Origin of the sequence: Ectothiorhodospira haloalkaliphila ATCC 51935 (assembly GCF_000633935.1) — a bacterium.
Lineage (GTDB): Bacteria > Pseudomonadota > Gammaproteobacteria > Ectothiorhodospirales > Ectothiorhodospiraceae > Ectothiorhodospira > Ectothiorhodospira haloalkaliphila.
On the sequence record NZ_KK214995.1, the window covers coordinates 239,402 to 294,973 of the forward strand.

Consider the following 55,572-nt stretch of genomic DNA (forward strand, 5'->3'; position numbering starts at 1 on the left):
GCACACCGGCCACCGGCCCGCACGGCGGCTACCGTGGCGGGTCCACGTTTTATGGGTTGGCCTCAGATCACTGCCCCTCGTCCGCCCCGACTCCGCCCAGCCCGTGAATCAATCCGGCACTTCGCCTCACACCGACTCACACTCTGCCACCACGCTGGCTCTATCAACGAGGAAATAATCCGCTTCAGATCAGGCGGTGATCAGCGATTTGGGGTGGGAAACAACACGAACCCTGCTGAACGAACTGGCCACCATCGTCCGTAACACCTGCCGCCGCGTTGATCATGAGGCCGAAGAACCGACGTTCGAACTCGACACCAAACCCAACGCCAAGCAACGGGCTGCACTGGATCGGGTCAACGATATCCGGTTGTAGCCAGACGCCTGAACCCCGAATCGGTGATTAAATAAGACCATTCAATGGTTTAGCGTTACTGGTAGGCTGGAACTTCAGATTAAACGATTGAGACTTTACGTGAACCCGAAAGACATTCCTTATGGCCCCGTCAAGATTGCCGAAGGCCCACTCGCCGGTCGGATCGGCTACTATGATGATGAAGACACAGAGTTTGATGAGGACATCATGGTCCGACGAGTGGGATATCCACGTTGGCGAATCGATACCTGCCAAGATTTCTTCCGGCCTTCGGGACGCCGACTTCGTGGTCGTTGTTCTATCCGAGCATGCGGTTAGCTCCCAATGGGTCGAGAGGGAGTGGCATGCAAAGTACTGGAACGAGTTGGTTCAAGGTCGCATCCACGTCCTGCCCGCCTTATACAAGGACTGCGAGATTCCTGAGCTGCCCAAGACGAAGCGGTACGCTGACTTCAGGGACAACTACAACGATGGGCTGGAGGACTTGCTCGTGGCGATTGACCGGCTGCATGACATCAAGGGCCGATCCCAGTGATGGGCGGTGTCGCGTTGGTTATGTCAGGTTGGTAGTTGCCCGTTGCCCCCCCCCCAGAAACGAAAAAGGCCACCCAAAAAAGGTGGCCTGAATCGTTTTTTATTTGGCTCCCCGGGACGGGCTCGAACCGCCGACCTAGTGATTAACAGTCACCCGCTCTACCGACTGAGCTACCGGGGAATTGCTTTGAAGCCCGGCATGTTACGGATATTGCCGGGCTTCGTCAAGGGCCTTTATGCGCCTACTGCGCGACCAATGCGCTCCACGGCCTGCTTGAGGTTGTCCAGGCTGGTGGCGAAGGAAATGCGCACGTGGCCTTCGGCGCCGAAGGCGGAGCCGGGGACCAGGGCGACGCCTACCTGATCGAGCAGGTGCTCGGCGAATTTTACGTCGCTTTCCATGCCCAGCTTCTCCATGGCGCCCTTCACGCTGGGGAAGGAGTAGAAGGTGCCGTCGGAGGGCAGGCATTCCACGCCGGGGATGGCGTTGAGGGCTTCCACCAGGTAGTCGTGGCGGTCCTGGAAGGCCTTGCACATCTCGGCCACGCAGGACTGGTCGCTGTTGAGCGCCACCTGGGCGGCTTCCTGGGCCACGGAGGTGGGGTTGGACGTGCTCTGGGACTGGATCTTCTTCATGGCCGCAATCAGCGGCTTGGGGCCACCGGCATAGCCGATGCGCCAGCCGGTCATGGCGTAGGCCTTGGACACACCGTTGAGCACGATGGTCTGGTCGTACAGGTCGGGGCAGGCCATGAGGATGTTGCAGAAGGGGGCATCGCGGAACATCATGTGCTCGTACATGTCGTCCGTGGCCACCACTACATTGGGATGTCGCAGCATCACCTCGCCCAGGGCGGCCAGTTCCTCGCGGCTGTAGGCCACGCCGGTGGGGTTGGAGGGGCTGTTGATCACCACCAGGCGGGTGCGCGGGGTGATGGCGGCCTCCAGTTGCTGGGCCGTCATCTTGAAGCCCTGGGACTGGTCCGCGCTGACGATCACCGGCTTGCCGTCGGCCAGCAGCACCATGTCCGGGTAGGACACCCAGTAGGGGGCAGGGATGATGACCTCGTCGCCCTCATCGAGCAGGGCCTGGCAGAGGTTGAAGAAACTCTGCTTGCCGCCGCAGGAAACGAGGATCTGATCCGGCTGGTAGCTGTGACCGTTATCGCGCTGGAACTTGTCAATGATGGCCTGCTTCAAGCCCGGCGTGCCGTCCACGGCGGTATACTTGGTCTTTCCCTCGCGGATGGCGGTGATGCCCGCCTCCTTGATGTGATCCGGTGTGTTGAAGTCGGGTTCGCCGGCGCCCAGGCCGATCACGTCGCGTCCTTCGGCCCTCAACTGGGCGGCGAGGGCGCTGACGGCCAGTGTGGGGGAGGGCTTGATGCGCTGAACGCGGGATGAGAGCTTGATGTCCAAGGCGGTATCCGGGAATGCTGGTGGATGGAAAAATCAACCTAAAATGATACTCAAACTGTGCTGATAAGATAAGCCCATGGAGCAACCTTTCCACCTTTCCACCCGTTATGAGCCCGCCGGGGACCAGCCCGCCGCCATCGAAAGCCTGCTGGACGGCCTGGACTCGGGCCTGGCCCACCAGACTCTGCTGGGGGTGACCGGCTCGGGCAAGACCTTCACGATTGCCAACGTGATCCAGAAGTCGCAGCGGCCCACCATCATCATGGCGCCCAACAAGACCCTGGCCGCCCAGCTTTATGGCGAGATGAAGGAGTTCTTCCCGGAGAACGCCGTGGAATACTTCGTCTCCTATTACGACTATTACCAGCCCGAGGCCTATGTGCCGTCGTCGGATACCTTCATCGAGAAGGATTCCTCCATCAACGATCACATCGAACAGATGCGCCTGTCCGCCACCCGGGCCCTGCTGGAGCGCCGCGATGCCATCATCGTGGCCAGTGTGTCGGCCATCTACGGTCTGGGAGACCCCCGGGCCTACCTGCAGATGGTGATGCACCTGAAGCGGGGGGATGTGATCGATCAGCGGGAGATGCTGCGCCGGCTGGCGGAATTGCAGTACACCCGCAATGACCTGGAGCTCAAGCGCGGCACCTACCGGGTGCGCGGCGAGGTGATCGACATCCATCCGGCAGAGTCCGAGCGCGAGGCCGTGCGGGTTGAGTTGTTTGACGAGGAGATAGAGCAACTCTCGTATTTCGACCCGCTCACTGGCGAGGTGCTGCGCCGGGTGCCGCGCTTGACCATCTATCCCAAGACCCACTACGCGACCCCCCGGGAGACCCTGCTGGCAGCCGTGGACCAGATCAAGGTGGAGCTCAGGGAGCGCCTGGAGGCCTTGCGCCAGTCGGATCAATTGGTGGAGGCCCAGCGCCTGGAACAACGCACCCGCTTTGATCTGGAGATGATGCTGGAGCTGGGCTATTGCTCCGGGGTCGAGAACTATTCCCGCTACCTTTCGGGCCGCAAGGCCGGTGAACCACCCCCCTGTTTTCTGGATTACCTGCCCAAAGATGCCTTGCTGGTGATCGATGAGAGCCATGTCACGGTGCCGCAGGTGGGCGCCATGTATAAAGGTGATCGCTCGCGCAAGGAAACCCTGGTGCAGTACGGCTTTCGCCTGCCATCGGCCATGGACAATCGCCCCCTGAAGTTCGAGGAATTCGAGGCACTGGCCCCTCAGGCCATCTACGTTTCCGCCACGCCCGGGCCTTATGAGCAGAAGATGTCGGGGCAGGTGGTGGAGCAGGTGGTGCGCCCCACCGGATTGGTGGACCCGGAGGTGGAAGTGCGGCCGGCCACCACCCAGGTGGACGACGTGCTCTCGGAGATCCGCTTGCGTGTCGAGGCCAACGAGCGGGTGCTGATCACCACGCTCACCAAGCGCATGGCCGAGGATCTCACCGAATACCTGGGCGAACACGGTATCCGGGTGCGGTATCTTCATTCCGATATCGACACCGTGGAGCGCGTGGAGATCATCCGCGATCTGCGCCTGGGGGAATTCGATGTGCTGGTGGGGATCAACCTGCTGCGCGAGGGCCTGGACATGCCCGAGGTGTCCCTGGTGGCGGTGCTGGATGCGGACAAGGAGGGCTTCCTGCGCTCCGATCGCTCGCTGATCCAGACCATTGGCCGGGCCGCCCGTAACCTCAATGGCAAGGCGATCCTCTATGCCGATCAGGTGACCGGTTCCATGCAGCGGGCCATGGATGAGACGGAGCGCCGCCGCGAGAAACAGATCGCCCACAACCAGGCCCACGGCATCACCCCCAAGGGGGTGGAAAAGCGCATCGCCGATATCATGGAAGGGGCCTATGCCGGTGGCTCCATGGCCGCCCCGAAGCGTTATGCCAAGGTGGCGGAGCAGGAGGCCGAGTACGGGCGCATGTCACCCAAGGATACTGCCAAGGAGATCAACCGTTTGGAGACCCAGATGTTCGAACACGCCCGCAACCTGGAATTCGAGGAGGCGGCCCGGTTGCGGGATCGTATCGAGAAGCTCAGGGAAGGCATGCTGGGCGTGGTGGAGGGATAAGGCATGCGCTATCGATCGTTCTGCCTGACCCTGGGGCTTTGCCTGCTCACCCTGCCACTGCACGCCTTCGAGCGGTCCTGGCCGCTTGAGGAAGGGGTGGATGTGGTGGGTGAGCTCAGTCATGCGGAGGCGGCCTACGAGGATACCTTGATCGATGTGGCCCGCCGCCACCAGGTGGGCTTCGAGGCCATCCAGCGGGCCAACCCGGAACTCAATACCTGGATCCCGGGAGAGGGGGCCCGGATCCTGTTACCTCACAAGTCCGTGTTGCCCGATGCCCGGCGCCAGGGCATCGTGGTCAACCTGCCGGAAATGCGGTTGTACTATTTCCCTCAGGGGGAGTCCCGGGTGGTGAGCTATCCGGTGAGCATTGGCCGCATGGACTGGGGCACGCCGGTGGGCACCCTGGACGTGATCGAGAAACGGGAAAACCCCACCTGGACGCCGCCGGACTCGGTGCGCAAGGCCTATGCCGAGCGGGGTGAGGAACTGCCGCGCGTGGTGCCGCCGGGACCGGACAACCCCATGGGGGCGTACGCCATTCGCCTGAGCCGCCCCAGCTATCTGATCCATGGCACCAACTGGTCCACCGGCATCGGCATGCGCTCCACCCACGGCTGCATCCGCATGGATAACGACGATATCGGCGAGCTGTATTCCCGGGTGTCCCTGGGCACTTCAGTGAACATCGTCAACCAGCCCATCAAGGTGGGCTGGCGGGAAGGGCTTCTGTATCTGGAGGCCCACCCACCGATGGAGGAACTGGAAGACCAGGCTCAGGGCATGGATGAGGCCGTGAAGCGGGTCATGGAAGCGGTGGGTGAGCGTGATGCCCGGGTGGACTGGCAGCGTGTTCGCGCAGCCCTGAACGAAGTCACCGGCGTGCCCCAGGTGGTGGGTTGGGAGGCGGATCAGCCCCTCAAGACCAGCACCAGTGCAACCAACACGGCCAGGGCCGACCCGCCAGCGGCCGACCCGTAGCAGATCAGTTTGAGTCGCTCGGAGGCATGCACACCCAGGTCATGCAGGGTATGCAGGATGCGATGTGCCGCATGGAAGAAGAACAGGGCGATCAGGATGGCCAGCCCGAAGCCCATCATCGGATGACCCAGCAGACCACGCATCTGCTCGTAGTTCATGGCCTCGGGCCCGAAGCCCAGGCCGATGGGCACCAGCAGGCCGATGATCAGCACCAGTATGGGACCCACCAGGGCGGCCAGCATGCCGCCACCGCCGAACAGGGACCAGAAGATGGGTTCATGTGAGCGGGGTTTCATTGCAGACCTCTCATGGCAGCGACCAGGATCACCAGGGACACCACGCCCCAGGCCCACAGGGCGACACGGTTCAGGGTGGCATCCGTAAATCCCCGGGGAAAGCGCCGGGTCTTTACCGGGGGCACGGTCAGGGGCAGCACCTTGAACCAGGTCCAGGCATGGAAGGTGAAGGCGGCCAGCACCACCAGGTGCAGCAGCCAGGACAACGGCGAGAACAGCAGGCCACGCCAGGTCTCAAAGGCCCCTGGCCCCACGGCCAGGGCGGCCATGCCCGCCAGCAGGAACAGCCCGTAGAGGGCGATCACCACGCTGGTTCCCTCGCGCAACAGATAAAAGCGGTAGCTGGGGCGGCGCAGCCACCAGCGCTGCATGCCCCGGGTGTAGGTTCTGGGTTGGTTCATCGGCGCCCCCTCGGCTTGAGAAACCGCAGGAAATAGTCCTGGGTGCTGGCGATCTTGTTCTGGTTGATGGCCCGGGCCGGATCCACATGCTTCGGGCAGACCTCGGAGCATTCCCCCACCAGGGTGCAGCCCCAGACGCCTTCCTCGGCATTGATCACCTCCATGCGCTGGTCCTTGCCGGCATCCCGTGAGTCGGCATTGTAACGGTGCAGCAGGGCCAGGGCTGCCGGGCCGGTGAATGCATCATTCAGGCCGTACTGGGGGCAGGCGGCATAGCACAGCAGGCAGTTGATGCATTGTGCATACCCCAGATAGTCCTGGACCTGATCCGGTGTCTGGTGACGGGGCTGATCCCCGGGATCGTCGCCGGTGGATGGGATCAGGTAGGGATGCACCGACTCCAGTTTGGCCAGGAAATCCGTCTGGTCGATGGCCAGATCCCGCAGGATGGGGAAATGGGCCAGGGGCTCCACCCGGATACGGGCCGGGTGATAGTCCCGCAGGAAGGTCTGGCAGCTGAGCACGGGCTCGTCGTTGACCATGCAGCCGCAACTGCCGCAGATGGCCATGCGGCATGACCAGCGGAAGGTGAGGGTGCCATCCAGGTGGTCCTTGATGTACTGTAAGCCCTCGAGCACGGACATTTCTTCCGTGAAGGGGACCTCGTAGCTCTGATAGTACGGGGCTTCATCCGTCTCCGGATGAAAGCGCAGGCATTCAATCACGATGGTGCGGGTCTGGCTCATGTCTCACTCCTCCCGCGCCGGCTGTTCGGGCTGGCTGTCGCGACCGTAGATACGCTCCCGCGGGCTGGAGCGGGTAATGGTGACCGGTGCATGGTCAATACGCGGCGGCCCGTCACCCTGGTGCCAGGCCATGGAGTGACAGAGGAAGTTCTCATCATCGCGCTTGTCGAACCCATCCTGGCGCAGGTGCGCCCCCCTTGACTCCTTGCGGGCCAGGGCTGAATGCGCCATGGCCTCGGCCACCTGCAGGGTGTGGCCCAGTTCGATGGCGGTGAGCCATTCGGTATTGAAGCAGCGCCCCCGGTCGTCCAGCTTCACGCCCCGGCGATAGCGTTCGCGCAGGGCCGACAGGCGCTCGCAGGCCTGGCCCATGCGCTCGGCATCGCGGACGATGCCCACGCCGGATTCCATGATGTCGTGCATTTCCGCCCGTATCGCCGCCACTCGCTCGCCCTCGGTGGTGTCGAGCATCTTCAAGTGCCGGGCTTCGGCCTCGTTTGCCTGAGCCTCCAGGTTGGCGGGCGCGGTGGTGCTCTCCCGGGCCAGTCGTGCCGCCGACTCCCCGGCGGCACGGCCGAACACCAGCAATTCGGCCAGCGAGTTGGAGCCCAGCCGGTTGGCGCCGTGAATGCCCACGCTGGCGCATTCGCCGGCGGCGAACAGGCCTTGCAGCGGGGTGGCACCATTCGCGTCGCATGGCACGCCGCCCATGGTGTAGTGCACGGCAGGTCGCACGGGGATGGGGCTGTCCACCGGATCCGTGGCGGCGAAGGTAAGTGCCAGTTCCCGGATCATGGGCAGCCGTTCCATGATCTTTTTCTCGCCCAGGTGCCGCAGGTCCAGGTGCACGGCGCTGCCATTGGGCGTGTTGACCGTGCGACCGGCCTGATCCTCGTGCCAGAAGGCCTGGGAAACCCGGTCGCGGGGGCCCAGTTCCATGGCCCGTGGGCGGGGCCAGGGATCCAGCGGGCCCATGCCATAGTCCTGCAGATAGCGGTAGCCATCCTTGTTCAGCAGGATGCCGCCTTCACCGCGGGCCCCCTCGGTGATGAGGATGCCGGAACCGGGCAGGGCGGTGGGATGCCATTGAACGAACTCCATGTCCCGCAGGGGGACGCCCTGGGCATAGGCCATCCCCATGCCCTCACCGGTGACGATGCCGGCATTGGTGTTCTGTCCGAAGACACGACTGGCACCACCGGTGGCCAGGATCACCGCCTTGCAGCGCAGCAGTACACTCTCGCCGGTAGCGATGTTGAAGGCCAGGACCCCCTGGACCCGTCCATCTTCCACCAGCAGATCCGTGCAAAAGAATTCATCAAAGCGCCGGATGGATGGATACTTGAGCGAGGCCTGAAACAGGGTGTGGAGGATATGGAAGCCGGTCTTGTCGGCGGCAAACCAGGTGCGTGGCGACTTCATGCCGCCGAAATAGCGCACGTTGATGTTGCCATCGTCCTGACGGCTCCAGGGGCAGCCCCAGTGCTCCAGTTGGGTGAGCTCCCGGGTGCACTGGCCGATGAAATACTCCACCACATCCTGTTCGCACAGCCAGTCGCCGCCGGAGACGGTGTCCTCGAAGTGCTTGTCCAGGGTGTCGTCGGGGTGGATGACCCCGGCGGCGCCCCCCTCGGCGGCCACGGTGTGGCTGCGCATGGGGACTACCTTGGAGACCAGGGCTATGGATAGCCCCGGGTCCGACTCGGCGGCGGCGATGGCCGCCCGAAGACCGGCGCCGCCACCGCCGATGATGACCAGATCAGATTCAATCGCATCCATCCTGCTCAACCTTGTCTCCCGATGAGGGTTTGCGTTCGCGCAACGTAACTTATCATGTCATTAGAGGATATGTACCCTCCAGGTTCAAATCCCGGGCCCGGATGCCCAGGGGGTTCGTCCCGGAGGCTCAAGTTGGCTATGATCTGCGCTGCGCCAGGCCAGCACCCTCCAATTCGAGTAACAGGACAGCATGAAGCGGCTAAGAACCCACTATGAAAACCTGCAGGTGACCGAGAACGCCAGTCAGGAGGTCATAAGGGGGGCGTACAAGTTTCTTTCCCAGAAATGGCATCCGGACAAGAACCAGCAGCAGCGGGAGAAGGCAGAGCGGGTCACCAAGATCCTCAATGATGCCTACAACGTGCTCTCCGACCCGGACCAGCGCCGCGCCCACGACGAATGGATTGCCGAGCAGCGCACGGTACGCAAGCTCGCGGATCAGTCCGCCCAGCCAGGCAGCGCCAGTTCCAGGAACTACACATACCACTACTCTTATGCCCTGAACCCGGAGCCGGCGGGGCACCGGGAGAGGTACGTCAGCCTCAATGACGGCACGGTGATGGATGTGCGCACCGGCCTGCAGTGGTTTTGTCATTCCGTGGGGGAGCGCTGGCACCCCGGGGGCATCTTCACGGGTACGCCCCAGTTGCATGATGCGGAACTGGCTGCAGCCCTGCCGGCGCGGGTGAATACCGGCCAGGGCCAGGGTCGGTTCAAGGACTGGCGCCTGCCCAGCGAGAGAGAACTCAAGTCGCTGTATACCCGCAAGGGGATCAGTCTGCGGCGCACCCTGGATGACTCGATCTTTTCCATCGACGACAAGGGGCCGTACTGGACGCTGACCGACAACCCCTGGCTGTACGACAATGTGCCCCGGGTGGTCACCCTGCAGGGGGAGGCGCAGCGCGGGGATGGCGACCTGGTGCTGGCCCGCGCGCGGCTGGTGCGTGGCCCCGACCACGCCATGCTGGCCGAGCTGATGCACCAGATTGCCACCGATCATCTGGCCCGAGGGGAGCGCCAGGAGGCCATCAATCACTTCCAGCGCTCGCTCGAGCTGGCCGAACAGGCAAGCGGCATCGAGGAGGGCAATATCATGATTCTGATGCGCGACCTGGCCCTGGCCTATTTCGAATCCCAACAGCCTTCCGAGGCAGAAGCCTGGCTACGCCGGGTGCTGGAACGCAAACGTCAACACCATGGCCCGGACCATCTGGAGGTATTCAAGGCCATGGTGGATCTGGCCTGCCTGCACAAGTCCCTGGGCAACTTCCGGGCCGCCCTGGATGACCTTTCCCAGGCCTACGGTGTTCTGATGCGCCTGGAGAACGTCAGCCAGTGCATGACGCTGGGCGTGCTGTATGACCTGGTGGCCTTGCAGATCATGCATGGGGAGAACCGCAAGGCGGAAACCATGATCAGCCGATATCTTGAGCACTCGGAGGGCTCGGACCTGGGGGCCTTTCCCGAGCGCACGAACGTGCTGTTCATCGTTCTGGGGTTATTGCGTGCCGGTTCCGGAAAGGAGATAGGAGACGCTCAGCATCTTTACCGGACGTTTCTGGAATTTTCCTCACCGCCGGTGGAGGAGGCAGAGGACTTTACCCGGGTGAGGGTGTGAGGGTGCCTTATTTCTGGAACAGGGCGACATGCTCTGTCGGGATCTCAAGTCGCCAGCCATGACGCCGGGCGATCCAGGCCAGGGTGTCCGGCGAGTAAAAGCAGATGTGGGTGGGGTCACGCCGGTAATGCCAGCGCGGAAAATGCGCGTCTGCCGGGCGAAAGCCTGTCATCACCCCCAGCCACCCTCCCGGGCGCAGCAGGGTGTCCAGGCGCTCGAACTCGACCCCCGGCGCCCGAAAATGCTCGGCGGTTTCGCTGCAGGTGATGAAATCATAGCGCTGCGCCACGGCCGCCTGGTCCGGGAAGAAGACCGGGTCGTAGTCTTGGGTCGGGAAACCCTTTTCTTCCATCATCCGCGACAGGGCAGGCCCTGGGCCGCAACCGTAATCCAGCCCTCTGGCCCCCACGCTCAGCCGGGGCCAGAGGGCGTCTCTCAGACGCGACAGAAAAGTGCGGTAATGACGGTCCCCGGGATCATTGCGGTGGGTGGCGTAGTACTCCCTCTCCCCCGCCAATGAGAGCCAGCGTACCGGGTCGAGCCACACCAGACGGCATTCACGGCACAGGAAATAGTCACTCGTGTTCACATGAGCATAGAGCCAGGGGCGTGACTTCCCGCACAGGGGGCAGGACATGCCCTCAGCGACGCCCCATGCCGCTCAGGCGGGCAGGCTCGATGACTTCGATCCAGTAACCGTCCGGGTCCGTGACAAAGGCCACATCCTTCAGACCACCTTCATCCGGGCGCTTGACGAAGGGCACCTGGTTGTCGTCTAGCCAGCGCACGGCCACGTCAAGATCCGGCACCGAGAAGCAGATGTGCCCAAACCCCTGGGGTTCCGAGTTGCCATCGTGGTAGCTGAAATCCGCCTGTTTTTCCGTGCCCCAGTTATGGGTCAGCTCCAGGATGCCTTCCTGGTTGAAGGTCCACTCGGTCCGTTGGGACTCATCCTCCGGGGGTGTCTTGCCATCCTCGAGTCGGGCAAGGAAATACAGCGAGAACTCCAGTTCGGGGAAATCCAGACGACGCAGCAGACGCATGCCGAATACCTGGCTGTAAAAGGCCAGGGCACGTTCCGGATCCTTGATGCGCAACATGCAGTGGTTGAGGCGAAAGCCCCGGGTCTCGGGGGCGACGGATTCAGTCATGCCGGGTTCCTGTTCGGTATCGAATGCCATGAGAACTCCCATCATTTGCCGGATTCACCCTCAGGGACAGCACGACGAAGGGGTGAGTTTCTTGCGATGCGACATCTTACCCCGGAGGGGTTGGATTGAGTATGCTGAGCCTTTACCCCAATTTCAGGAGCAAAGACCCATGGCAGAAGAAACCCCGGCGCCCGTGACCACCAACCCGCATTCGGATGACCTTCTCATGCCCAAGGTCGTGTACATCCTGTATATCCTGGGGCCCTTTGTCACCTTCACGGGCATTATCGGGGTGATCATTGCCTACATCTACCAGGGCTCGGCGCCGGACTGGCTGAAGACACACTATCGATTCCAGATCCGCACGTTCTGGATGGGGCTGGCCTTTCTCATTCCAGGCATTCTGCTGGCCGCGGTGTTCATCGGCTGGCTCGTGCTGCTGTTCTGGGCCGTGTGGCTCATCGTGCGTTCGGTCAAGGGCATGAAAACACTGGGGGAACGCAAACCCGTTGAACATGTGGAGCGCTGGTCCTTCTAAGATCGAACAATCCGAAGAAAGGAGGTGCGAGAGCATGAAGCATCGTTATCGACACCCGTCCATGGCGCTGGCACTCGCCGTGAGTCTTGTGGGTACGGTCTCCGCCCAGGAAGTGGTGCGAGAAGGTGTCAGTACCGAATACCAGAGGTTCGACCTGGTGAGGGTCGCCTCGGGTCTTTCGCACCCCTGGGCCGTGGCCTTCCTGCCGGATGGACGTCAACTGGTCACCGAACGATCGGAAGGGATGGTGGCCATTGAGGATGGCACCCAGACCCGTGTCACGGGCCTGCCGGACTTTCATGCCACCAATCAGGGAGGCATGCTGGATGTGGTGCTGCATCCCGACTACGAGAACAACGGCTGGATCTACATCACCTACTCCAGGGGGGATCGGCGGGGCACGGTGCCCGCTCTGATACGGGCCAGGCTGGATGGCCACGAGCTGGTGGACGTGGAGCCCCTGTTCGAATCCAACGAGTACACGCGGCCGGGTCGCCATTACGGCTCCCGGGTGGTGTTTCTGGAAGATGGCACGCTGCTGATGACCATCGGCGATCGGGGCGCCGAGCCTCCCCGGGCACAGGATACCCTGGATCATTCAGGGAGCGTGGTGAGGCTGAACGACGATGGCTCCGTGCCGGATGACAACCCGTTTGTGGGGGATGATGCCTACGCACCGGAGATTCATGCCTATGGCCTGCGCAATATCCAGGGGATTGCCCTGCACCCGGGAACGGGTGAGGTGTGGGCGACGGATCACGGCCCCCGCGGCGGGGACGAACTCAATCTGATCGAGGCAGGCAACAACTACGGCTGGCCCACGGTCACGCTGGGTCGGGATTATCGGACGGAGGAGGCGTTCCCGGATGCCGAGGCCCGGCACAAGGAAGGCATGGTGGAGCCGGTGTTCGAGTTTCTGCCCACGTTGGCGCCGTCCGGACTGGCCGTGGTCGACAGCGATCGGTTTTCAGCCTGGGAAGGTAATCTGCTGGCCGGCGGCTTGCGCGCCCAGCGCATCTTGCGTTTGGTGGTGGAGGATCAGACGGTGATTCACGCGGAGGAACTATTGCACGGCGATGTCGGCCGTGTACGGGATGTGCGTCAGGGACCGGATGGCTACATCTATGTGCTCAGTGATGAATCGGATGGCGGGTTGTATCGACTGGAACCCCGTTAGGATTGCCGGCCAGGTTCGCGATTGGTCGGCTTGACCCCTCTCCCGTGACGGGAGAGGGGTTCAGGGTCGGTCACGATGTTACTGGAGCCAGGCGTCCACGATGTCGCGGTTCTGCTCAACCCATTCCTTGGCATTTTCGTAGGGGTCGCCGCCTTCCTCGTTCATCACCATCAGATCAGCCACCTGATCCGCGGTCCAGTTGAAGTTGTTCAGGATGGCGTAAGCCTCGGGCATGTCTTCCTTGAGGCCGGTGCGCACCACGGTATGGATGGCTTCCTCACCACCATAGACGCCCTTGGGGTCTTCCAGATATTTCAGGTCCCAGCGACCTTCCTTCCAGTGCGGGGTCCAGCCGGTGACCACCACCCAGTCGTTGGTGCGGATGGCGTTGGAGAGCACGCCGGTCATGGTGGCATCGGAGCCTTCCACCAGACGCAGGTTCAGGTCGTACTCTTCCACGGCTTTCTCCGTGGTGCTCATGATGCCGGCACCCGGGTCGATACCAATGATCTGGCGGCCAAACTGGCCGGCATGGTCGTTGAGCTCATCAATGGAATCAATTTCGACGTAGGTGGGTACCATCAGACCGATTCGGGTCCCTTCCAGGTTCGGGCCCAGATCATCCACGCGATCACCCAGTTCTTCCACATAGCTGGCGTGAGTGGTGGGCAGCCAGGCGGCCACGAAGGCGTCCTGGTCACCGCTGGCCACGGACTGCCACATGGCAGCGGCGCTGACGGAGGTGGTGCGAACGTCATAGCCGGCTTCTTCCAGAACCACGCGCATCACGTTGGTGCTGGCCACGGCGTCGGCCCATTCCACGTAAGGAATGTTGATCCGGCCCTTGTCGGCAGCGGCGCTCAGCGGCGTGGCCGCCAAACCAAATGCCAGGCAGGTACCGACCAGGATCTTGGGGAGATTACGCTTGAACTCGTTACTCATCGATATCCTCCATACAGAGTTTGAGGCGCCATTGAAGCCGCGCCCGGCTGCTTGAGCCTGACTTTCATGATACACATTATCGGCGGCAGGGAAAAAAGACCCCCTGATAAACCTGGTTTTAAGCGATGTCCAAACTCACCCCAAAATCCCTGAGTCAGTTTGATAAAGCGCCCAGCCTATTGGTGGGGATCGGCTGTCAAAGGGGCATATCCCGAGAGGCCCTGGAGGCCGCGCTGCATGAGGCGCTGGGGCAGGTGGATGCGTGCCTGCAGGACGTTGTTGCCCTGGCCACGCTGGATGCCCGGGCAGGGGAGTCTGCCATCACGACTCTGGCATCGGAGCGAGACTGGACAGTGCATGCCTATCCGGGCGAGGCCTTGGCTGGGGTCGTTGTACCCCGTCCATCCGAGCGGCTGCGTCAACTCATGGGGACCGCCTCGGTGGCGGAGGCCGCTGCCATTCTGGCTTCGGGAGCAGGGCAGGGGCGCATGATTCTGGAGAAGTATCCGTATCGGGGGGCGGACGGAGGTCATGTGACCGTGGCGGTCGTCGACCTGAAACCATCATGTGTGATTCAGTGAAAGCCCTTGATCCCGAGCATCCCTACAAGATACCTGCCCTGGATTCTGGGTCTGCTGGGCCTGTTCCTGGGTTCGGCCACCTGGGCGGCATTCCAGTTTGGTGGCGACATCGTTCGTTGGGTGGCCGGCTTTCAGGAACAATTGGTCTCTGGAGTGGATGCCCGTCCAGCGCTGGCCGGAGTGATTTATGTGTTGGTGGTGACCTTTGGCAAGGTCACGCCGTTTCCCGGCGGATTTCTGCTCATGCTTTCCGGCGGGTTCCTGTTCGGGGCCCCGGTCGGAGCGGTGTTGAGCGCCCTGGGATCGGCCTCCAGCGCTGTGATGGTGGGGGGTATCGGGCGATGGCTGTTTTTCGATGCCATTCATCGACGCTGGGGGAGCCACCTGGCGCGCTTCCAGGACACGGTGGCCACCAATGGCTTCAATTTCATCCTGGCTGCCCGGCTGTTCCCGGTCGTGCCTGCGTGGATCATCAACCTGATGCCGGTGATCTTTCCCATTCCCTTCCGGCATGTATGGATGGCTACCTTCCTGGGGCTCATTCCCCTGTCGTTCGTGGTCGCCAGCCTGGGTGAAGGTCTGTCCAACCTGGCCCAGGTGGAGGATCTGAGCCCGTCCGATGTGTTCAGGCCTTCATTGCTGTTGCCCCTGGCGGGGCTTGCCCTGCTGGCCCTGGCACCCAGCGCGGTCAGGCTCTGGCGTCAACGCCGCCGTGCTCGTGGGATGGATTGATGTTAACCTGAGAATTACCATCAGGTATTATCCATCCACGACACTTGGAAGGTTGCACCATGTCCATTGCGCCCGTGCTGGAATCCATGACATCCCCTGTGGCCTTCGACAATCGCTACGCCCGTTTGCCGGAGCGCTTCTTTGTCCGCATGAACCCGACGCCCGTGGCATCCCCCCGGCTCAGGGCCCTGAATGCTGGGTTGTGTCGAGAGCTGGGTATCGATCCGGATGCCCTGCCGGAGCAAGAGTGGGCTCAGGCACTGGCCGGCAATACCCTGCTGCCCGGTGCCGAACCCATCGCCATGGCCTACGCGGGTCACCAGTTCGGCCACTTCGTGCCCCAACTGGGCGATGGTCGGGCCCTTTTGCTGGGGGAGGTGGTGGATCCGACGGGGGCACGACGGGATATTCAGCTCAAGGGTTCCGGCCCTACACCGTTTTCCCGGATGGGGGATGGTCGTGCGGCACTGGGGCCTGTGTTGCGTGAATACCTGCTCAGCGAAGCCATGCATGCCATGGGCATCCCCACCACCCGAGCCCTGGCCATGGTCACCACCGGTGAGGCGGTGTACCGGGAAGAACCATTGCCCGGGGCGGTGCTGACCCGGGTGGCCCGTAGCCACATCCGCGTGGGCACCTTCCAGTACTTTGCCGCACGCGGTGATCACGCCGCAGTAAGATCCCTGGCGGATCATGTGATCGAGCGCCACTATCCCGAAGCCCAGGGGGCATCGTCCCCTTATCTTGCCCTGCTGGAGTCGGCCGCCGAGCGTCAGGCGGAACTGGTGGCCCGCTGGATGCTGGTGGGCTTCATCCATGGTGTGATGAACACGGATAATATGGCGGTTTCCGGGGAGACAATCGATTATGGTCCTTGCGCCTTCATGGATACTTACCATCCCGGTACCGTGTTCAGTTCCATCGACCAGCGGGGACGCTACGCCTTTGCCAATCAACCCGAGATTGCCCAATGGAATCTGGCCCGACTGGCGGAGACCCTGCTGCCACTGATCGATGATGACGCATCCAGGGCCATCGACCGGGCCACGCAGATCCTGGAGGCGTTCCCGGCCAGGATCTCCACGCACTGGTTGGCCGGCATGCGCAGCAAGCTGGGACTTCAGACGGAAGAAGACAGCGACCTGGAACTGGTGCGCGAACTGCTGGACGTGATGCGCAAACAGGAAGCGGACTTCACATTGACCTTCCGTCATCTGAGTGATCTGGCTGCGGGTGCGGAGGTCCATACCCGTGTCAGGTCGCTGTTCAATCATGCCCAGCCCTTCGATGTATGGCTGCCCTGCTGGCAGGCCCGGGTGGCCCGTGAACCCGATGGGGCTGCTGAGCGGGGGGCTCGCATGCGACGTGCCAACCCGGCGTACATCCCGCGCAACCATCGCGTGGAGCAAGCCATTGTGGCCGCCGTCACCGAGGCGGACTTTGGTCCGTTCGAGCATCTGCTTGGCCTGGTTACGCAGCCATTTGATGAACACCCCGGAGAGGAGGCCTTCATGCTGCCGGCCCGACCGGAAGAACGCGTCCACCAGACCTTCTGCGGTACCTGAGGGACGGTGACTCATTCGTGTTGATGGAAAGCGCGCGGGTCAGGATGACGGTGGCCAGCGATCCCAAGGAGCCTTTTGATCCTATGCAGAGCCCGTGCATCCATGTCTGCCAGACCGAGGAGGGTCGGTGCATCGGCTGCGGTCGCACCATCCTGGAAATCGCCGCCTGGACGCGGTTCACCGATGGCGAACGTCAGGACATCATGGATCGGGTCCGCGAGGAGGGGTACGGGGATGCCCCCGCCGAGGCAAAGGCCCCGAGCCCGCAGCCCGAAGCGCCCGGCGAGCCGGAAGAGCCGGCGTCGGAGGAGGCAAGCGGTGTCCCCCGCGAGATTCGGATCACCGGCGCCGACCGGCACCGCCCCGAGTCAGTCTGCATCGACGGCATCCGCTACGGCGAGCAGATCGTTGATCTGGTCAAGGCCTTGCAGGTCATTGCCGAGGGCGGACATGATGCCGCCACCTGTCGATCCATTGCCGTGCGGGCCCTGCAGCGTCCCGCCCGCCGTCGCTGAACCGCCTTGTCTTGAAGGCCGGAATCCTTTAGCCTGAGTACCGTTCTCGGATTCAATCCATCCGGGCGAAATGATACGCAGCTCAGGCTGCAAACCCCGCCCCTGACGGGCCCATGGTTTGCGGCCTTTTTAGTGGGGATCGCCCCGAATACAGCAACGCGCACGGCCCCGCGTACAGGCCGGCGCAGGAGAGTCCTGATATGCCCGTAATCACCCTTCCCGACGAAAGCCAGCGCCGCTTCGATGATGCCGTGAGCGTGGCCGATGTGGCCGCCGACATCGGTCGTGGTCTGGCCAAGGCCACTCTGGCCGGCAAGGTGGATGGCCGCCTCGTGGATGCCAGCCATCGCATCGATGAGGATGCCCGCCTGGCCATCGTCACCGACCGGGACCCTGAAGGGGTGGAGATGATCCGTCATTCCACGGCCCACCTCATGGCCCATGCAGTGAAGACCCTGTTCCCCAGCGCCCAGGTGACCATCGGCCCGGTGATCGATGATGGCTTTTATTACGATTTTGCCTTTGAGCGCCCCTTCCACCCGGAAGATCTGGAGAAGATTGAGGCCAAGATGAAGGAACTGGCCAAGGCGGATCTTCCCGTGGAGCGTCGGGTGATGCCCCGGGACGAGGCGGCGGAGTTCTTCCGTGCCCAAGGCGAGGAATACAAGGCCCGCATCATCGAGGACATCCCCCAGAACGAGGACATTTCCCTGTACACCCAGGGCGACTTCGTGGACCTGTGCCGTGGACCCCACGTGCCCAGCACCGGCAAGCTCAAGGCCTTCAAGCTGACCAAGGTGGCCGGCGCCTATTGGCGGGGCGATTCCAAAAACGAAATGCTCCAGCGCATCTACGGCACCGCCTGGCCCAACAAGCAGCAACTGGAAGACTACCTGCATCGCCTGGCCGAGGCGGAGCGCCGGGACCATCGTCGCATTGGCCAGGAGCTGAACCTGTTCTCGATCCAGGACGAGGCTGGCGGTGGTCTGGTGTTCTGGCACCCTAACGGGGCCCGCATCCGCCGCGTTGTGGAACAGTTCTGGTACGACATGCATGAGCGGGCGGGCTACGAATTCCTGTACACCCCGCATATCGCCAACCTGGAACTGTGGAAGACCTCGGGTCACGCCGACTTCTATGGCGAATCCATGTATGAGCCCATGGAAGACGACAACCAGGCCTTCCAGCTCAAGCCCATGAACTGCCCGTTCCACGTGCTGGTGTACAAGGACCGTCTGCGTTCCTACCGGGATCTGCCCCTGCGCTGGGCGGAGATGGGGACGGTCTATCGCCGGGAGATGTCCGGTGCCCTGCATGGGCTGATGCGGGTGCGCGGGTTCACCCAGGACGATGCCCACATCTTCTGCCGCGAGGATCAGATCGAAGACGAGATCCTGCGCATCCTGGATCTCACCCTGGACGTACTGCGGGCCTTCGGCTTCGACGACTTCGACATCAACCTGTCCACACGCCCCGACAAGGCGGTGGGTTCCGACCATATCTGGGAGCATGCCACCGCGGCCTTGCGGGCTGCCCTGGAGAAGAAGGGCCTGGAATATGAGCTGGATGAAGGTGGCGGCGCCTTCTATGGCCCGAAGATCGACATCAAGATCCGCGACGCCATTGGCCGTCAGTGGCAGTGCTCCACCGTACAGCTGGATTTCAACCTGCCGGAACGGTTCGATCTGGAATACGTGGCCGATGACAATCAGCGTCGTCGTCCCATCATGGTTCACCGCGCCCTGCTGGGTTCCGTGGAGCGTTTCTTCGGTGTGCTCATCGAGCACTACGCTGGATCCTTCCCTCTGTGGCTGGCACCGGTACAGGCCCAGGTGCTCACCATCACCGATCGGCAGGACGATTATGCCCGGGAAGTGGTGCAAACCCTGCGAGCGCAAGGCCTTAGAGCTGAAATGGACTTGAGAAACGAGAAGATCGGCTTTAAAATCCGCGAGCACACTTTGCAGCGGGTGCCCTACCTTCTGGTTTTGGGAGACCGGGAGATGGAAACCCGATCCGTGGCCGTAAGATCCCGCACCGGGCAAGACCTGGGAACCATGGACCTGGATGTGCTCATCCAGCGTTTGTCCCGGGAAGTGGCGGATCGCGGTCGAACCATTGTGGAGGATTAAAGTATCAGCGCTGGAAAAGAGAACCGACTGAACGAGCAGATCAGCGTCCCGCAGGTCCGCCTCATTGCCGAGGACGGAAAGAACCTGGGGGTCATGCAGACTCGCGACGCCATGAAGATTGCCGAGGAGGCTGAACTCGACCTGGTCGAGATCGTTCCGACCGCCGACCCACCGGTCTGTCGGGTCATGGACTACGGCAAATTCAAGTTCGAGCAGAGCAAGAAGACGCAGGCTGCCAAGAAGAATCAAAAACAGGTTCAGATCAAGGAAGTGAAGTTTCGCCCGGGCACCGATGAGGGCGACTATAACGTCAAGATCCGAAATCTCACCCGGTTTCTGGAACATGGGGACAAGTGCAAGGTCACCATCCGCTTCCGTGGTCGCGAAATGGCCCACCAGGAGTTGGGTGGCAAGCTGCTGGACCGGATCGAACAGGATCTGGAAGAACTTGCCACTGTGGAGCAGCGACCCAAGATGGAAGGTCGCCAGATGATCATGGTGCTCGGCCCCAAGAAGAAGTAACGAATAAAACGGACGCACGGGTTCCGGTACACCTGTGTGTCCTGATCAACAGGACCGCCGTGAAGGCGGCCTTACCAGGAGTTCGAAGATGCCGAAGATGAAGACCAACCGAGGCGCCGCCAAGCGCTTCACCAAGACCGGGGCGGGTGCGTTCAAGCGCGGCCAGTCCCATCGTCGTCACATCCTGACGAAGAAGAGCACCAAGCGTAAGCGTCAGTTGCGGTCGGCCTCCCATGTCCATCCTTCGGATGTGGCTGCTGTTCGCCAGATGCTGCCCCACCGCTAAACCGATTCTTCACCAGGAGTACGAGAGATGCCCCGAGTCAAAAGAGGTGTAACCGCCCACGCCCGGCACAAAAAGGTGCTGAAGAAGGCGAAGGGTTACTATGGTGCCCGTGGTAACGTCTATCGCGTTGCTGTCCAGGCCGTCACCAAGGCCGGTCAGTATGCCTATCGCGACCGTCGTCAGCGCAAGCGCCAGTTCCGCGCCTTGTGGATTGCCCGTATCAACGCGGCCGCCCGCCAGTTCGACCTGTCCTACAGCCGCATGATTCACGGCCTGGACAAGGCTGGTATCGAAATCGACCGCAAGGTGCTGGCCGACCTGGCCGTGCATGACATTGCCGCTTTCGGTCGCATTGCCGAAAAGGCGAAGGCTGCCCTTTAATTTGCACCCTCAGGGGGCGCGCGACGTAAAAGGGGAAAGGCCTTGCCTTTCCCCTTTTTTGTTTTCACTGCCAACGACGGAAAGCATCACGTGGAATCCCTCTCCAAACTGACCGAAGCGGCGCTCAATGCCATCAAGGGCGCCAAGGATCTGCGCAATCTCGAAGACCTGCGCGTCCACTTTCTGGGCAAGAAGGGCGTGATCACCGAGCAACTCAAGACCCTCGGATCCCTGCCGGTGGAACACCGCAAGCAGGCGGGGCAGGCCATCAACCAGGCCAAGCAGTTGGTCAATCAGGCTCTGGATCAGCAGCGCAGTGTGCTGGAAGCTGCCGCCCGCGAGGCACGCCTGGCCTCCGAGACAGTGGATGTCACCCTGCCGGGACGTCGCCAGGAGCCGGGGGGTCTGCATCCGGTCACGCTGACCATTGAACGCATGGAGCAATTGCTGGGGCAGTTTGGTTTCCATGTCGCCGAAGGCCCGGAGGTGGAGGACGACTACCACAACTTCGAGGCCCTCAATATTCCCTCGCATCACCCGGCCCGGGCGATGCACGATACCTTCTATTTCGACGCTGGCACCCTGCTGCGCACCCACACCTCACCGGTGCAGGTGCGGGTGATGGAGGGACAGGCCCCGCCGCTTCGCATCATTGCGCCAGGGCGCGTGTATCGTTGCGACTCCGATCTTACCCACAGCCCCATGTTCCACCAGGTGGAAGGATTGCTGGTGGATGAGGGCGTCACCTTTGCCCAGTTGCGGGGCGTGCTGGATGCCTTCCTGAAAGCCTTTTTCGAGCAGGACGACCTGCAAACCCGCTTTCGGCCCTCCTATTTCCCCTTCACGGAGCCATCGGCTGAAGTGGACATCCAGTGCGTGCATTGCGGCGGAAACGGGTGCCGGGTGTGCAAGCACACCGGCTGGCTGGAAGTCATGGGCTGCGGCATGGTGCATCCCAATGTCTTTGAGCATGTGGGCATCGACAGCGAACGCTACACCGGCTTTGCCTTCGGCCTGGGGGTGGAACGCATGGCCATGCTGCGCTACGGCGTGAACGACCTGCGTCTGTTCTTCGATAACGACGTCCGCTTCCTGCGCCAGTTCGTCTAGTTTAAAGGGTAGTCATTCATGAGAATCAGCAATCATTGGCTCGGCCAGTGGGTGGACCATGGCCTGACCGTGGAAGAACTGGGGCATCGCCTGACCATGGCCGGCCTGGAACTGGATGCCATCGAACCGGCGGCTGCTTCGTTTGCCGGGGTGGTGGTGGGGCAGGTGCTCTCCGTGAAGCAGCACCCGGACGCCGATAAACTGCGCCTGTGCCTGGTGAACGATGGCGGCGGCGAACCGATACCCGTGGTCTGCGGTGCCCCCAATGTGCACGAGGGGATGAAGGTTCCCTTTGCGCCTGTGGGTGCCACGCTGCCCAATGATTTCAAGCTCAAGAAGGTCAAGCTGCGGGGTGCCCCGTCCCACGGGATGCTCTGTTCTGCCCGTGAACTGGGCCTGTCCGAGGCCAGCGAGGGCCTGATGGAATTGCCGGCGGATACGCCCGTGGGGCAGGACCTGCGCGAACTCCTCAGCCTGGATGACCAGATTCTTGAGGTGGACCTGACTCCCAACCGGGCTGATTGCCTGAGCCTGTCGGGGGTCGCCCGTGAGGTGGCCACCCTGACGAGGAAGCCACTCAAGGCCGTGGAAACCACGCCGGTTGCGGCAGCCTGCGATGACATTTTCCCGGTGCGCCTGGATGCTCCCGCGGACTGCCCCCGTTACGCTGGCAGGGTGGTGCGTGGTGTGGATGCCACCGCAGCCACGCCCATCTGGATGCAGGAAAGGCTGCGCCGCGCTGGCCTCCGCAGCCTGGGGCCCCTGGTGGATGTGACCAATTACGTGATGCTGGAACTGGGTCAGCCCATGCATGCCTTCGATCTGTCGGTATTGCGGGGCACCCTCATCGTGCGCCGCGCCCATGAGGGCGAAGCACTCAAGCTCCTGGACGAGAAGGATCTCACCCTGAGCGGTGATGATCTGGTGATCGCCGATGAGGAGAAGTGCCTGGCCCTGGCGGGCATCATGGGGGGCGCGGCCAGTGGTGTGACCGACGCGACCCGGGATGTTTTCCTGGAATCAGCCCACTTTGCCCCCATGGCGGTGGCAGGCCGGGCCCGTCACCATGGTTTGCATACCGATTCCTCCCATCGCTTTGAACGGGGCGTGGATCCTGAGCTGCCGTCCCGGGCCCTGGAACGTGCCACGCAGCTGCTCTGCGAGATTGCTGGAGGGCAGCCGGGGCCCGCGCAGGTGGCAGAGAGTGAAGGACATCTTCCGGTGCGAGCCACGATCGACTTTCGGCCTGTGCGGACCAATGAGTTGCTGGGTGCGAACATCAGCACGCAGGCCATGCAGGAGATCCTGACCCGTCTGGGCTGCCAGGTAACCGATGCGCAGACGTCCTGGCAGGTCACACCCCCGTCTTTCCGTTTCGACCTGGCCATCGAGGCAGACCTGGTGGAAGAGATCGCCCGGGTACACGGTTACGATGATCTGCCCACTCAACTGCCTGCAGTACAACCCCAGGTGACCTGGCTGGACGAGGCGCGGGTGCCGCCGCGTCGCATGCGTGCCTGTCTGACGGATCTGGGCTATCTGGAGGCAGTGACCTTCAGCTTTGTGGATCAGGCCTGGCAAGCCCGCTTTGCTCCGGCCGTGACCCCGTTGAAGCTCGCCAACCCCATCTCCTCGGAATTGGCCGTGATGCGGACCAGTTTGTGGCCGGGGCTGGTGAAGGCGGCGCAGTACAATCTCAATCGCCAGCAGGACCGCTTGCGCCTGTTCGAAATCGGCCTGAGCTTTGTACCCGAAGGCAATGAGCTCAAACAGGAAAAGATGATCGCAGGGCTGGTCTGTGGCCCGGCATGGCCGAATCAGTGGGGACAGCCGGACCGCACCGCCGACTTCTTCGACATGAAGGGGGATGTGGAGTCCCTGCTGGGGCTGGCTGGCCTTGACCGGCGCGTGGAATGGCAGGCCTGTGAGCATCCGGCCCTGCATCCTGGTCAGTCCGCCGAGTTGCGCCTGGATGGCCAGATCATCGGTTGGGCAGGCACTCTGAGCCCGGACCTGGAAGACTGGCTGGACCTGGACATCAGCATGTATTTGTTCGAGTTGAAGCTGGAGGCCATCAGCAGGGGTGCGGTGCCCACATTCCGGGGCCAGAGCCGGTTCCCGGCCATCCGTCGGGACCTGGCGATACTGGTGGATGAGGCCGTGCCCGCCGCCCGGGTGGTGCAGGTGATCGAGTCCATGGACTACAGCGCCCTTCAGCAGGTGAGCCTGTTCGATGTGTATACCGGAAAAGGCGTACCTGAAGGAAGAAAAAGCCTGGCTTTGGGCTTGATTTTACAGGATTTATCCAGCACTCTAACCGACAGTCAGGTGGACGACATGATTACTGCTGTCGTGGATAAATTACAAGAAGAGGTTGGGGCGACCCTCAGGGCTTGAGCAATGGCACTGACCAAGGCGGAAATGGCGGAGCAACTCTTCGATGAGTTGGGGCTCAACAAGCGTGAGGCCAAGGAACTCGTTGAGTTGTTCTTTGAGGAAGTGCGCACGGCGCTGGAGCGCGGCGAGCAGGTGAAATTGTCGGGCTTTGGCAATTTCACCCTCCGCGACAAGAACCAGCGTCCCGGGCGAAATCCCAAGACAGGCGAAGAGATTCCCATATCCGCCCGCCGCGTGGTGACTTTCCGCCCCGGGCAAAAACTCAAGGCGAGGGTTGAGTCCTATGCTGGAAGCGGGCAATAACAGCGAGCTGCCGGCCATTCCCGGCAAGCGCTATTTCACCATCGGCGAGGTCAGCGAATTATGCGGGGTCAAGCCCCATGTGCTGCGCTACTGGGAGCAGGAGTTCCCCTCCCTCAAACCGGTCAAGCGCCGCGGTAACCGTCGTTACTACCAGCGTCAGGATGTCATCCTGATTCGCCAGATCCGCAGTCTGCTCTATGAGCAGGGTTATACCATCGGTGGGGCCCGGCAGAAGCTCTCCGGCCAGGAGGCCAGGGAAGATACCACCCAGAGCCAGCAGATCATCCGCCAGATGCGCATCGAGCTGGAGGAAGTACTGCAGATCCTCAAGCAGAAACCACCTCAGTCCGGGGAGCATAAATAGGCCGGTAGAGCCCCTTCCCAAACCGACCTGAGTTCCCTATAATGCGGCACTCTTTCGGGGCGTAGCGCAGCCTGGTAGCGCACCTGCATGGGGTGCAGGTGGTCGGAGGTTCAAATCCTCTCGCCCCGACCAAAAGTCCTCAAAAAGCCCGGCCTTGCCGGGCTTTTTTGATTCGGCCCCTGATGCATACCCCTCATACGCAACGCAGCTGGCGCAGTGCCTTTGCCGTCTATCGCCATCCCCGGGTGATCGGCATGCTGTTCCTGGGATTTGCCGCGGGTCTGCCGCTGCTGCTGGTGGGCGGCACGTTCACCGCCTGGTTGCGGGACCTGGGGGTGGAGCTGGCGGCCATCGGCTTTCTCAGCTGGGTGGGCATGGCCCATTCCATCAAGGTCTTCTGGGCCCCCGTGGTGGATCGGCTGGAACTGCCCCTGCTCACCCGCTGGTTCGGTCGGCGCAGGGCCTGGATGCTCCTGGCGCAGGCGGTGATCGGTGGTTCGTTGCTGGGCATGGCCCTGACCGATCCTACCCAACATCTTTGGCTTGTGGCGGTCTGGGCCGTGCTGGCCGCCTTTGGTTCCGCCACCCAGGATATCGCCATTGATGCCTACCGCATCGAGGCAGTCACCCGGGATCGGCAGGGCGCCATGGCAGCCTCCTACATCTTTGGCTATCGGGTGGCCCTGCTGGCCGCCGGCGCGGGTGCCCTGCACCTGGCTGCCGTGGGTAACTGGAGCATTGCCTATGGGGTGATGGGGCTGCTCATGGGGGTCGGGCTGATCACCACGCTCATCATCCGCGAACCCGAGGTCACCGTGGATCGGACCACCCAACGCATGGAGCAGCGGGTGGTGGACTATCTGCAGCGCACCCGACACCAGGGTTGGCGTCGAGGCCTGACCGCCTGGTTCATCGGTGCGGTGATCTGCCCCTTTGCCGATTTCATGAAACGCTTTGGGTGGGTGGCGTTGCTGATCCTCTTGTTCATCGGCACCTTCCGCATCAGCGATATCTTCATGGGAGTGATGGCCAATCCCTTCTATCTGGACCTGGGTTTCACCAAGACCCAGATCGCCAATGTGGCCGCCGCCTTCGGGCTGGCCATGACGCTCACGGGGGCGGCCCTGGGCGGCCTGCTGGTGGTGCGCTACGGCATCATGCGCATGCTCATCTTCACCGCATTTCTGGCCCCGATAACCAATCTGACCTTCTCCTTGCTGGCCATGCTCGGCCCCGAGACCTATGGTCTGGTGCTGGCCATCATGGCCGACAACATCAGTGGTGGACTGGCCATCTCCGTGTTCATCGCCTATCTCTCCAGCCTGACCAATACCGCCTATACGGCAACGCAATACGCCCTGTTCAGCTCCCTGATGACACTGCCCGGGCAGTTCCTGGCCGGATTCACCGGCGTGCTGGTGGAGCATATTGACTGGTTCTGGTTCTTCATCTCCTCGGCCCTGATCGGCATACCGGCGATCGTGCTGGCCTTTGTGCTGGCGCGCTGGGCCAACCCGGACAGGATTGAACAGCCCGGCAAATAGATCCGCGCCCCTTATCCCGCGCATTCATCAGGAGCCGCCGTGACCCAACCCGTACTGCACCTGTTCATCCCCGGTCTGCTGCACAAGGTGCCGGAATGGCTCGCATCCTATGGGGAGGTGGGACGCTATCCGGCGCTTGAATGGCTGTTGTCCAGAGGGGATCTGCATCCCTCCCGGGGCCTGCCCCGCGAGACTGCCTTGTGTCGGCTCTTTGGTATCAGCGACGGCATCCCCGCCGGGGCCCTGACACGCATGGCCTGCCATCCCGACGAACCGCTCACCGGCCGCTGGCTGTGTGCAGAACCCGTGTACCTGGAGGCGGGCATCGACGACCTGGTGCTGACGGAGGCCTCCCAACTGAATCTGTCATCGCCTGAGGCCGAGGCACTGGCGACGCTGGTGAACGAACATTTCGCACATCGCCCCTGGACACTGAAGGCCTCGGCGCCTGATCACTGGCATATTCATCTCCCCGACGATGCGGATCCGGGCCTGGAAACCCAGCCGCTGTCTGCGGCGGTCGGCCAACGCGTTGGCCGACTCTTGCCCAGGAAGGGCCCCCACGCCAATGCGTGGCTGCAGGATTTGAATGAGCTCCAGATGCTGCTGTATCCCGCCCCGGTGAATCAGGAGCGGGAAGGGCGGGGCCGTCATCCCATCAACAGTCTGTGGATCTGGGGAGAGGACCCCCTGCCATCGGCACCTGCCCAGGCCCCGCTGGCCGCCGTATTCGGGCAGGGTCGGTTGCTTGAGGGGCTGTGCCAGTGGGGCCGGGTACCCTGCCAGCGGCTCACGGAAGGTGCTGACGCCTTGCTGGAAACCAGCGCTGAGGAAGAGCGCCTGGTGGTCCTGGAAGACGTATGGGCGGCAGCCGCCTACGACGACATCGAGGCCTGGAGAATGGGGATGGAGGCTCTTGAGCGGGCATGGTTCGAGCCGCTTCTCAAGGCCGTCCAGCAGGGTAGGGTGCGCAGTCTTCAGTTGCATGCCGGGGATGGCTCGATCGCCGCTCTTGGCCCCACAGCGCGCTGGCAGTTCTGGCGTCGTCCCCGCTCCTTGAATGATCTGCTGGGAGGAGAAACCCGATGAAGGCCCACCGACGACTGCAGCGCCCCAGCGAAACCCCTCAGGGGGCCGACCTGCTCACCCGCCTCTATGCGCACCGGGGTATCCAGGACCCGGCGCAGATGGATCATGCGCTGACAGGCCTGGCCCCCACCCAGTCGCTGTCCGGAGTCGAGACTGCCAGTGCCCTGCTGCACCAGGCACTGGAAGAGGGCTGGTCGATCCTCGTGGTGGGAGACTTCGACGCCGATGGCGCCACCAGCACTGCCCTTGCGCTGCGGGCCCTGCGGGCCATGGGGGCGGCCCGGGTGGATTACCTGGTGCCCAATCGCTTTGAATACGGCTATGGGCTCACCCCGGAGATCGTCGCCGTGGCACGGGAGCGCGAACCCCGGTTGCTCATCACCGTGGACAACGGCATCTCCAGCCTGGACGGGGTGGCCGCCGCTCGGGCGGCGGGCATGAAGGTGTTGATCACGGATCACCACCTGCCCGGCCAGGATCTGCCACCTGCCGATGCCCTGGTGAATCCCAACCTCCCGGGTGATGAATTTCCCAGCAAGTCACTGGCCGGGGTGGGGGTGATCTTTTATGTGATGGCCGCACTGCGCGCCCGGTTGCGCGCCACGGACTGGTTTACCCGACGCGGCCTGGCACAGCCCAACCTGGCGGATTTGCTGGACCTGGTGGCCCTGGGCACGGTGGCCGACGTGGTGCCCCTGGATCGCAACAACCGCATACTGGTGGATCAGGGTCTGCGGCGCATGCGGGCCGGACGTGCCGTACCCGGCATCCGGGCCCTGCTGGAAGTGGCCGGGCGCAATCCCGCCAGGGTGGTGGCCTCGGACGTGGGATTTGCGGTGGGTCCGCGCCTGAATGCTGCCGGACGCATGGATGACATGTCCATCGGTATTGAATGCCTGCTGACCGATGACCCCGCCCAGGCCCGCATCCTGGCCCAGACCCTGGATGACCTGAACCGGGAACGCCGTGAGGTGGAAAAGGACATGCAGGAGCAAGCACTGATCACGCTGGAAACCCTGCTGGCCGAACATCCTGAACTTAACCGGTGGCACGGGCTGTGTCTCTACGAGCCCGACTGGCATCAGGGAGTGATCGGCATCCTGGCCTCGCGCATCAAGGACCGGGTACATCGCCCGGTGATCGCCTTTGCCCGGGCAGAGGAGGGCACGCTCAAGGGGTCTGCCCGCTCCATCCCCGGCCTGCATATCCGCGACACCCTGGAGGCTATCGCCACCCGTCATCCGGGACTCATCGGCCGATTCGGAGGGCATGCCATGGCGGCTGGCCTGAGCCTGCCCGAGGATCATCTCAAGCCGTTCCGGGAGGCCTTCGAGGACACCGTGCGCGAGACCATGGACCCGCGCGATCTGGAGGGGGTCATTCACAGCGACGGCCCCCTCTTTGATCATGAACTCAATCTGGAGACGGCCGAGCGCCTGCGCGCTGCCGGCCCCTGGGGGCAGGGCTTCCCGGAACCCTTGTTCGATGGCGTGTTCCATATACGGGAGCGCCGCCCCCTGGGGGATGGTCGTCACCTGCGCCTGACCCTTCAGCCGGTGGACGGCTCGGTACGGGTGAATGCGGTGGCCTTCAATATCGATCCCGAGGAATGGCCCGAAGGCCAGGAGCAGGTCCATCTGGCCTATCGTCTGGATGCCAATGAATTCCGCGGGGCCTGCACGGCGCAACTGGTGGTGGAGCATGTGGTGACAGGGTAAGCCCCGGGGCCCGAATAAAACATACGCTTGGATGATCATGGACACACCCACACAACCGCAGGCAAAAACATCCCCCCCACTGCTTCAACTCACCCAGGTGAGCAAGCACTACACGGAAGGCCACCAGCGTCGCACGGTCCTCGACAAGGTGGACGCCCGGGTGCAGGCCGGCGAGATCGTGGCCCTGGTGGGGCGCTCCGGGTCCGGTAAATCCACCCTGCTCAACCTGCTGGCCGGCATCGATCGCCCCGATACCGGGGAGATCCATGTGCATGCCCGGCGGCTGGATACCATGAGCGAGCGGGAGCGCACCCTGTTCCGTCGCCGTGAAGTGGGTTTCGTTTACCAGTTCTTCAATCTCATCCCCACCCTGACCGTGGCCGAGAACGTGGCCCTGCCCATGGAGCTCAATGGCGTGGGGAGTCGAGAGCGGGGTGAACGGGTGAAACACCTGCTGGACCTGGTGGAACTGGGCCATCGGTCACAGGCCTTTCCCGACGAACTCTCCGGGGGGGAACAGCAACGGGTCGCCATGGTGCGGGCCATGGCCCATGAACCTGCCCTGCTGCTGGCGGACGAGCCCACCGGTAATCTGGATGCGGAGACCGGCGCCCGGATCATCAGTCTGCTGCGGGATCTGGTCAGGGATCAGGGACGCACCCTGGTCATGGTGACCCACAGCCAGGAGATGGCCGCCATCGCCGATCGGGTGTGGACCCTGAGTGAAGGCCATATCACGCCGACGGACAACACCCCATGACGCTGCTGGCCAAGGCCCTGATCCGGGACCACCGCAAGCGGCCCTGGAACATCTTGTTTTCCATCCTGGGGGTGGCCCTGGGCGTGGCCATCGTGGTGGCTGTGGACATCGCCAACTCCAGCGCCTCCCGAGCCTTCGAAATGTCGTTGGAAACCGTGACCGGTCGGGCCACCCACCAGGTACTGGGGGGGCCTGCGGGGCTGGATGAGACCCTGTATGCCCAGCTGCGCCGGCAGGGTTTTCGCGAGAGCGCTCCGGTGGTGGAAGGTCACGTCCAGACCCGGGGCGAAACCTTCACCCTGCTGGGGCTGGAGCCCTTTGCCGAGGCCCCGTTTCGGGACTACGCCGATGGAATCCGTGGCGAAGGCGTGAGCGCCCTGGTGACGGATGTCGATGCCGTCATGCTCAGCGCCCGGACCGCCGCCAGACTGGACCTGGAATCGGGGGACCGCTTCACCCTGAGCATCCGGGGGCGGGAGGAAACCGTCACCCTGCGTTCGGTCCTGGACACCGACGAGCCCGGTCTGGATGGCATCATGCTGGCCGACATCGCTCATGCGCAGGTGCTGCTGCAGCGCCTCGGGCAACTGGACCGCATCGACCTGATCCTGCCCGACGATCAGGCCCTGGAGCGCCTGCGGACCCTGTTGCCCGAGGGAGCTGAAGTGATGGCAACCCAAAGCCGCAACGAGGCCACGTTGCAGATGTCCCGGGCCTTTCACATCAATCTCACTGCCATGAGTCTTCTGGCCCTGCTGGTGGGGACCTTTCTCATCTATAACACCATGATCTTCTCGGTGCTCCGGCGCCGCCGTCTGTTGGCCACCTTGCGCATGCAGGGCATGACCGGTGCCGAGCTGTTTCGCCTGGTGATGACCGAGGCCCTGCTGGTGGGCCTGGTCGGCTCCGTGCTGGGATTGCTGGCCGGCACGCTGATCGGGCAGTTCCTGCTGCAGATGGTCACGCGCACCGTATCCGACATGTATTTCGTGCTCACGGTGACCGAGTTGCATCTCACCCTTTGGGTGGTGCTCAAGGGGTTGCTGCTGGGTATTGCTGCCACACTGGCGGCTGCCCTGGGACCCGCCTGGGAGGCGGCGCGAATCTCGCCCCGGGATGCCCTGAGTCGCTCCACGCTGGAGCGGGGCGTGGGGCGTCTGATGCCCTGGCTGATCGGGGCTGGCCTGATCCTGATGGGTCTGGGCTGGATCCTGGTGCAATGGCCCAGTCAGAGTCTGTTGCTGGGGTTTGCCGCCCTGTTCCTGCTGATTCTGGGGTATGCCCTGCTGATCCCGCCGGCCTTGCTGATGCTGGCCCGGAGTCTGACCGGGCCCATGGGGGCGACCTTTGGTGCCGTGGGGCGCCTGTCGGCCCGCGGGGTCAGTGCCGGGATGAGCCGGGCGGGGCCTGCCACAGCTGCCCTGGCCCTGGCCGTATCGGCCACCATCGGTGTGGGCGTGATGGTGGAGAGTTTTCGCACCACGGTGGATGTGTGGCTGGGCCAGACCCTGCAAAGTGACGTCTATGTGAGCGCACCGGGACGTTCCGGGGTGGGTGTCAATCCCACCCTGCCGGACGATGCCCGATCCCGGGTCGAGGCTCTGGAGGCGGTGGAAACCGTGAGTACGGCCCGTCGCGTCCATGTCCATTCGCCCCAGGGCACCGTGGAAGTGATGGCCGTGGACCCGGCACCGCGTACCCCCGAGGGTTATCGCTACCGGGCAGGTGATGGGGCCACCGCCTGGCAGGCCCTGGAGAACCAGGATGCCGTGCTCATCTCCGAGCCCCTGGCCTGGCGCCTGTCGCTGGGGCTGAACGACACCCTGACCCTGCGCACGGATCGCGGGCCACGGGAGTTCACCATCGTTGGCGTGGTGCAGGAATACGGCTCGGACCGTGGCCTGGTGACCGTGCATCGGGCACTGTATGACCGTTACTGGGACGACCCTGGAGTGGCCTCGTTGGGTATCTATCTGCGGGACGGCATCGCTCTTGATCCTGCCCTGGAGGACATACGCGCCGCGGTGGCCGATCTGGAGGCGCCGGTGCTGGTGACTGCCAGCGGTGAGATCCGCGAGATGTCCATGGATATCTTCGACCGAACCTTTGCCATCACTCACATCCTGCGCCTGCTCACGGTGGGCGTGGCCTTCATCGGCATCCTGAGTGCCCTGATGGCCCTGCAGATGGAGCGCTCCAAGGAGAATGCCGTGCTCCGTGCCACGGGTGTCACGCCCGGTGAGCTGGGGGGTATGGTCGCGCTGCAAAGCGGTCTGCTGGGTCTGGCGGCGGGGCTCCTGGCCATGCCGCTGGGATTGCTCATGTCCCAGGTATTGATCGAGGTGATCAATCTGCGCTCGTTTGGCTGGAGCATGCAGCACGATGTATCCCCACGGGTTCTGATGGAAGGGTTGTGGCTGGCGCTGCTGGCAGCCCTGCTGGCCGGGATCTATCCGGGGTTGCGGATGGCGCGTGCCCGACCGGCTGAACATCTGAGGGAGGAGTGATGATGATCCGACGATGGTCAGTAGTGGGGGTGACCCTGCTGACGGTGTTGTGGCTGATGGGGTGCGGGGAAGGGCAGCCGGATCGGGAAGATGACACCCTGGCCGTTTCCCAGGCCCTGGGAGGGGATGACATGGAAGGCTACGCCCGGGCCGTGGAGCCCCGGGAGTTCCGCTTTCCCCAGGATCATGTCGCCCATCCGGAGTACCGAAACGAATGGTGGTATGTCACCGGTAACCTGGACGACGCAGAAGGCCGTCGTTTCGGATTTCAGATCACCTTCTTCCGGTTCGCCCTGTCGCCCACACCGCCGGAATCCGAATCCACCTGGGCCACCAATCAGGGCTGGATGGCACACCTGGCGGTGACCGACGTGAACGGCGACCGGCACCGGGCCCTGGAGCGTTTTTCCCGTGGGGCCGCCGGCCTGGCCGGGGCGGAGCTGGATCCGTTTCGTGTCTGGCTGGACGACTGGGAACTGGGCGCCGAGGCGGGTAACGACTTCCCCTGGCGGCTGGTGGCCGCCGAGGGAGATCTGGCCCTGGACCTTCGCCTGGAGCCGCTCAAGGACAAGGTCTTCCAGGGGGACAGGGGGTTGAGTCAGAAGTCTCCGGAACCGGGCAATGCCTCATACTATTTTTCCATGACCCGCCTCGATACCGAGGGTACCCTCAGCCTGGGGGGGCGTGAGTACTCGGTGAGTGGTCTGTCGTGGATGGACCGGGAATGGAGCACCAGTGTGCTGGGAGAGAGCCAGGTGGGGTGGGACTGGTTTTCCCTGCAACTGGATGACGGGCATGATGTGATGGTCTACGAGTTGCGTCTGGAAGACGGCGGTGTGGATCCCTTGAGCAAGGGCCTGTGGGTGGAACCGGACAGCCAGCATCAGGTGATCCCCCATGACGCCTTTGAACTGCAGGTGCTCAGGACCTGGACCAGTCCCGCCGGCAGCACTTATCCGGTGGCCTGGCGTCTGCGTCTGCTGGAACAGGAACGCGACCTGGAGATCCGTGCCGTGCGTGAGGATCAGGAAATGGACCTGACGGTACGCTACTGGGAGGGGGCCGTGGATGTCTTCGAAGCCGGGGAGCCGGCGGGACGCGGTTTTGTGGAAATGACCGCCTATTGAGCGTCTGACACTGGGTCAATTGTCGAGGTAAGCCATGCAGGATCATGATTATCCGGATGTTTCCCGTAAGCGTATCCCGATCTGGGATCTACCGACCCGCATCTTCCACTGGTTGTTGGTGCCGCTGCTCATTGGCCTGTGGTACACAAGCCAGGACGTCATGACCATGAAATGGCATATGTGGCTGGGCTACACGCTCCTGGCCTTGCTTCTGTTTCGCATCATATGGGGGGTGTTGGGTACGCGTTCATCGCGATTCAGCGATTTTCTGGCCGGTCCGGTAACCGTCTTCCGGTATCTGCGGGATCTGTTCCGGGGGAAGTCTCCAACCTATACCGGGCATAACCCCCTGGGCGGGTGGTCGGTGATGCTGATGCTGGGCCTGCTGCTGTTTCAGGGCATCAGCGGTTTGTTTGCCAATGATCAGATCTTTACCCGGGGGCCCTTTGCACGCATGGTCTCGTCATCCACCAGCAACACCCTCACCAGTCTGCATAAATCCAACTTCGATCTGTTGTTGATCGTGATTGGCATTCATGTGCTGGCGGTGTTCCTGTACTGGCTCATCAAGCGGGACAACCTGGTGGGCCCCATGATCACCGGGCGCAAGTGGGTGGCTCGGGGCGAGGCCTCGGGCGTACGGTTTGCCAGTCCATGGTGGGCCCTGGTGGCACTGGGGGTGTCGGCGGCTGGGGTCTGGGGGGCGGTGACTTATCTGCCATAGTGGGTTTTCCTTCCCCTCCCCCCAACCCCTCTCCCCCAAAGGGGGGAGGGGCTCATGAGCATGGCCCCTTTCTCCTCTCCGGGGAGATGAGGCGGGGACTGGGGGCGGCAGTTACATGCGGAAATCGTCGTGGCAGGAGCGGCAGCTCTGGCCCACGGCACCGATCTGACGGCGGATATCCCGCTCACCCGCCTCTTCAGTGATCAACTCAACCAGGCGAGCACTGGCCTGCTCGAAGTCGGCGGCCTTTTCGTCGAAGGCCTCCCGGTTCATCCACACCTCGGGCATGGCGTCGGTGTTGCCAAGGTCCGAACCTTCGGTGAAGCCCTGCCAGGGCATGTCGGCCACCCGATCCAATTGCCCGGCATGCTTGGCAGCCAGCTCTCGATCGAACGGGATGTCCCCCTGAGCCATGGCGCCCAGCGGCCCCATGTTCCACTTGAACACCTGGAAGACCCCCTGACGATAGTCAATGGCATCCTCCGGATCGGCCGCCGAGACCGTTCCGACGGACAGGGTGAGGGCCAGGCCGGCAATCAGGGCTTTGGTCATGGTTTTCATGGGTTGTGTACCTCCAATGTCTCGCATGGTGAGCGACTGAGTGTAGCAGTTGACCCCGTGTCGGGGCATTCAAGCATTCCATCGAACAGACGCTATAAAGCCATGCAAGGGCTGGACGAAAGTGGCAGCCTTGGCGGGTCATCATGTCTGGGCAAAGGGCCCATTCAAAGTCAGTTCGACAGTGAGCCTACCGCGAGGGAAGGCACTGCAGTGGGAGGGAGTGCAGATGGGGTCGCGTTTGACCATTCGAATGAAATTGATGGCCATGACCGGGCTGGCCCTGGTGTTCATGGTGATCCTGGCGGCGGTGGGGCTTGCAGGGATGTACCAGAACCATGCCCAGTTGAACACCATTTACCAGGATCGCGTGATCCCCATGGATCAATTGAGCCAGATCGGCAACACACTGGCGAACAACCGCGCGCACCTGCTGATTGCCCTGCACAACCCCAATCTCGACAATATCGAGGCCGCCATCGAGGGCATCGAGGCCAGCAATCAGCAGAGAAATCAGATCTGGCGCGATTATCTGGAGACCTACCTCACCCCCAGGGAGCAACAACTGGCGGACCGCCTGGCAGAACAGTTGGCAGGGCTGGAGGAACAGGCCATGACCCCGGCCACGGAAGCCCTGAGAAGCTTTCACCTGGAGCGGGCCGATGCCCTCCTGCAGGAGCAGGTCACACCCCGTGCCGAGGCCGTCAATGCCACTCTCGCCGATTTGATGAGCCTGCAGATGGATGTCTCCCGGGCCATCCATGAGGGGGCCCTGAGCCAGTACCAGAACACCCGCAACGGCATGATCGCGGCTCTGCTGGTGGTCATCATCATCTCCTCGGGAATTGCCCTCATGGTGATCCGGCGCATCACCGGCGCGGTGGATGAACTGGACCGGGCGAGCCGGGAGATGGCCAGGGGCAATCTCACCATCAAGGTGGCCGAATCCGGACACGATGAACTGACCCGGGTTGCCAGAGGTTTCAACCAGATGGTGGAGAGTGTCCGAGGCATCATCGGTCAGGTCACCGGTGCCACCACGCAGGTGGCCTCGGCCGCTGAGGAGTTGACGGCCGTGACCGGCGAAACCCGGCAACGCGTGGATCAGCAGCAGAACCAGACCGAGCAGGTGGCCACGGCCATGAACGAGATGACCACCACCGTGGTGGAGGTGGCTCGCAACGCCGCCGACGCCTCCCAGGCGGCTCAGCAGGTGAACCAGGAGGCCGGTGAGGCCCAGCAGGTGTCGGCCCAGGCCATCCAGGCCATCCAGGACCTCTCCGATGAGATCCGCAGGGCGGCCGAGGTCATCCAGAAACTGGAGGCGGACAGCGAAAAGATTGGCGCCGTGCTGGATGTGATCCAGGGCGTGGCGGAACAGACCAATCTGCTGGCCCTGAACGCGGCCATCGAGGCAGCCCGGGCAGGAGAACAGGGCAGGGGGTTTGCGGTGGTGGCCGACGAAGTGCGGACCCTGGCCAGTCGCACCCAGAAATCAACCCTCGAGATCGAGGAGATGATCAAGGCGCTCCAGGGTGGCACGCGCAATGCCGTGGCCGTGATGAACTCGGGCCTCAAGCGGGCGGAGGAGACCTCGAAAGGTGCCGCCATGGCCGATCGCTCCATGGCCTCCATCGTCCAGGCCGTGGGCACCATCAATGACATGAGCACCCAGATTGCCAGTGCCGCCGAAGAACAAAGTGCCGTGGCGGAGGATATCAACCGCAACGTGGTGCGCATCAGCGAGGTGGGCCATGATGTGTCCAGCGGCTCGGGTGAGATCGCCAGTGCCGCTCAGGAACTCTCGCGGTTGGCGGCGGATCTGAGTCATGCCATGGATCGATTCCGTGTAAACTGACACCCATGACCTTGCGCTGCATCACTTTCGACCTGGATGACACCCTCTGGGCCTGTGCCCCGGTGATCCAGAATGCTGAACGCACCTTCCATGACTGGCTTGGCGCCCATTATCCGGGCATCACCCGGCGCATGAACCTGAAGGCGATGATCGACCATCGCCAGCGGTGGTTCCGCCCCCGAGCCCACCTGCATCATGATCTCACCTCCCTGCGCAAGCAGTGGCTGGCCGCCCTGGCGGTGGAATACGGTTACGATGATGCCTTGGTGGAACCGGGCTTTCGGGTCTTCTGGGAAGCCCGGAACCAGGTGGCCCTCTACGATGATGTCCTCGAAACCCTGGACAGGCTGCGTCACCATTACACCATCGGTGCCATCACCAATGGCAACGCGGACGTGCATTACATCGGCATCGGCCAGTATTTCGACTTTGTGGTGACCGCCGCGGGGGCTGGCCATGCCAAGCCATCGCCCGAGATCTTTACCGCGGCCCTGGACGAAGCCGCCGTGGCCGCCCACGAGGCGCTTCACGTGGGAGATGATCCTGAGCGGGATGTGCGCGGCGCGGCGCGCGTGGGAATGCGCACCGCCTGGGTGAACACCCATGGCATGAAATGGCCCGGTGGGCCTGGGCCGGACCTGCAGATGCTCCATGTGGGCGAGCTGCCCAGCAGGCTATTGATCGGATCCACCAACCCGGAGGAGCGTGCCTCGTGAAGCGATTTGGCATTCGCATTACCCTGCCCCAGGGTGACACCCTGTCGGCGTCACATCTGCTGGGGGAGGGCTGGGAGCATTTTCGCTGGTATGAGACGGCCCAGGAGCGGGATGCGGCCCTTGAAGACATGCAAAATCCCCCGCCGTACTATCGTCGCGGCGACACGATCACCCAGGTGCTGGAAAAAGTGGAACGCTGACCAGCTCGGGTCAGCCATCCAGTTCCGGTCCCAGCACCTTCCAGACCGTATCCAGCATCACCGGCTGCGCACTGGCGGTGGGGTGAATGCCGTCGGACTGCATCATCCCTTCCTCCAGCGCCACGCCTTCCAGCAGGAAGGGGACCAGGGGCAGATCATGCTCGGCGGCCAGATCGTGATAGATCCGGTGGAACCTCTCGGTGAAATGTCTGCCCAAGTTGGGCGGTACCTGAATGCCCACCAGTAACACCTGGGCGCCGGCATCCTGGCTGAGGTCAATCATTTCACGGAGATTGCGGGACATCTCCTCCAGCGGGATACGCCGCAGGCCGTCGTTACCTCCCAGGCTCAGAATGACCCACTCAGGCTCATGACGCTCCAGCAGCCGGGGCAGGCGGGTCAGGCCACCGCGGGTGGTCTCGCCGCTGATGCTGGCATTGAGTACACGAAAATCCCGGCCCTGTTCAACCAGGCGGGATTCCAGCAGGGCCACCCAGCCCTGATCCGTGGGCATGCCGTAGGCGGCGCTCAGGCTGTCGCCTATCACCAGCAGGGTGGGACGCTCATCCGCGACGCTGGCCGTGACCGGCGTCAGGAACAGCAACACAATCAGAAGGAGTCTTGATCTCATGGTCTCTCACTCTCCCGCCCCGGTGGTTTCCGCGAGCGGTATCGTTAAATCCGTCATGGGCCCGGCCGGAAGATTGTCCATTCTAAAGGGTGTGGACTTGCATGTGGCGCCTGCCGAGGCGGTGGCCATCCTGGGAGCCTCGGGTTCGGGCAAGTCCACGCTGCTGGGCCTGCTTGCGGGGTTGGATCTCCCCAGCGGGGGAGAAGTTCGCCTGCTGGACCAGGATCTTGGCAGGTTGAGTGAGGATGCGCGGGCCGGGTTGCGGGCCGGTCGGGTCGGCTTCGTCTTCCAGTCCTTCCAGCTTCTGCCAGCCCTGACGGCCCTGGAGAACGTGATGCTCACGCTGGAGCTCTCCGGTCACGAGGGCGATGCCCGTGCCGGGGCCCGGGAAGCTCTGGAGCAGGTGGGTCTGGGTCCACGCCTGGATCATTACCCCAGTCAACTTTCGGGAGGTGAACAGCAGCGGGTGGCCATCGCCCGCGCCTTCGCCGCCCATCCCCAGGTGCTGTTTGCGGATGAACCCACGGGCAATCTGGATCAGCAGACGGGCGATCAGATCATCCAGCTGCTGTTCAACCTGAAATCCGCTTATGGCACGGCCCTGGTGCTGGTCACCCATGACCCGGATCTGGCCAGCCGCTGTGAACGGCGCTACCGCATCACCGACGGCGTTCTGGGGGCCGCATGAACCGCGCGCTGCGTTACTCCTGGATTTCCCTGGGCCGCGAATGGCGAGCCGGGGAGTTGCGCATCCTGGCACTGGCCCTGGTGATCGCAGTGGCAGCCGTCACCTCGGTGAGCTTTTTCACCGATCGGGTGCAACGGGCCATGTCCCTGCAGGCCACGGAACTGTTGGGGGCAGATCTGAGCATCACCTCGCCCCAGCCCATACCCGGTGAATTTGCCCGGGAGGCCCGCGAGCGGGGTCTGGATACGGCCCGTTACGTGAGCTTCCCCAGCGTGGTGGTGGCCGGTGATGATTCAGAGCTGGCCGAGCTCAAGGCCGTGAGCGATGGCTGGCCCCTGAGGGGTACAGCCCGCGTGAGCGAGGCGCTCTTTGGTGAGGAGCAGGAGACCCGGTCCGTGCCCGGGTCCGGCGAGGCCTGGGTGGAGGCACGCTTGCTGCAATTGCTGGAGCTGTCCGTGGGTGACAGCCTGGAGGTGGGCGAGATCTCGCTGTCCATCACCCGGGTGCTCACCTACGAGCCGGACCGGGGCGGGGACCTTTTCCAGTTGGCGCCGCGATTGATGCTCAACGTGGAGGACCTGGAAGCCACCGGGCTGATCGTTCCCGGCAGCCGGGTGAATCATCGTTTCCTGGTGGCCGGGGATGAGGCTGCCATCAACCGCTACCGGGAATGGGCCTCTGCGGAGCTGGCCGAGAACCAACGCCTGGAAACCGTGGCCGACGCCCAACCCGCCCTGCGCAATGCCATTGCCCGGGGCGAACAGTTTCTGAGCCTGGCCGCCCTGGTGGCGGTACTACTGGCCGGGGGCGCGGTGGCGGTCGCGGCGCGTCATTACAGCGACCGGCAATCGGATACCAGCGCGGTCATGCGTTGCCTGGGGGCGTCGCGACGCTTCGTCCTGCAGGTGTTCACCCTGCGACTGCTCTGGCTGGCCTTGCTGGCCAGCACCGTCGGCCTGGTGCTGGGTTTCGCGGCACAGGGCGTGCTGGCCTGGCTGCTGTCGGGCTGGTTTGCCACCGAGCTGCCGCTGCCCTCCCTGTGGCCGGTATTCACCGGCATGGGGGTGGGCTTGATCACGGCACTGGGATTCGGCCTGCCGGCCTTGCTGCGCATCGGCCAGGTGCCGCCACTGCGGGTGCTGCGTCGGGATCTGGGTGCCCCTCCACCCGCCATGTGGCTGGTCCTGGGGCTGGCCATGCTCACGCTGGGTGTGCTGCTGCTGTGGCAGGCCGGGGATGTGCGCCTGGCGGGTTTCGTGCTCGGCGGCGCGGCCGTGACCGTTGCCGTGCTCTGGCTGGCGGCGCTGCTCCTGGTCAAGGCCCTCACGCCCCTGCGCAGCCGGGGCGGGGTGGCCCTGCGCTTTGGCCTGGCCAATCTCTCCCGGCGTGGTGCTCTGAGCGCCGTGCAGCTCTCCGCCTTCGGTCTGGGCATCATGGCGCTGCTGCTGCTGGCCCTGGTACGTGTGGACTTGCTCTCGGAATGGGAGGGCAGCCTGCCCGAGGGGGCGCCCAATCACTTCATGATCAATGTCCAGCCGGATCAGGTGGAACCCCTGCAGGCCCTGTTCGAGCGCCATGGCATGGAGAGACCCGAGTATTACCCCATGATCCGGGGGCGGCTCTCGGCCATGAACGACGCACCGGTTCGCCCGGAGGACTACACCAACCCCAGGGCCGAGCGTCTGGTGACAAGGGAGTTCAATCTCTCTTTTGCCGGGGACCTGCAGCCGGGTAACCGCGTGGTGGCGGGGCAGTGGTGGGACCCGGAGGACCCGGAACCGGGCTTCTCCGTGGAGGAAGGTCTGGCCGAGACCCTGGGGATCGAACTGGGGGACGTCCTGGAGTTCAGCATCGCCGGTGAACGGGTGCGGGCACCGGTGACCAACCTGCGCGGCGTGGAATGGGATTCCTTCAACGTCAATTTCTTTGTGCTCTCGTCGCCAGGGGTGCTGGAGGATTTTCCGGCCACCTACATCACCAGCTTCCACATGGATGAGGCAGGTCAGCGCATGCTGACCGAGGCAGTGCGCCAGTTCCCCAGCATCACCGTGCTGGATGTGAGGGCCCTCATGCAGCAGGTACGTGACATCATCGACCGGGCCAGCCTGGCGGTGGAATACGTCTTTCTGTTCACCCTGGCTGCCGGTGTGACGGTGTTGTTCGCCGCCATCCATGCCACCCGCGACCTGCGCCGCCGGGAGAGCGCCGTGCTGCGCACCCTGGGGGCCAGCCGTAAACAGATACTGGCAGGCCTGCTGGCGGAGTTCATGGTCATGGGGGCGCTGGCCGGGCTGCTGGCGAGCGCGGGAGCCAGTGCCGTCGGTATCGTGCTGGCCCGTGAGATCTTCGATCTACCCTACACGGTGAATCCCGTGCTGTGGTTGGCGGGTGTGGGGGGCGGCGCCCTGGGGGTGGGGCTGGCCGGTTGGCTGGGTGCCCGTTCCGTTCTGCGCCAGCCGCCGTTGCTGACGTTGCGCCAGGTGGGGTGAGCGGGCCCCATCGCCCGTCGCGCCCAATGCCGGATATACTCTGCGCCCATGCGTCATACCCAATACGACAAGACCCCTCTCGCCCAGCAACCCCAAGAGGCGTTGCTGGAGCGATTTGCGCCCACGGACGGCGCCAACCCCGAGCTTCGCCTGGGTAAAGCCGTTGCGGATGCCCTGCGGGATCATGAGCGTATCGGCTCACAGCCCCATTGCCTGGACGTGGCCGAGAATCTGCGCGTATTGGGAGTGGATAACGACACCCTGATCGCTGCCCTGCTGCTGGATGGACATCTGGACGGTTCACTCAGCGACGAGCACATCCGCGAGGAGTTTGGCGATACGGTCGCCTGTCTGGTGCGCAATGTGCATCTGCTCACCACCTTCAAGCGCTCCGCCAGCCAGGTGGAAAGTACACCGGAACAGGCGGAACGGCTCCGGCGCATGCTGCTGGCCATGGTGGACGATGTGCGCGCCGTGCTCATCAAGCTGGCCTATCGCCTCCAGCATCTGCGCCTGCTGGCTGTCGAGCCGGATGATCTGGCCCGGGCCATTGCCCGCGAGACCCTGGAGATCTTTGCACCCCTGGCCAATCGCCTGGGCGTGGCTCAGCTCAAATGGGAAATGGAGGATCTTTCCCTGCGGATTCTGGAGCCCAAGGAATACCGCCGGATCGCGAAGCTGCTTGAGGAAAGTCGCACGGAAAGAGAGCGTTACATCATGGATTTCACAGAGCACCTCAGGAAGGCGCTGCGGGAGGAAGACGTCAAGGCGGAAGTGCAGGGGCGACCCAAGCATATCTACAGCATTTGGCGAAAGATGCAGCGCAAGAACCTGGAATTCGAGGACCTTTATGACCTCAGGGCCGTCCGGGTGATTGTGGACCGACTGTCTACTTGCTACGCCGTGCTGGGCGTGGTGCACAGCACCTGGCCCCATATTCCCAAGGAGTTCGACGACTATATTGCCAACCCCAAGGATAATGGCTATCAGTCCCTGCACACGGCGGTCATCGGCCCGGAAGGCAAGGTGGTGGAGGTGCAGATCCGCACCCACGGCATGAATGAGTTTGCCGAACTGGGGGTGGCAGCCCACTGGCGCTACAAGGAGGGCGGTCGCGAGGATCAGGCCTTGTCACGGGCGATCACATCCCTCAGGCGACTTCTTGAAAATCAGGATAACGATCGGGAACTGCTTGAGAATTTTCACTATGAACTGTTCCATGACCGGGTCTTTGTGCTCACGCCCCGTGGCGATGTGATCGACCTGCCCAAGGGGGCCACCCCTCTGGATTTTGCCTACACCATTCACACCGAGGTGGGACACCACTGCCGGGGTGCGAAGGTGAATGGGCGCATCGTGCCGCTTACCTACGAATTGCGTTCCGGGGAGAGGGTGGAGGTACTCACCAGCCAGTCCGGCGGGCCCAGCCGGGACTGGATGAACCCGAACATGGGTTTTCTGCGCACTGCCCGGGCCCGGGCCAAGGCGCGCAGTTGGTTCCGGCAACAGGACCACGACAAGAACCTGTCCGAGGGGCGCGCCGTGCTGGAGCGGGAAGCCCAGCGCCTGGGGGTGAACACGCCGGACATGGATGAACTGATGCGCCGCTTCAAGCAGCCGGGTCGGGATGAGTTGCTGGTGGCCATTGGTTCCGGAGAGATCACCCCCGCGCAACTGGCTGGCGCCATGCAGGTGCCCATCGAACTCACCCCGGAAGAGACCCTGATGGGTCGCCGTCACCGGCACCCGCCGCCAGCAGACAAGGCCACCGACAAGGGCATCCGTATTCGGGGTGTGGGCAACCTGCTGACGCAAATGGCCGGTTGTTGCCGGCCGGTACCCGGGGACCGGGTGATTGGCTACATCACCCGTGGCAAGGGAGTCACCATCCACCGACGCGACTGCGTGCACATCCTGCGCATGTCCGAGGAAGAGCGTCCGCGCCTCGTGGAGGTCACCTGGGGCGAGGACACCCAGGCCTACCCGGTCAAGGTCACTGTGGAGGCCTTCGACCGCCAGGGGTTGCTCCGGGACATCACTCAGGTGCTGGCGAATGAGCGGATCAATGTCCTCTCCGCAGCCACCCAGACCGATCCGGCCGAAAACACCGTCACCATGGATCTCACCCTGGAGATCACCGACACCACACAACTGAGCAAGGTGCTGGACAAGATCGGTGCGGTGGCCAATGTCTTCTCGGTGCGCCGGGTATCCGCCGGCTGATCGGCCGAATCGACCAACCATGAGGTGTTCCACATGACCACGCCCTTGAGCGCCCTGCGAGGCATCCTGCCGCTGTGGGTTCTGGTGGTTCTGGCCACCGGCTGTGCCGGTATGCCCGATATGCGTCCGCCAGCGCCCACCCCCACTGATCCCCCACACGCGCAGGTGCCCGCACCCGAGCCGGTTCCCGAACCGCAACCCCGGGTCGAGCCCACGCCGGAAACCAGTCGCGTACCGGCGCCCTCCATTGCCCGACAGGAACCTGCACGTGAGGAACGGACCAGGACACAACAGCCGCCAGCCGTGCTGGCCCTGGCCAGTGACGCGGATGAGCGGATGGCGCGGGGCGATGCCGATGGCGCCGCCGCTGCACTGGAGCGGGCCCTGCGCATCGCCCCCGATGACGCCCGCCTGTGGCAGCGTCTGGCGGCCGTGCGGCTGGAACAGGGGCAACCGGAGCAGGCCGTGAATCTGGCGGGACGCTCCAATACTCTGGCCCGTGGGGATCAGGCATTGCAGGCCCGCAACTGGCGCATCATTGCCGAGGCACGACGGCGCATGGGGGATCATGCCGGAGCCAATGCAGCCGAAGAACGGGCCCGCTCCCTGGCCCCGGGAGAACTGGGTTGAGTCAGGACTGCGAGCACGTACTGGGAGACGACGGCCCCCTGGCCCGGGCGCTTGAGGATTTTCATCCGCGTCAGGCCCAGCAGGATATGGCCCAGGCCGTGGCCGAGGCCATGCAGGCACAGGCCACCCTGGTGGTGGAGGCAGGAACCGGCGTGGGCAAGACCTTCGGCTACCTGGTGCCTGCACTGCTCGATGGTGGCAAGGTGATCATCTCCACCGGGACCCGCAACCTTCAGGATCAGCTCTATCACAAGGACCTGCCCCTGGTGGCCGGTGCCCTGGGCGTCTCCCCGCGAACAGCCCTGCTCAAGGGGCGGAGCAACTACCTCTGCCCGCATCGCCTCAACATGACCCTGGCGGAGGGTCGAATGCTGGAGCCTCGCCTGGTGGAGCCCCTGCGCAGGGTGCAGGCCTGGGCGGACAAGACCCGCCATGGTGACATCGCCGAACTCACCGACCTGGGTGAGGATGCCGAGATCTGGCCCCGGGTGACGTCCACCGTGGACAATTGCCTGGGTCAGGACTGTCCTGAATACGCCGCCTGTCATGTGGTACAGGCGCGCCGCCGAGCCCAGGAGGCCGAGGTGGTGGTGGTCAATCATCACCTGTTGTTCGCCGATCTGGCCCTGCGTGGCGAGGGCTTTGGCGAACTGTTGCCCTCGGCCAATGCCTTCGTCCTGGATGAAGCCCACCAGTTGCCGGATGTGGCCGGCAATTTCTTCGGGGTCACTGTGAGTGCGCGGGCGTTGACGGACCTGGCCCGGGACAGCATCGCCGAGCTGCTCAACAATGCTCCGGACATGGGCGAACTGCGGGATCGGTCCGATGCCCTCACCCAGGCCGTGAAGGCGTTTCGCCTCGCACTGGGGGAAGGGTCGGGCCGCGGGCCATGGGTGTCACTGGCCACAAAACCTGCCGTGGAGCAGGGACTGGATGACCTGGAAAATCGTCTCACCAGCCTGGCCGACGGACTGGAGGCGGTGGCGGAGCGGGCCAAGGGCCTGGAGTCCTGCGGGCGTCGCGCCCGGGAACAACTGGAGCGGCTATCGCTGTTTCGCGGCCCTCAGGACAATGCCGTGCAATGGTACGAGGCCTGGACCCGAAGCTTCAGCCTGCACGTCACGCCCCTGGACGTGGCCGCCCTGTTCAAGGAACACCGTGGCAGCTACCAAAGTGCCTGGATCTTTACCTCCGCCACCTTGTCGGTGGACGGCGCGTTCGATCATTTCAACCGCCGCATGGGGTTGGAAGATCCGCGCTGCCTGCTTCTGGACAGTCCGTTTGATTATCAGGCCCATGCCCGATTGTTCCTGCCACCCCGCCTGCCCGAACCCAACGATGGCCGATTCACCGGAGCCCTGGTGGACATGGCCCTGCCGCTGATTCGCGACAACCCGGGCGGCACCTTCATGCTGTTCACCAGCCTGAAGGCCCTGCGCGAGGCAGCACAGCGTTTGCGCGACTCACTGGACAGGCCTTTGCTGGTTCAGGGTGAGGCCTCGCGCAATGTCCTGCTGGAACGTTTCCGGGAGGCTGGCAATGGCGTATTGCTGGGCTCCCACAGCTTTTGGGAGGGGGTGGACGTGCGTGGCACCGCGCTCACCTGCGTGATCATTGATCGTCTGCCCTTTGCGGCCCCCGGCGATCCGGTTCTGGAGGCACGCATTGCCCGAATCCGCCACGGGGGAGGCAATCCCTTCCGTGATCTACAGCTTCCCCAGGCCGTCATCAGCCTGAAACAGGGTGCCGGCCGGCTGATCCGGGACATCAGTGATCAGGGCGTGCTTGTGCTGTGTGATCCACGAATCCGTTCAAAGAGTTACGGCAAGACCTTCATCAAGAGTCTGCCACCCATGCAGCCGGTGACCGATGACCGGGACGTGATCCAGTTCCTCCAGTCCGGCCCGCCCCTTCAGACGTCATCCGAACGAGCCCCCCAGTGACCCCCATAACACCCCGCAACCTCCTGGCCATCGAGACCGCTACCGAGGCCTGTTCGGCCGCCCTGTGGATGGAGGGTCGGATTCATGTGCGCTTTCAGGAGGCACCTCGGGCCCATGCACGGCTGATCCTGCCCATGATGGAGGCGGTGCTGGCTGAGGGGGGGATCGCCCTGGGGCAACTGGATGCCCTGGCCTTTGGGCGGGGCCCGGGAGCCTTCACGGGTGTGCGGGTGGCCACGGGCGTGATCCAGGGGGTGGCCTTCGGTGCCGACCTGCCGGTGGTGCCCATCTCCACCCTGGCGGCACTGGCCCAGCAACGGCTGGATGCAGGAAGCAGCCAGGTGCTGGCCGCCCTGGATGCCCGCATGGGTGAGGTGTACTGGGGTGCGTTCGAGGCCGACGAAGGCGGGCTGGCTGTGCCGGTGGGCAACGAATGCGTCTGCCCGCCTTTGGCGGTTCCTGAGCCGCCCGATGGGGCTTGGGAACCCATCGGCCGCGGCTGGTCCGCCTGCCAGGAGGCATTGGCCCAACGCCTGGATAGGCGAGCCGACGCCCCCTGGGATGATCGCCTGCCCAGTGCCGCGGAAGTGGTGCGCCTGGCGGCACGGGGCCTGGCCCGGGGCGAAGGCGTGCCAGCCGAGCAGGCCCTGCCGGTCTATCTGAGGGACAAGGTGGCCAATAAACCTCGACAAGTCACGTCGACCGGCAGTGCCGGCGCGTCCCAGGACACTCAGTCATACCAGGACACTCAGTCATGAATGTCTTCATCAGCACCGACCCCAATGCCCCTCTGATCAAGGCGCGCCTGCGTGCGACGCCGGCCGATTTTCAGGTGGACGAACTGCCCATCACCACGCCCGAGGGGGAGGGCGAGCATGTCTGGCTGCATCTGCGCAAGACGGGTCTCAACACGGATCAACTGGCGGGCATGCTCGCCCGCGCGGCAAGCGTTCCGCGGCGGGCCGTGAGTTACGCCGGGCTCAAGGATCGCCATGCAGTGACTACCCAGTGGTTCAGTGTCCACCTGCCCGGGTGTGACGCCCCCGAGTGGTCTGATCATCTGCCACCTGAAGTGGAGATCCTCACTGCCCATCGGCATCGTCGCAAGCTCCAGACGGGGCATCTTCGCGGCAACCGGTTTCAGATCCGGCTACGCGACTGCAAGGGGGACCGAGAGGCGACGGAGGCAAGGCTGCAGGCGATTGCCCATCGAGGTCTGCCGAACTTTTTCGGGGAACAGCGTTTTGGCCATGATCGTGGCAACCTGGACAAGGCTCGCGCACTGTTCTCAGGGGAGATCCGCGTACGCGATCGCAAGCTCAGGGGGCTGTACCTCTCGGCGGCCCGCTCGGAGATCTTCAATCGGGTGCTGGCAAGGAGAGTGGAAGAGGATCACTGGGATCGGGCAATGCCCGGAGATGCAATGCAACTGGATGGCTCTCGCAGTTTCTTCATCCACCGGGAGGAGGATCCCACAGTGTTGGAGCGGGTGACCGCCTTCGAGATCCACCCCACCGGTCCGCTATGGGGGCAGGGGGATGGCATCACAGAGGGGATGGCAGCACGGCTGGAAGCCGAGGTGATGGAGGCCGCGGATCTGATCGAACTGGCCCGTGGCCTGGAAGGCGCCGGCCTGTCCCAGGAACGGCGTGCCCTGCGCATCCGTGTGAAAGAGCTGACCTGGTCGTGGCTTGATGAGGCAGATCTGGAACTGCGCTTCGAACTGCCCGCCGGTGCCTATGCCACCACGGTCATCAAGGCCGTGGCGGATACGGCTTAACCGATCCGGGGCGATCCCGTGACCGGGACCAACTTGCTTGAAGGATAGCCACCGCCCAGCTGACTGAGCGCTTCGCGATCGTGAAGCGTCAGCACGCCGGCCTTTTCGGACACATAGCCACGACGCTTCCACTCTGCGAAGAACCGGCTCACCGTCTCCACCGTGAGGCCCAGCAACTCGCCCGTCTCGGTGCGCGAAAGGGGCAGGGGCACCTGCTCATGGCCGCCGTTCTTGTCGGCCCAGTAAAGCAGGAAGGTGGCCAGGCGCTCGTTGGCCTTCTTGGTGCCCAGTTCCACGGCCAGGGTCTCCACCTGCTGCAGGGCAGCCGCCCAGCGGGCGAGCAGGGCATTGTTCAGGGTGGGATGGTCTGCCTGCAGGCGTTTGAGCACATTCAGCGGCAACCGACAGACCTGCACCGGCGTGAGCGTCGTGGCGGTGTGATTGTAGGTCTGTCCCAGCAGGCTCTCTGCCCCCATGATATCCCCGTGGGTCAGCAGACGCAGGATCTGTTCACGACCGTTGACGGCGGTACGGGTGAGTTTGACCACCCCATCCTTGAGCGTGTACGAGGCCACGGCCTCGGCATTCTCCTGGTAGATGACCTCGCCCGCCGGAATGACCAGATGGTCGGCGGGATTGTCGAGGCTTTTCACCACCTCATCCGGCAGGGCACCGAACAGGCTCTCGGCACGCACGGGGCAGCGCATGCAGTCGTTGTCCATGAGTGGGGCCGGTGGCCGGCCCCCATTGGGTTTGTTTCGTATGCTCATATGACCGGGTCGGTGCCGATGATGTGGTTACATGGGTTGAACGAGGGTGAAGGCACCGCGGATCTGTCCTTCTGAATAACCGGTGGCCTGATCGTCGGGGTATTTGCGCAACAACGCCTGCTCCACATCGTAGCGCACCTCGGTGCCATGACAGGTCATGCACAATTCGCCGGCAGGAATGGCACGCATGTAGCGAATCTGCCAGCCCCCATCATCCTCTCGAACCTCGTGATGCTCCATGGTTTTGGGATCCTCACCAGCCGCAAGGCGCTCCTCGAAGGCGTTGAGCACGTCACGCTCCCAATCGTCCGGGGCATTGTCGGGATTGCGCAGTTGCAGACTGGTGCGACCGGCCTGTATGCCGGTGCTGTCAGAGATCTCCTGGGCGATCTCGGGGGCGCGTTGACTGCAAACATCGATGGCATGCACCGGCCCCCCTTCCTCCACAGCAGTCTTGAGTTCGTTCTGCAGGGACTGGGCAAACTGCTGGACCGCCCCCCGGGCCTGCTCCAGGCGGGCCTCGGTATCATCCTGAGCCCACAGCGGAGTGTGGGTCAGCGCCATGGCCGCCAGGGCCAAACTGGGAAATATCATTTGTCTCATGTGAGTCCCTCCCCGCGGTTTCACTGTTTTCCCGGCATGATCACTTGGCATACTAGCATGAGATTACTCAACAAAACCCACACTGGAATAATGAAATAGACGAAAGTTAGGATGAGGGTCAGTCCTTCAGTCGTAACAACACAAGAACGGCCCCCGTGCCCCCCATGGTTGGCGGGGCCGAGCAATAGGCCAGCACTTCGGAACGCTGCCTGAGCCATTGGGCCACGCGACTCTTGAGCACCGGCCCTCTATTGCTGGACCGCAGACCCTTGCCGTGGATGATCCTCACGCAACGCAGGCGCCTCTCCCGGGCTTCAGCCAGGAACAGGGCCAGGGCTTGATGGGCCTCGCGGGCGAATAGACCATGAAGGTCCAGTTCATCGGCAATGCGATAATGCCCCCGGCGCAGTTTCCGGAACACCTGCCGCTGCAGTCCCTCGGTCAAATGGGCCAGTTCGTCGCCGGGTTGCACATCGACGCCATCAAAGGGATCCTCCTCCAGGGCCTCGATCACGCGACGGCGATCAGCCTCAGCCTGGCGAGGACGGGGCGGGGGAGGGCGGCGCTGCAAGGGCTGGCGGTCGCTGCGCACGGGCTGTACCTGCCCTACCGCGGCCCTGAACAGGGCCATGTCGTCGTCCTCCGGCAGGTCGTTGGGGGGCATGACAGATCTCCGTTGGGACATGCGTCTAACACGGGGTTTCCAGTATATTAGCCACCTGACTTCACAGTGACCCACTATGCGTATCCTGCTCAGTAATGACGATGGTGTCCATGCACCAGGACTGCAACAACTGGCCAAGACCCTGCGTGGCCGGGGCCAGGTGACCGTGGTGGCTCCGGATCGGGACCGCAGCGGGGCCAGCAACTCACTCACGCTGTCGCGACCTTTGCGGGCCACCACACTGGATAACGGTGACGTGCGTGTGGACGGCACGCCCACGGACTGCGTGCACCTGGCCCTGACCGGCCTGCTGTCCGAGGAGCCGGACATGGTCATCTCCGGCATCAATGCCGGCGCCAACCTGGGTGACGATGTCCTGTATTCGGGTACGGTGGCTGCCGCCATGGAAGGGCGGTTTCTGGGGTTACCGGCGATTGCCGTCTCCCTGGCAGGCCAGCAACAATGCAAGCACTACGATTCCGCCGCCCAGGTGGTGCTGGAGTTGCTGGACCGATTACGAAGCATTCCACTCCCTTCCGACACCATCCTCAATGTCAACGTTCCCGATCTGCCCCGGAGAGAGATCCGGGGCTATCAGGCCACCCGTCTTGGGCATCGTCACAAGGCAGAGCCGGTGACCCGCTCCACCGATCCCCGGGGTCGCCCCATCTACTGGGTGGGCCCTTCAGGCCCGGAACAGGACGCCGGCCTGGGGACCGACTTCCATGCCGTGCGCTCCGGTTACGTGTCGGTCACGCCGATTCAGGTGGACCTGACCCGCTACGAGGCCATGGACATCGTCAGCCGCTGGCTCACGGAGGGCGAGGCTTGAATCATGATCTGACCGGAATCGGCATGACGTCCCAGCGTGCGCGGGATCGTCTGGCCGGGCGTCTTCGAGAGCTGGGCATCCGTGATCCCCGTGTACTGGAGGTGATTCGCGCCACGCCACGGCATCTGTTCGTGGACGAGGCGCTGGCGCACCGCGCCTATGAGAACACCGCACTGCCCATCGGGTTTGGCCAGACCATTTCCCAACCCTACATTGTCGCCCGCATGACCGAGGCCCTGTTGGCAGAGGCCGCGCCGCAGATGGTGCTGGAGGTGGGCACAGGCTCCGGGTATCAGGCAGCCGTACTGGCACAACTGGTGGGGCGAGTGATCAGCCTGGAGCGGATCCGCCCGCTGCAGCGCCAGGCCCGTGAGGTGCTCAGCCTCATGCGCTTGCAGAACATCAGCCTGCGTCATGTGGATGGCAATCAGGGCTGGCCGGAAAACGCCCCCTACGATGCCATTCTGCTCACCGCGGCGCCCCGGGTGATCCCCGAGGCCCTGCTGCTGCAACTGGATATGGGCGGGCAGTTACTGGCCCCGGTGGGTGAGGAAAGCGGGGCACAGACCCTGGTCCGCATCACACGCACCCCGGAGGCCTATGTCAGGGAGGATCTGGGCCCGGTGAGTTTTGTGCCGCTGTTGCCAGGAGAGGTGCAATGAGGCTCTTTGGTCCCCTGTATGATCGGGTGATGATGTGGTCGCGACATCGCCACGCCCCACGTTACCTGGCGGGTCTTTCTTTCGCTGAATCATCGTTTTTCCCCGTACCCCCCGACGTGATGCTGGCCCCCATGGCGGCGGCGCGTCCCGATCGGGCAATGCGCCTGGCCCTGATCACCACGGTGTTCTCCGTCCTGGGCGGTCTGCTCGGGTATCTGCTGGGTTACCTGGCCTTTGAACTGCTTCAGCCGGTGATCGAGGGGGCGGGCTATGGCGAGGAACTGATACGCGCCCAGGAGTGGTTCTCCGTGTGGGGCGTCTGGGTGGTCCTGGTGGCTGGTTTCTCGCCCATTCCCTACAAGCTCTTCACCGTCACCGCCGGGGCCCTGTCCATGGCCCTGCTACCTTTCGTGGTGGCCTCGTTCCTGGGTCGGGGGGCGCGCTTTTTCGCTGTGGCCCTGATCATCAGCTGGCTGGGGCCACGGGTGGAACCGCGACTGCGCCCGTACATCGAATGGATAGGATGGGCGTCGGTCATCCTGCTGGTTCTGGCGGTGATCATCTATCAGTTACAGGGGTGAGAAACAAACTGTGCGCATGGCAGCGGTGGCAGCCTGGGTGTTCATCCTGCTGATGCTGGCTGCCTGCGGCACGCCGCAGAGGTCGGGTGAATTGGGATTCCGCTCTGGCGTGCACACGGTGCGGCATCACGAAACCCTGTATGCCATCGCCTGGCGCTATGGTCTTGAATGGCAGGACCTGGCCCGATGGAACAACATCGACGAACCCTACACCATCTATCCTGGTCAGCGTTTGCGCATGAACCCGCCGCACGGCGACCGTCAGCGTACCGTGGCCCAGGCGCCGCCAGCGCAGCGGGGTGGAACACCCCGCGAGACCCGCAACGAACCGCCGCCAGTGCAGCAACCCCGACCGGTGGAGCGTCAGGCCGAGAGCCCCCCGGCACAGCAATCCCGCCCGGCCGAATCACGCGCCCAAACGCCGGCCCCCGCCAGATCCTCGGAGGATCGACCTCAGGCCAGGCCTTCCCCCCCGGCCTCCAGCCCACCCCCCACGCAACGCAGTACCGCCCCCAGCGGGGCCATCGACTGGCGCTGGCCCACCGACGGTGAGGTGATACGCTCGTTCCCGGCGTCCGGCACCGGCAAGCGGGGGATCGCCATCTCGGGGCAGCCGGGCCAGTCGGTGCGGGCCGCCGCCCCGGGGCGGGTCGTCTACAGCGGAAGTGGACTTGTCGGATATGGAAAGCTTATCATCGTCAAGCACGATGACACCTATCTAAGCGCCTATGCGCACAATGAGAAAATCCTTGTAAATGAAGGGGCTGAGGTGTCTCAGGGGCAGGAGATCGCGCTCCTTGGAGACACCGGAACCGATCGCCCCATGCTGCATTTCGAGATCAGAAAAGACGGGAGGCCCGTGGATCCATCAAGCTATTTGCCGAGTCGATAAAACGAGGGGCAACCGCCCCGCACAGGAGGTCACATGCCGAGAAGGCGAGATAAGAACCCCGTGTACGAGGATGGTGAGGAAAAGGTTGAGGAGGAAGTGCTGTCGGAACCCGAGGACCGGGCGACAGCGTCGCTGAAGGACGTTGAAGAAAGCGACACCACCCCGATGCTGTCGGATGAGGTGGTGGAATCAAATACCCAGGACGATGCGGAGAACGACGAAGAGGAGGAGGAGAAGGTCGTGTACGCCGCGGGCGAACCGCCCAGGGCCGACCTGGACGCCACCCGGCTATACCTCAGCGAGATCGAGTTCTCCCCGCTGTTAACGCCGGAGGAGGAGGTGTACTACGCCCGCCTGGCCCAGAAGGGAGACGAAACCGGTCGACGCAAGATGATCGAGTGCAATCTGCGCCTGGTGGTCAAGATTGCCCGACGCTACATGAATCGGGGGCTGGCGCTTCTGGATCTGATCGAAGAAGGCAACCTGGGCCTGATCCGCGCCGTGGAGAAGTTCGACCCGGAGCGCGGCTTCCGCTTTTCCACCTACGCCACCTGGTGGATCCGCCAGACCATCGAGCGGGCCATCATGAACCAGACCCGCACCATTCGCCTGCCCATCCACGTGATCAAGGAGCTCAACGTCTACCTGCGTGCCGCCCGCAAGCTGGCCCAGGAGCTGGACCACGAGCCCACTGCCGAGGAAGTGGCCCGCCACCTGGACAAGCCGGTACAGGACGTCAAGCGGATGCTGGCGCTCTCCGAGCGGGTGACCTCGGTGGATCTCCCCATCGGCAAGGATGGCGACCGCCCCCTGCTGGATGTGATTCCCGACGAGCATACTCCCGAGCCCTCCGACCTGATCCAGGACGAGGATGTGGTGCAGTACGTGGATGACTGGCTCATGGAACTGGACGAGAAACAGCGGGAGGTGATTGTGCGCCGCTTCGGCCTGCACGGTTTCGAGCGGTCCACCCTGGAGCAGGTGGGCTTCGAGCTGGGCGTCACCCGGGAGCGAGTCCGGCAGATACAGATGGATGCCCTGAAAAGACTGCGCAAGATCCTGGAAAGTCGCGGATTCTCGGAGGATACCCTGCTACAGAACTGAGTCAGTCAGCCCGGGATCAGGAGCACCGCCGCCACTCTGCGCCCTTCGCCCATGACGATGTTGTAGGTTCGGCATGCCGCCGACGTGTCCATCACCTCCAGGCCGATACCCCGGGCGCGGATGGCATACAGCACCTCACGGGGAGGCCAGCGCAGGGTGGGTCCGGTGCCCAGGAGCACAATCTCGGGAGACAGTGCCAGCACGGGTTCGAAAACCTCCGGCTTGAGATCATCCACCCGGGAGACCGGCCATTGGGGTATGAGCTGGTCCGGCAACACCACCAGGCTCTCATGATGAGCCTGATGGTTCACCTGCACGCCACCCCCACCATAGGCGGTGATAATGTTCTGGCCCTCGCCGTATTCTCGCGTCATCTTCATGACTTAAAAGTACAACCCGACCAGGCCGCAGGCAAGCCGCAGCGGGCAGCCTCTGGCGCATTGATTGACAGTCCCGGGGTGCCCCTTTATTGTTTCTGGTTTCCCTTTTCCCGACCCTCCAGCCCTTGGAAACACCCGTGATCGACGACTTTCCCAGAATCAAGCGTCTTCCGCCGTACGTCTTCAGCATTGTCAACGACCTGAAGGCCAAGGCCCGCGCCCGGGGCGAGGATGTGATTGATTTCGGCATGGGGAATCCCGATCAGCCCACGCCGCCCCATATCGTCGAGAAGCTGGTGGAAGTCTCTCGCCGCGGCGACACGCATCGCTATTCCGTGTCCAAGGGCATTCCGCGTCTGCGGCGTGCCATCTGCCGCTGGTACAAGGACAACTACGATGTGGATCTGGATCCGGAGACCGAATCCATTGTCACCATCGGCTCCAAGGAAGGCCTGGCGCATCTGGCCCTGGCCACCCTGGGCCCGGGCGACGCGGTTCTGGTGCCCAACCCGGCTTATCCCATCCACCCCTATGGCTGCGTGATCGCCGGCGCCGACATCCGTCATGTCCCCCTGACACCGGATGTGGATTTCTTCGCGGAACTGGAGCGGGGCATCCAGGAATCCTGGCCGCGCCCGAAGATGCTGATCCTGAATTTCCCGGCCAACCCCACCACCCAGTGTGTGGATCTGGAATTCTTCGAGAAGGTGGTGGCCATTGCACGGGAGCACAAGATCTGGGTCGTGCATGATCTGGCCTATGCGGAGATCGTCTTCGATGGCTACAAGGCCCCCTCCATCCTGCAGGTGCCCGGCGCCAAGGATCTGGCGGTGGAGTTCTACACCCTCTCCAAGAGCTACAACATGCCGGGATGGCGTGTGGGTTTCATGTGCGGCAACCCCACCCTGGTGGCAGCCCTGGGGCGCATCAAGTCCTATCTGGACTATGGCACCTT

Annotated in this window: 56 protein-coding genes and 2 tRNA genes (1 of these 58 running past the window's edge); 43 read left to right on the forward strand and 15 right to left on the reverse strand. The window is 63.4% G+C overall.

What is annotated here, in order from left to right:
• Positions 1-208 precede the first annotated feature (208 nt).
• Both ECTHA_RS0101110 and ECTHA_RS0101115 read left to right on the forward strand, forming a co-directional pair.
• The gene (locus ECTHA_RS0101110; RefSeq protein WP_158407545.1) at positions 209-376 is read left to right on the forward strand and encodes a hypothetical protein; all 168 of its coding nucleotides are present in this window, start codon (positions 209-211) and stop codon (positions 374-376) included.
• A gap of 172 nt (positions 377-548) precedes the next feature.
• Positions 549-911, forward strand: coding sequence for a toll/interleukin-1 receptor domain-containing protein (locus tag ECTHA_RS0101115; RefSeq protein WP_029762366.1), 363 nt, complete (start codon positions 549-551; stop codon positions 909-911).
• Between the two features lie 104 nt (positions 912-1,015).
• On the opposite strand, the gene ECTHA_RS0101120 is transcribed toward ECTHA_RS0101115, so the two are convergent.
• A tRNA-Asn gene (locus tag ECTHA_RS0101120) sits at positions 1,016-1,091 on the reverse strand.
• A 53-nt stretch (positions 1,092-1,144) separates the two neighbouring features.
• Entirely contained in the window at positions 1,145-2,329 is a 1,185-nt protein-coding gene (locus ECTHA_RS0101125; RefSeq protein WP_025281333.1) for a pyridoxal phosphate-dependent aminotransferase, read from the reverse strand.
• A gap of 76 nt (positions 2,330-2,405) precedes the next feature.
• On the opposite strand from ECTHA_RS0101125, the gene uvrB reads away from it, so the two are divergent.
• Positions 2,406-4,424 carry an excinuclease ABC subunit UvrB gene (uvrB, locus tag ECTHA_RS0101130; protein WP_025281334.1) on the forward strand — a complete coding sequence of 673 codons (2,019 nt, stop codon included), beginning with the start codon at positions 2,406-2,408 and terminating at the stop codon, positions 4,422-4,424.
• A 3-nt stretch (positions 4,425-4,427) separates the two neighbouring features.
• Entirely contained in the window at positions 4,428-5,405 is a 978-nt protein-coding gene (locus tag ECTHA_RS16485) for a L,D-transpeptidase family protein (RefSeq protein WP_051582528.1), read from the forward strand.
• Here ECTHA_RS16485 and frdD read toward each other — a convergent pair.
• The 4 genes from frdD to frdA are packed head-to-tail and all read right to left on the reverse strand — an operon-like array spanning position 5,336 to position 8,627.
• Complete coding sequence (gene frdD / locus ECTHA_RS0101140) at positions 5,336-5,701, reverse strand: fumarate reductase subunit FrdD (RefSeq protein WP_026623443.1); 366 nt, start codon at positions 5,699-5,701, stop codon at positions 5,336-5,338. The two genes, ECTHA_RS16485 and frdD, sit on opposite strands and share 70 nt — an antisense overlap.
• A complete protein-coding gene (locus tag ECTHA_RS0101145) occupies positions 5,698-6,102 on the reverse strand; it encodes a fumarate reductase subunit C (protein WP_025281337.1) in 405 nt (134 codons plus the stop codon). Before ECTHA_RS0101145 ends, frdD begins: the two co-directional genes overlap by 4 nt.
• Positions 6,099-6,848, reverse strand: coding sequence for a succinate dehydrogenase/fumarate reductase iron-sulfur subunit (locus tag ECTHA_RS0101150; protein ID WP_025281338.1), 750 nt, complete (start codon positions 6,846-6,848; stop codon positions 6,099-6,101). Before ECTHA_RS0101150 ends, ECTHA_RS0101145 begins: the two co-directional genes overlap by 4 nt.
• Before the next feature lie 3 nt (positions 6,849-6,851).
• Positions 6,852-8,627, reverse strand: coding sequence for a fumarate reductase (quinol) flavoprotein subunit (frdA, locus tag ECTHA_RS0101155; RefSeq protein ID WP_025281339.1), 1,776 nt, complete (start codon positions 8,625-8,627; stop codon positions 6,852-6,854).
• A gap of 190 nt (positions 8,628-8,817) precedes the next feature.
• On the opposite strand from frdA, the gene ECTHA_RS0101160 reads away from it, so the two are divergent.
• Positions 8,818-10,248 carry a tetratricopeptide repeat protein gene (locus tag ECTHA_RS0101160; RefSeq protein WP_025281340.1) on the forward strand — a complete coding sequence of 477 codons (1,431 nt, stop codon included), beginning with the start codon at positions 8,818-8,820 and terminating at the stop codon, positions 10,246-10,248.
• Between the two features lie 7 nt (positions 10,249-10,255).
• Here the strand turns inward: ECTHA_RS0101160 and ECTHA_RS0101165 are convergent, their stop codons facing one another.
• Positions 10,256-10,885, reverse strand: a complete 630-nt coding sequence (locus tag ECTHA_RS0101165; RefSeq protein WP_025281341.1) for a class I SAM-dependent methyltransferase — start codon at positions 10,883-10,885, stop codon at positions 10,256-10,258.
• A 4-nt stretch (positions 10,886-10,889) separates the two neighbouring features.
• The gene (gloA, locus tag ECTHA_RS0101170) at positions 10,890-11,429 is read right to left on the reverse strand and encodes a lactoylglutathione lyase (RefSeq protein ID WP_025281342.1); all 540 of its coding nucleotides are present in this window, start codon (positions 11,427-11,429) and stop codon (positions 10,890-10,892) included.
• 139 nt (positions 11,430-11,568) lie between these two features.
• On the opposite strand from gloA, the gene ECTHA_RS0101175 reads away from it, so the two are divergent.
• Positions 11,569-11,937 (forward strand): DUF4870 family protein, encoded by a 369-nt coding sequence (locus ECTHA_RS0101175; protein ID WP_025281343.1) that lies wholly within the window; start codon positions 11,569-11,571, stop codon positions 11,935-11,937.
• A 34-nt stretch (positions 11,938-11,971) separates the two neighbouring features.
• A complete protein-coding gene (locus ECTHA_RS0101180; protein ID WP_025281344.1) occupies positions 11,972-13,114 on the forward strand; it encodes a PQQ-dependent sugar dehydrogenase in 1,143 nt (380 codons plus the stop codon).
• Between the two features lie 78 nt (positions 13,115-13,192).
• Here ECTHA_RS0101180 and ECTHA_RS0101185 read toward each other — a convergent pair whose 3' ends face one another.
• The gene (locus ECTHA_RS0101185; protein WP_025281345.1) at positions 13,193-14,056 is read right to left on the reverse strand and encodes a glycine betaine ABC transporter substrate-binding protein; all 864 of its coding nucleotides are present in this window, start codon (positions 14,054-14,056) and stop codon (positions 13,193-13,195) included.
• A gap of 125 nt (positions 14,057-14,181) precedes the next feature.
• On the opposite strand from ECTHA_RS0101185, the gene ECTHA_RS0101190 reads away from it, so the two are divergent.
• From ECTHA_RS0101190 to ECTHA_RS16500, 20 genes are all read left to right on the forward strand, one after another.
• The gene (locus ECTHA_RS0101190) at positions 14,182-14,637 is read left to right on the forward strand and encodes a cobalamin biosynthesis protein (protein ID WP_025281346.1); all 456 of its coding nucleotides are present in this window, start codon (positions 14,182-14,184) and stop codon (positions 14,635-14,637) included.
• A 6-nt stretch (positions 14,638-14,643) separates the two neighbouring features.
• Positions 14,644-15,369, forward strand: coding sequence for a TVP38/TMEM64 family protein (locus tag ECTHA_RS0101195; RefSeq protein WP_025281347.1), 726 nt, complete (start codon positions 14,644-14,646; stop codon positions 15,367-15,369).
• Between the two features lie 59 nt (positions 15,370-15,428).
• Positions 15,429-16,934: a protein adenylyltransferase SelO gene (locus tag ECTHA_RS0101200; protein WP_025281348.1), complete on the forward strand. Its 1,506-nt coding sequence runs from the start codon at positions 15,429-15,431 to the stop codon at positions 16,932-16,934.
• 23 nt (positions 16,935-16,957) lie between these two features.
• Positions 16,958-17,449: a DUF1289 domain-containing protein gene (locus tag ECTHA_RS16490; protein WP_084306596.1), complete on the forward strand. Its 492-nt coding sequence runs from the start codon at positions 16,958-16,960 to the stop codon at positions 17,447-17,449.
• A gap of 200 nt (positions 17,450-17,649) precedes the next feature.
• Complete coding sequence (gene thrS, locus ECTHA_RS0101210; RefSeq protein WP_025281350.1) at positions 17,650-19,581, forward strand: threonine--tRNA ligase; 1,932 nt, start codon at positions 17,650-17,652, stop codon at positions 19,579-19,581.
• A 27-nt stretch (positions 19,582-19,608) separates the two neighbouring features.
• Positions 19,609-20,103: a translation initiation factor IF-3 gene (gene infC, locus ECTHA_RS0101215; RefSeq protein WP_425305682.1), complete on the forward strand. Its 495-nt coding sequence runs from the start codon at positions 19,609-19,611 to the stop codon at positions 20,101-20,103.
• An 88-nt stretch (positions 20,104-20,191) separates the two neighbouring features.
• The gene (gene rpmI / locus ECTHA_RS0101220; protein ID WP_025281352.1) at positions 20,192-20,389 is read left to right on the forward strand and encodes a 50S ribosomal protein L35; all 198 of its coding nucleotides are present in this window, start codon (positions 20,192-20,194) and stop codon (positions 20,387-20,389) included.
• A 27-nt stretch (positions 20,390-20,416) separates the two neighbouring features.
• Positions 20,417-20,770, forward strand: a complete 354-nt coding sequence (gene rplT, locus ECTHA_RS0101225; RefSeq protein WP_025281353.1) for a 50S ribosomal protein L20 — start codon at positions 20,417-20,419, stop codon at positions 20,768-20,770.
• 90 nt (positions 20,771-20,860) lie between these two features.
• Positions 20,861-21,880: a phenylalanine--tRNA ligase subunit alpha gene (pheS, locus tag ECTHA_RS0101230; RefSeq protein ID WP_025281354.1), complete on the forward strand. Its 1,020-nt coding sequence runs from the start codon at positions 20,861-20,863 to the stop codon at positions 21,878-21,880.
• An 18-nt stretch (positions 21,881-21,898) separates the two neighbouring features.
• A complete protein-coding gene (gene pheT, locus ECTHA_RS0101235) occupies positions 21,899-24,277 on the forward strand; it encodes a phenylalanine--tRNA ligase subunit beta (protein ID WP_025281355.1) in 2,379 nt (792 codons plus the stop codon).
• A gap of 3 nt (positions 24,278-24,280) precedes the next feature.
• Positions 24,281-24,580, forward strand: a complete 300-nt coding sequence (gene ihfA / locus ECTHA_RS0101240; RefSeq protein ID WP_025281356.1) for an integration host factor subunit alpha — start codon at positions 24,281-24,283, stop codon at positions 24,578-24,580.
• Positions 24,561-24,944, forward strand: coding sequence for a MerR family transcriptional regulator (locus tag ECTHA_RS0101245; RefSeq protein WP_025281357.1), 384 nt, complete (start codon positions 24,561-24,563; stop codon positions 24,942-24,944). The genes ihfA and ECTHA_RS0101245 overlap by 20 nt, the downstream gene beginning before the upstream one ends.
• Before the next feature lie 55 nt (positions 24,945-24,999).
• Positions 25,000-25,076 (forward strand) — tRNA-Pro (locus ECTHA_RS0101250).
• 50 nt (positions 25,077-25,126) lie between these two features.
• Complete coding sequence (locus tag ECTHA_RS0101255; protein ID WP_029762369.1) at positions 25,127-26,488, forward strand: AmpG family muropeptide MFS transporter; 1,362 nt, start codon at positions 25,127-25,129, stop codon at positions 26,486-26,488.
• A 39-nt stretch (positions 26,489-26,527) separates the two neighbouring features.
• Positions 26,528-27,577, forward strand: a complete 1,050-nt coding sequence (locus tag ECTHA_RS16495) for a hypothetical protein (protein ID WP_035368910.1) — start codon at positions 26,528-26,530, stop codon at positions 27,575-27,577.
• Positions 27,574-29,295 (forward strand): single-stranded-DNA-specific exonuclease RecJ, encoded by a 1,722-nt coding sequence (gene recJ / locus ECTHA_RS0101265; RefSeq protein ID WP_025281358.1) that lies wholly within the window; start codon positions 27,574-27,576, stop codon positions 29,293-29,295. Before ECTHA_RS16495 ends, recJ begins: the two co-directional genes overlap by 4 nt.
• A gap of 37 nt (positions 29,296-29,332) precedes the next feature.
• Positions 29,333-30,055, forward strand: a complete 723-nt coding sequence (locus ECTHA_RS0101270) for an ABC transporter ATP-binding protein (protein ID WP_051582537.1) — start codon at positions 29,333-29,335, stop codon at positions 30,053-30,055.
• Positions 30,052-32,562 carry an FtsX-like permease family protein gene (locus tag ECTHA_RS0101275; protein WP_025281360.1) on the forward strand — a complete coding sequence of 837 codons (2,511 nt, stop codon included), beginning with the start codon at positions 30,052-30,054 and terminating at the stop codon, positions 32,560-32,562. Before ECTHA_RS0101270 ends, ECTHA_RS0101275 begins: the two co-directional genes overlap by 4 nt.
• Positions 32,562-33,689 (forward strand): lipocalin-like domain-containing protein, encoded by a 1,128-nt coding sequence (locus ECTHA_RS0101280; RefSeq protein ID WP_025281361.1) that lies wholly within the window; start codon positions 32,562-32,564, stop codon positions 33,687-33,689. Before ECTHA_RS0101275 ends, ECTHA_RS0101280 begins: the two co-directional genes overlap by 1 nt.
• Before the next feature lie 34 nt (positions 33,690-33,723).
• Positions 33,724-34,413 (forward strand): cytochrome b/b6 domain-containing protein, encoded by a 690-nt coding sequence (locus tag ECTHA_RS16500; RefSeq protein ID WP_025281362.1) that lies wholly within the window; start codon positions 33,724-33,726, stop codon positions 34,411-34,413.
• A 111-nt stretch (positions 34,414-34,524) separates the two neighbouring features.
• On the opposite strand, the gene ECTHA_RS0101290 is transcribed toward ECTHA_RS16500, so the two are convergent.
• The gene (locus ECTHA_RS0101290; protein ID WP_025281363.1) at positions 34,525-34,974 is read right to left on the reverse strand and encodes a c-type cytochrome; all 450 of its coding nucleotides are present in this window, start codon (positions 34,972-34,974) and stop codon (positions 34,525-34,527) included.
• 226 nt (positions 34,975-35,200) lie between these two features.
• Between ECTHA_RS0101290 and ECTHA_RS0101295 the strand changes: the two genes are divergently transcribed.
• The 3 genes from ECTHA_RS0101295 to ECTHA_RS0101305 are packed head-to-tail and all read left to right on the forward strand — an operon-like array spanning position 35,201 to position 37,745.
• The gene (locus ECTHA_RS0101295; protein WP_025281364.1) at positions 35,201-36,829 is read left to right on the forward strand and encodes a methyl-accepting chemotaxis protein; all 1,629 of its coding nucleotides are present in this window, start codon (positions 35,201-35,203) and stop codon (positions 36,827-36,829) included.
• Positions 36,830-36,834: 5 nt separating this feature from the next.
• Entirely contained in the window at positions 36,835-37,545 is a 711-nt protein-coding gene (locus ECTHA_RS0101300) for an HAD family hydrolase (protein WP_025281365.1), read from the forward strand.
• Entirely contained in the window at positions 37,542-37,745 is a 204-nt protein-coding gene (locus ECTHA_RS0101305) for a hypothetical protein (RefSeq protein ID WP_025281366.1), read from the forward strand. The genes ECTHA_RS0101300 and ECTHA_RS0101305 overlap by 4 nt, the downstream gene beginning before the upstream one ends.
• A 10-nt stretch (positions 37,746-37,755) precedes the next feature.
• On the opposite strand, the gene ECTHA_RS0101310 is transcribed toward ECTHA_RS0101305, so the two are convergent.
• The gene (locus ECTHA_RS0101310; protein ID WP_025281367.1) at positions 37,756-38,376 is read right to left on the reverse strand and encodes an arylesterase; all 621 of its coding nucleotides are present in this window, start codon (positions 38,374-38,376) and stop codon (positions 37,756-37,758) included.
• Between ECTHA_RS0101310 and ECTHA_RS0101315 the strand changes: the two genes are divergently transcribed.
• Genes ECTHA_RS0101315 through truD form a run of 7 tightly spaced genes read left to right on the forward strand, consistent with a single transcriptional unit; the run spans position 38,375 to position 48,129 of the window.
• Positions 38,375-39,064, forward strand: a complete 690-nt coding sequence (locus ECTHA_RS0101315) for an ABC transporter ATP-binding protein (protein ID WP_025281368.1) — start codon at positions 38,375-38,377, stop codon at positions 39,062-39,064. The genes ECTHA_RS0101310 and ECTHA_RS0101315 overlap by 2 nt on opposite strands.
• On the forward strand, positions 39,061-41,553 hold the full coding sequence (locus tag ECTHA_RS0101320; protein WP_025281369.1) for an ABC transporter permease: 2,493 nt from the start codon (positions 39,061-39,063) through the stop codon (positions 41,551-41,553). Before ECTHA_RS0101315 ends, ECTHA_RS0101320 begins: the two co-directional genes overlap by 4 nt.
• A 48-nt stretch (positions 41,554-41,601) precedes the next feature.
• Positions 41,602-43,776, forward strand: a complete 2,175-nt coding sequence (relA, locus tag ECTHA_RS0101325) for a GTP diphosphokinase (RefSeq protein ID WP_025281370.1) — start codon at positions 41,602-41,604, stop codon at positions 43,774-43,776.
• Between the two features lie 33 nt (positions 43,777-43,809).
• The gene (locus ECTHA_RS0101330; protein WP_025281371.1) at positions 43,810-44,406 is read left to right on the forward strand and encodes a tetratricopeptide repeat protein; all 597 of its coding nucleotides are present in this window, start codon (positions 43,810-43,812) and stop codon (positions 44,404-44,406) included.
• Positions 44,403-46,349, forward strand: a complete 1,947-nt coding sequence (gene yoaA, locus ECTHA_RS16505) for a DNA repair helicase YoaA (protein WP_025281372.1) — start codon at positions 44,403-44,405, stop codon at positions 46,347-46,349. The genes ECTHA_RS0101330 and yoaA overlap by 4 nt, the downstream gene beginning before the upstream one ends.
• Complete coding sequence (tsaB, locus tag ECTHA_RS16510; RefSeq protein WP_025281373.1) at positions 46,346-47,107, forward strand: tRNA (adenosine(37)-N6)-threonylcarbamoyltransferase complex dimerization subunit type 1 TsaB; 762 nt, start codon at positions 46,346-46,348, stop codon at positions 47,105-47,107. Before yoaA ends, tsaB begins: the two co-directional genes overlap by 4 nt.
• A complete protein-coding gene (truD, locus tag ECTHA_RS0101345; protein ID WP_025281374.1) occupies positions 47,104-48,129 on the forward strand; it encodes a tRNA pseudouridine(13) synthase TruD in 1,026 nt (341 codons plus the stop codon). Before tsaB ends, truD begins: the two co-directional genes overlap by 4 nt.
• Here the strand turns inward: truD and ECTHA_RS16515 are convergent.
• The 3 genes from ECTHA_RS16515 to ECTHA_RS0101360 all read right to left on the reverse strand — a co-directional run bounded on the left by ECTHA_RS16515 (position 48,126) and on the right by ECTHA_RS0101360 (position 50,166).
• Positions 48,126-48,851, reverse strand: a complete 726-nt coding sequence (locus ECTHA_RS16515; RefSeq protein WP_025281375.1) for a Crp/Fnr family transcriptional regulator — start codon at positions 48,849-48,851, stop codon at positions 48,126-48,128. The genes truD and ECTHA_RS16515 overlap by 4 nt on opposite strands.
• Before the next feature lie 75 nt (positions 48,852-48,926).
• Positions 48,927-49,502, reverse strand: a complete 576-nt coding sequence (locus ECTHA_RS0101355) for a Tll0287-like domain-containing protein (protein ID WP_025281376.1) — start codon at positions 49,500-49,502, stop codon at positions 48,927-48,929.
• Between the two features lie 118 nt (positions 49,503-49,620).
• Positions 49,621-50,166: a Smr/MutS family protein gene (locus ECTHA_RS0101360; RefSeq protein WP_025281377.1), complete on the reverse strand. Its 546-nt coding sequence runs from the start codon at positions 50,164-50,166 to the stop codon at positions 49,621-49,623.
• A gap of 76 nt (positions 50,167-50,242) precedes the next feature.
• On the opposite strand from ECTHA_RS0101360, the gene surE reads away from it, so the two are divergent.
• From surE to rpoS, 5 genes are read left to right on the forward strand one after another with little or no spacing between them, the layout of a single operon-like run.
• The gene (gene surE / locus ECTHA_RS0101365; RefSeq protein ID WP_025281378.1) at positions 50,243-50,998 is read left to right on the forward strand and encodes a 5'/3'-nucleotidase SurE; all 756 of its coding nucleotides are present in this window, start codon (positions 50,243-50,245) and stop codon (positions 50,996-50,998) included.
• A gap of 23 nt (positions 50,999-51,021) precedes the next feature.
• A complete protein-coding gene (locus ECTHA_RS0101370) occupies positions 51,022-51,660 on the forward strand; it encodes a protein-L-isoaspartate(D-aspartate) O-methyltransferase (RefSeq protein ID WP_029762376.1) in 639 nt (212 codons plus the stop codon).
• A complete protein-coding gene (locus ECTHA_RS0101375) occupies positions 51,657-52,241 on the forward strand; it encodes a YqaA family protein (protein ID WP_025281380.1) in 585 nt (194 codons plus the stop codon). Before ECTHA_RS0101370 ends, ECTHA_RS0101375 begins: the two co-directional genes overlap by 4 nt.
• A 16-nt stretch (positions 52,242-52,257) precedes the next feature.
• Positions 52,258-53,133, forward strand: a complete 876-nt coding sequence (locus ECTHA_RS0101380) for a peptidoglycan DD-metalloendopeptidase family protein (protein WP_029762377.1) — start codon at positions 52,258-52,260, stop codon at positions 53,131-53,133.
• 33 nt (positions 53,134-53,166) lie between these two features.
• Positions 53,167-54,237, forward strand: a complete 1,071-nt coding sequence (rpoS, locus tag ECTHA_RS0101385) for an RNA polymerase sigma factor RpoS (protein WP_025281382.1) — start codon at positions 53,167-53,169, stop codon at positions 54,235-54,237.
• Positions 54,238-54,242: 5 nt separating this feature from the next.
• Here the strand turns inward: rpoS and ECTHA_RS0101390 are convergent, their stop codons facing one another.
• On the reverse strand, positions 54,243-54,617 hold the full coding sequence (locus ECTHA_RS0101390; protein WP_025281383.1) for an Mth938-like domain-containing protein: 375 nt from the start codon (positions 54,615-54,617) through the stop codon (positions 54,243-54,245).
• 137 nt (positions 54,618-54,754) lie between these two features.
• Here ECTHA_RS0101390 and alaC point away from each other — a divergent pair, with 137 nt between their 5' ends.
• Positions 54,755-55,572, forward strand: partial view of an alanine transaminase gene (alaC, locus tag ECTHA_RS0101395; RefSeq protein WP_025281384.1) — the 5' portion only. Its footprint extends 382 nt past the window's final position; the window shows 818 of its 1,200 coding nt (coding positions 1-818); it begins with the start codon at positions 54,755-54,757; its stop codon lies beyond the right edge, outside the window.

Excerpts from the sequence above, each read along its gene's own strand:
- ECTHA_RS0101185 (WP_025281345.1), bottom strand. The coding sequence starts at position 14,056 with ATGAGTAACGAGTTCAAGCGTAATCTCCCCAAGATCCTGGTCGGTACC.
- frdD (WP_026623443.1), bottom strand. The coding sequence starts at position 5,701 with ATGAAACCCCGCTCACATGAACCCATCTTCTGGTCCCTGTTCGGCGGT.
- ECTHA_RS0101355 (WP_025281376.1), bottom strand. The coding sequence starts at position 49,502 with ATGAGACAAATGATATTTCCCAGTTTGGCCCTGGCGGCCATGGCGCTG.
- ECTHA_RS0101310 (WP_025281367.1), bottom strand. The coding sequence starts at position 38,376 with ATGAGATCAAGACTCCTTCTGATTGTGTTGCTGTTCCTGACGCCGGTC.
- ECTHA_RS0101390 (WP_025281383.1), bottom strand. The coding sequence starts at position 54,617 with ATGAAGATGACGCGAGAATACGGCGAGGGCCAGAACATTATCACCGCC.
- ECTHA_RS0101275 (WP_025281360.1), top strand. The coding sequence starts at position 30,052 with ATGACGCTGCTGGCCAAGGCCCTGATCCGGGACCACCGCAAGCGGCCC.
- ECTHA_RS0101330 (WP_025281371.1), top strand. The coding sequence starts at position 43,810 with ATGACCACGCCCTTGAGCGCCCTGCGAGGCATCCTGCCGCTGTGGGTT.
- ECTHA_RS0101175 (WP_025281343.1), top strand. The coding sequence starts at position 11,569 with ATGGCAGAAGAAACCCCGGCGCCCGTGACCACCAACCCGCATTCGGAT.
- ECTHA_RS0101270 (WP_051582537.1), top strand. The coding sequence starts at position 29,333 with ATGGACACACCCACACAACCGCAGGCAAAAACATCCCCCCCACTGCTT.
- ECTHA_RS0101150 (WP_025281338.1), bottom strand. The coding sequence starts at position 6,848 with ATGAGCCAGACCCGCACCATCGTGATTGAATGCCTGCGCTTTCATCCG.
- ECTHA_RS0101300 (WP_025281365.1), top strand. The coding sequence starts at position 36,835 with ATGACCTTGCGCTGCATCACTTTCGACCTGGATGACACCCTCTGGGCC.
- thrS (WP_025281350.1), top strand. The coding sequence starts at position 17,650 with ATGCCCGTAATCACCCTTCCCGACGAAAGCCAGCGCCGCTTCGATGAT.
- ECTHA_RS0101115 (WP_029762366.1), top strand. The coding sequence starts at position 549 with ATGATGATGAAGACACAGAGTTTGATGAGGACATCATGGTCCGACGAG.
- rplT (WP_025281353.1), top strand. The coding sequence starts at position 20,417 with ATGCCCCGAGTCAAAAGAGGTGTAACCGCCCACGCCCGGCACAAAAAG.
- ECTHA_RS0101200 (WP_025281348.1), top strand. The coding sequence starts at position 15,429 with ATGTCCATTGCGCCCGTGCTGGAATCCATGACATCCCCTGTGGCCTTC.
- ECTHA_RS0101165 (WP_025281341.1), bottom strand. The coding sequence starts at position 10,885 with ATGTCCTGCCCCCTGTGCGGGAAGTCACGCCCCTGGCTCTATGCTCAT.
- ECTHA_RS0101295 (WP_025281364.1), top strand. The coding sequence starts at position 35,201 with ATGGGGTCGCGTTTGACCATTCGAATGAAATTGATGGCCATGACCGGG.
- frdA (WP_025281339.1), bottom strand. The coding sequence starts at position 8,627 with ATGGATGCGATTGAATCTGATCTGGTCATCATCGGCGGTGGCGGCGCC.
- ECTHA_RS0101360 (WP_025281377.1), bottom strand. The coding sequence starts at position 50,166 with ATGCCCCCCAACGACCTGCCGGAGGACGACGACATGGCCCTGTTCAGG.
- ECTHA_RS0101370 (WP_029762376.1), top strand. The coding sequence starts at position 51,022 with ATGACGTCCCAGCGTGCGCGGGATCGTCTGGCCGGGCGTCTTCGAGAG.
- ECTHA_RS16515 (WP_025281375.1), bottom strand. The coding sequence starts at position 48,851 with ATGGACAACGACTGCATGCGCTGCCCCGTGCGTGCCGAGAGCCTGTTC.
- rpoS (WP_025281382.1), top strand. The coding sequence starts at position 53,167 with ATGCCGAGAAGGCGAGATAAGAACCCCGTGTACGAGGATGGTGAGGAA.
- ECTHA_RS0101160 (WP_025281340.1), top strand. The coding sequence starts at position 8,818 with ATGAAGCGGCTAAGAACCCACTATGAAAACCTGCAGGTGACCGAGAAC.
- ECTHA_RS0101245 (WP_025281357.1), top strand. The coding sequence starts at position 24,561 with ATGCTGGAAGCGGGCAATAACAGCGAGCTGCCGGCCATTCCCGGCAAG.
- ECTHA_RS0101255 (WP_029762369.1), top strand. The coding sequence starts at position 25,127 with ATGCATACCCCTCATACGCAACGCAGCTGGCGCAGTGCCTTTGCCGTC.
- ECTHA_RS16485 (WP_051582528.1), top strand. The coding sequence starts at position 4,428 with ATGCGCTATCGATCGTTCTGCCTGACCCTGGGGCTTTGCCTGCTCACC.
- recJ (WP_025281358.1), top strand. The coding sequence starts at position 27,574 with ATGAAGGCCCACCGACGACTGCAGCGCCCCAGCGAAACCCCTCAGGGG.
- ECTHA_RS0101320 (WP_025281369.1), top strand. The coding sequence starts at position 39,061 with ATGAACCGCGCGCTGCGTTACTCCTGGATTTCCCTGGGCCGCGAATGG.
- uvrB (WP_025281334.1), top strand. The coding sequence starts at position 2,406 with ATGGAGCAACCTTTCCACCTTTCCACCCGTTATGAGCCCGCCGGGGAC.
- ECTHA_RS0101380 (WP_029762377.1), top strand. The coding sequence starts at position 52,258 with ATGGCAGCGGTGGCAGCCTGGGTGTTCATCCTGCTGATGCTGGCTGCC.
- ECTHA_RS0101190 (WP_025281346.1), top strand. The coding sequence starts at position 14,182 with ATGTCCAAACTCACCCCAAAATCCCTGAGTCAGTTTGATAAAGCGCCC.
- truD (WP_025281374.1), top strand. The coding sequence starts at position 47,104 with ATGAATGTCTTCATCAGCACCGACCCCAATGCCCCTCTGATCAAGGCG.
- rpmI (WP_025281352.1), top strand. The coding sequence starts at position 20,192 with ATGCCGAAGATGAAGACCAACCGAGGCGCCGCCAAGCGCTTCACCAAG.
- surE (WP_025281378.1), top strand. The coding sequence starts at position 50,243 with ATGCGTATCCTGCTCAGTAATGACGATGGTGTCCATGCACCAGGACTG.
- relA (WP_025281370.1), top strand. The coding sequence starts at position 41,602 with ATGCGTCATACCCAATACGACAAGACCCCTCTCGCCCAGCAACCCCAA.
- ECTHA_RS0101180 (WP_025281344.1), top strand. The coding sequence starts at position 11,972 with ATGAAGCATCGTTATCGACACCCGTCCATGGCGCTGGCACTCGCCGTG.
- ECTHA_RS16490 (WP_084306596.1), top strand. The coding sequence starts at position 16,958 with ATGGAAAGCGCGCGGGTCAGGATGACGGTGGCCAGCGATCCCAAGGAG.
- ECTHA_RS16500 (WP_025281362.1), top strand. The coding sequence starts at position 33,724 with ATGCAGGATCATGATTATCCGGATGTTTCCCGTAAGCGTATCCCGATC.
- pheT (WP_025281355.1), top strand. The coding sequence starts at position 21,899 with ATGAGAATCAGCAATCATTGGCTCGGCCAGTGGGTGGACCATGGCCTG.
- ihfA (WP_025281356.1), top strand. The coding sequence starts at position 24,281 with ATGGCACTGACCAAGGCGGAAATGGCGGAGCAACTCTTCGATGAGTTG.
- ECTHA_RS0101280 (WP_025281361.1), top strand. The coding sequence starts at position 32,562 with ATGATGATCCGACGATGGTCAGTAGTGGGGGTGACCCTGCTGACGGTG.
- ECTHA_RS0101145 (WP_025281337.1), bottom strand. The coding sequence starts at position 6,102 with ATGAACCAACCCAGAACCTACACCCGGGGCATGCAGCGCTGGTGGCTG.
- gloA (WP_025281342.1), bottom strand. The coding sequence starts at position 11,429 with ATGGCATTCGATACCGAACAGGAACCCGGCATGACTGAATCCGTCGCC.
- ECTHA_RS0101290 (WP_025281363.1), bottom strand. The coding sequence starts at position 34,974 with ATGAAAACCATGACCAAAGCCCTGATTGCCGGCCTGGCCCTCACCCTG.
- ECTHA_RS0101315 (WP_025281368.1), top strand. The coding sequence starts at position 38,375 with ATGGTCTCTCACTCTCCCGCCCCGGTGGTTTCCGCGAGCGGTATCGTT.
- ECTHA_RS0101375 (WP_025281380.1), top strand. The coding sequence starts at position 51,657 with ATGAGGCTCTTTGGTCCCCTGTATGATCGGGTGATGATGTGGTCGCGA.